Below are 51,451 nucleotides of genomic sequence, written 5' to 3'. Positions count from 1 at the left end.
CAGAATTGCCGGTTTTGTTTCCGGCGTTATCCACTGCAACAACATGGAAAACATACGCGGCTGAGCCGTCTTTTTCATCAAGGGCTGAAAGCATATCGCTTGAAACAACCGCAGTCCAGCTTCCCGATGAAGAAATTGAAGCCGTGTTCCAGCCGTTAGCTGTAGAAGGCTCTTCATTTTCAGAAAGTTTTCCAAGCTTAAAAAGAACAGACTCAACGCCGCTTACGCCGTCAGTCGCAGTTCCTTTTATTGTGTATTCATTTGATGGAATCACATGGAAATCAACTTTTGATGTAGATGTAACACCACCGCTAGGAGCATTTGAGCCGTACTGAGTAATTGTTAAGGTCGGAGCACCATTATCAACCTGAAATTTTGCAGTCGCAGTTGACGATTCGCCGTAATCATTTGAAGCTGTAAAAAGAATTTTGTAACTGCCGTCTGAAAGAGATTTGTCAAGAGAAGAAGTCCATGTTTTGCTTGAAGAAATGGTGCTGTTATCAACAATAACACTCGCTGGCTGAGTTTCAAGCACCGCATTTGAGCTGATATCGATAAAACGAGCTGAAACCTTCGCTTCGCTAGAACTTACAGAACCTGAAATTGTAGGATTTTTCGGCTGATATTCTTTTATCGAATCCAGTGTGATTACCGGCGCTCCTGCGGAAACCGCGATGAAGAATTTTCCTGTGGTTGCAGTTACAGGTGTTCTTCCAGAAAGCTCGGTGGACAAAACATCATCTGTCGCAATAATCTCCACAGCATAAACGCCCTCGTCAGAAGGAAGCGTGAACGAATTGCTGCAAGTCGATTTTCCAATATCGTCTTTTTTTGTCGAATCAACTAAGTTTGTCTTATCAGCCTTATAAACTTTCATCGCAACGCTTTTTATTAGGTCGTCGTCAGAAACAGAAACAGAAATCTTATTATTCGAAATCGTTCCGAACAGGTTGCCCTTGTTCGCATTGATGTTTTTTGAATCTGTTTTAAATTCATCTGAATTGCTCGCGTTGTTCAGAGTGATTACAGGATTGTCCGTCTTCTGTGAAATTTTGAGACTTGTATATTCTGAATCTGCCGCGCTTCGAGATGAATACGTTGTCTGGTTTCCAACCTTGTCGGTCGCTGTAACTTTTACATCGAGCAAAACTTCGTCCGGAAGCTCTGTCGTGTCAATCGTCTGGGTGAACGAGTAGACTTTTCCGAGGTCTCTTGTCTCCTTCAGCTCGTCTCCAGCATAGATTTGCATTGCTACGCTTTCAAGGTTTGTCTCCTCGACAGTTCCCTTTACCGTGACTGTTCCGTTCACAAACGGCCCTGTTTTTCCATCATATTCATCAACCGTAGGCGTAATAGAAGAGATTTCGATTTTTGGCAGAACGGAGTCAATCTGGACATTTGACGAGACCGTTGCGTCGTGGCCGGAGGAAGATTTTCCGTAGAGCTCAAGCGTGTAAAGATATGATTTTCCGGAACCTTTCTCCGCCTTTATCTTCTCGTAGCCTTCCAGCCCTGATGGACTGAATGTCCAGATTCCGTCCTCGCCGCATGTGAACGCCGAAGTGGAAGTCCAGCTCTTGTCCGCTCCTGCCCGGCTTATCTCCTCTGTGTATGTTCCGAGCTCCGTATTTGAGTCCTGGTCTGTCACGGTGAGAGCCGCCCGCAGATATGAAGTGTAGAGAGACCCTCCCTTCAAAGCCGCGCTTCCGCTGAAGCTGAAGCCTGTTTCCGCCTGGAGAGAGCCTCCCGGCGAGAGAATCTTGAGAGTCGGCGGAACTCCTGCCTCGTTTCCCTCAAAGCCGTATATCGTGCTCTGCGAGAATTCCACTCCGTCTATGTCGCGTCCTGTCACCGCAAGAATATAATACTTGTTGAGGACTATCGCGCCTTCCGGAAGTGTTACCGAGAATGTCTTTGTCGAGACCGACGCTCCTCCGGAATTGTTCTTTCCGTAGTCGTATATAAGTTTCCAGCCCCCGATTTCTGTCGCCGGAAGCTCCTCTGTCGCCTTTGAGTATTCTGTGAATGTCGCCTCCGAGTATCCGTCCTCATCGTCTTCAAGAGCCTTCACCTTCGCCGCAAGAGTCTCGCTGAGCTCCGCGGCAAGCTCTTCCTTTGACTCCGGGGCCGCCGTGTATTCCTTCATCCAGACCTTTACTGTCGCGTTCGATTTCTCGTTTCCGTCAAGGTCTATCTGTGTCTGGTCAAGCCCCTGCGTTACTGTCACGGAAACCGCGTTTCCGCTTGACGCCTGCTGGTTCGCTGCGTTCGCTCCGAATTTGTATTCAAATCCGTTGACCTGGTATGTCGGGTTCGCGTTCGGGTTAAGCGAAAAATAAAGCCGTCCGCTCTCTTCCGCCGATGAGGTGTCCTTTTCCGCTGTGGCAAGAATTTGCTTGGCCTCGTCGTCGCTCTTTGTTCCGTTGAGTATGTTCATTAAATCCGTCGGCTGGAGCTTTTTGCTGGTCTCCTTTTTCTGGCTTAAAAGACTGTCGTAGACATCGTCGTAGAGGTATAGCGCGCTTGTTGAATTTCCTTTTTCGTCGGCCGCGGCTTCTTCCGCTGTCCTCTGGTCTGAGCTGTCCGGAGGCGTTGTGTATTTTTTCGCGTTGTCCGTGAGCCTTATTGAGCAGGTGTATTTCTGTGTTCCGCTTGAGTCTCCGTAGATTCCGTCGTACCTTTGGCTTCCGGCCTGAGCGATTATTACGCTTGTGCCGCCCGCGGTCTCGATATTTTCCTCGCGGAATGAGCTTATCTCCTCGCCGTTGTAGTTTTCCTTTGAGACTATATTTCCGCTCTCGTCGTAGATTGTGACGTCCATTGAGCTTACTGAATGCAGCTCCGCTATTGTTCCCTCGACTGTAAAGATGGAGCCGTAGGCCGAAGGCGAGCTTGAGCCGCTTTTTACTACGCCAGGGTTTTTGATCACGAATACAGGAGGCGTGTTGTCAATCTCGAAAGATGATGAAAAGCTGCTCTTCTCGTCCGAGCTGCTGTCGTGGGAGCCGTCGTATGCGCGTGCTGTCGCGGTGTATTTTCCATCGGCGAGCTGCCAGCCGGCATACCTGTTTTCTGGGGAATATTTATTCAGGTCTATGCTCCAGTGCTTTGACGAGCTGTCGACGGTCGCAGGCGCGTCCTTGAGGACAGTCTCGCCTGTGTCTGTGTTTACAAGAGTAACTTTTACAGCCGTAATCTGCTTGTCGTCGCCGCAGTCGCCGTATAGCATGAAAGTGCCGCGGATTATGGCGTTTGTGTTCGGATCAGGATAGACGATTTTTACAGAAGGAGCCTCGGTGTCTACAGAGTCTCCAAGTCCTACCTTGCAAGACCCCATTGCGCAAACGAGGGCGCCCAGCATTACCGCAAATACCCCCCCCCGTATTATTTTGCGAGGTTTTTCTCTATAAAAAATTTCAAAGCCACTTTTTTTCATAAAAATCTCCATTCTAAAACAAAATCAATCTACATGTGCTAATTCTAGAAAAAATTTCTAGAATACATTTACACGCAAACCTACAGAGATTTGCGGAACTAAGTTATCAATATCAACGTCCGAACTTACATCTGTTGGAATAAACCACAACTGGCCTTCTGTATAAATTGAGAACGTCCTGAACATCTTCTGTTTTGCGAAAGTCACCCTAGGGAATTCAATCTGGGCAAGCAAGGCAGAAAGAACCTGCGGCTTACCAGACTGACCTTGATTAAATCTCGTAAAGTTTGCGCCGACAGTCACGTTTGCAGAAAGCCATTCGTAATCGCGTCCAAGGAAGTACATAAATGGAATATATGCAACGTTTGCAAGAATTTTTGCTCCAAATACGCTGTCGCCGCCATAACGCTGGTTTGTTTTTGTAAACATTTCGCGCTGTGTCTGCGTAAACTGTCCCCACTGAACCTGAAGACGAACGTTATCATCAAAGAACGAAAGTCCGGCACCAATATCGAACAAAGTTGCGCCCCAGAAATGCCAGTCAAAATACAATCCCTGAATAAACGCTGGAACTTCATAACTTGACTTGTCGCCTTTTCGCAAAGCAAGAGAAACGCTCTTAAGAGCAACATCGTCGTGCGCAAGACCGCTAAATTCAATGCTTTGGTTAAAGCGTCCGCCTTCGCCAGGGCTTATTAGCTTAACAGTCGGTTTAGTCTTATCAACCTGAACAATAGTTCTTGTAACTGCGGTTTCGCCGTTTTTCATAGTTGCCCGCACGAGCATAAAGTGATAGCCTTCGGTAATATCTTCGTTTTCAATGCGGTAGCGCCATTTTCCAGTTTTTGAAATTTCTTCAAATGATTTTCCATTGTTGAAAGAAATTTCAACTTTTTCTACAGTTTTTGCCAAGGCGGCATCTTTCATTTCTTTTTGAGCGCCCTTTGCCTTTGCAGCAACAAGTTCCGTTTCAGAAATTGCATATCCGGCATCGCCAACAATGTACGGTCTTTCGATTGCAAAATCTCCGTAAGTAAAATTGTCGATTGTAACCCAAGGACCAACAGAACTGTAATTTATAAACTGCTCGTTAGACATAATCGTGCTTACATTTGCAAGATTTGCCTTAACCTGAATTTTGTGTTGTCCGTCAGTGAGCATTTCCGGCGAAAGGTTAAATTTGTAATATCCGCTTTCGCTCAGTGTTGTTTCTGCCGTTTTTTCTCCGTCAACCAAAAGTTCAAGGCTTTCGATGTTGATTTCGCTTACTGCCGTTCCATAAATATTGAATACGCCTTTTACAAATTCTCCATTGAGCGGATACAAAAGATCAACCTTTGCCATTGCGGCGCGTTTGTCCAGCTGAACGTTTCTTGAAACACGGGTAATATTGTCTGCCGCGTCCATTCCTGTCAATTCAACATTGTAAAAACCGTTGTCGAGAGAAGACAGATCTATTGATTCTGTAATGATTTCTCCAGGAGTCAAGTTGATGTTTGCAAGTTTTTGGCTTACAGTTTTGCCTTCAAGAGAACGAATCGTAATATAAAGTTTTTTTAGTCCAATATTATCCGTTGTCTGGCCAGAGAAGAACAGCATTTTTGTTGTTTTTGAATCGTCAAGCGGCAATTCAAGGTCAATGCTCGGAGCGGTGTTGTCAATGTTTATCAAAGATGAATAAAGGCCTTCGATTCCAAACCAGTCAACAACTTTCATAAATACAACATGAGTTCCGTCTTCTACAACTCTTGTGTCGAATTCGTAAGACCAGTCAGAAACTTCATTTTCGTGGGCAAAATTTCCGGTCGCCTCGTTATAAGTATTTCCGTTGTCTACAGAAATATAAACCTTGCCTATACCGTTTTTATCAGTTGCTTTTCCTGTAAGCTTTACCCAGCCGCGGACTGTATTGTCAATCGGAGGAGTTATAACTGCGCCCTTTGGCTCTTCAAGAGAAATTTTAAAATTGCGGACAAATTCCGGTCCTTTTACACCATTCAAGTCTTCTGCATAAACAGTAACAGAGTGTTCGTTGTCTTTCATCGTCGAAAGAGGAACATCGATTGAAAAACTTGTGCCATAGTCTTCTGAAACAAGCTTGTATTCACCGTTGTCGATTTTGTAATAAACTTTTGAAGGTCCATCGTCATCAACGACAACGCCCGAAACAACAAAGTCTGTCGTTATTACGGCATCTTCTTCCGGCATATGAACTTCTGCTATTGGAAGGTCTGATTTCTGGTCAATTATAAAGTCCCAGCGGCGGATTGTTTCGACATTTCCTGTTTCATCATAAAAATTGAATGACATCAAATCGCTAATCTGCTTATCCGCTGTTCCAATATGAGTAACAACCATAGGTCCAAGAGGAATTTCAACTGGCGCAGAAGCGGCATTTCCGTTTTTAGGCGCAACATATTCTGCACGGCTAAAATGTCCGTTGTCCTTTGCAATGAATGCGATAAGATTCTCGCCGTTTACAACATCATCTTCGCAAGGAACAACAACCTGAACCTGCGGAGCCTGAGTATCTTTTTGAATTACTGTCCGCGCATAAGAAATTCTTCCTGCAATGTCTTTTGCAAACACGTCAACAGGAATAATTCCGTCTTCAAATGATTCAAGATTGAGCGCGGCAACGTAAGTTCCAGTTCCGTTTCCTTTGCAAGGATTCCAGTTTCTGCCGCCGTCTACCGAATATTCAACGCTTTCAATTCCATTTAAATCGCCAGCTTTTACAGTAAGCATTGTATTTTTCTGAATCCACTTTTGCAGTTCAGGAGCAACAATTTCTACGGTTGGAGCAGAATCGTCAACTAAAAGTTCAATCAAAGTCGAATTGTATGTTACGCCCTGGCTGTCAGTCACTTTAAGACCAATATTTTTATAAATTCCTTCTTTTTCTGCAATAATGTATGCAAAATTTCCATCCGCTTGAACAATAAGTCCGTTTTGAGAAGTTGAAAGAGCTGCCGTTACAGGTCCCAAAACGTTTGCAAATGCTCCAAATTTTTCGCCGGTTTTTAATACATAGCGGGAATTTGCAGTGTCAAACGGAGTTTTTTCTGTCGGCGCCCAATAAATCCTTTTTTCGTTGTCTACAAGAGAAGAATCTCTTTCGCGCACAATTCCGACAGTTCCTTTATAAGAAGCATTTCCGCCCGCAGTTTCTGCCGTTATCTCAAGAGAAGTAAGCCTTGAAGGAAGATTATTCAAAGGAATATTTGCCTCGTAATGAGTTGAATCAATTTGGCGGATTTGTTTTGCATCAACTTTCCCGCTTTGTTTTTCGTCCCCGCCAGGAATTTTTTCTCCAGAAAGAGCCCAGTTTACGGAAGTTACCGGGAAGTCGGAAACAATGCTCACACATGCGTTTTTTGGAGAATTAGAATTTCCGCGAGGAACTGCAATTCTCATTCCGCTTGCGTAAGTTTTCCCGTCAATTTCCGAAATAAATACTTTTGCAGAGCCTGCTTTTTTTGCCGTGTATTTTGAAATCACTTTTCCATCGCTGGCTTTTACCGAGAGTTCTGGAGAACCGGCAGCCATTTCTGAACGGAAAAATGTTCCGCTAAAATTTGAAGAAGAAGTCTGAGAAGTAATTACATAGTAAACATCTTCCGCATCAATCCACGAATAAACAGGTTTTGCCGGAGTGATTTTTTTGCCGTCGGCTGTTTTTAAAGGCAGTTCAGGAAGATTTCTGATTTTTACAGAATCTGCCGCCGTTTTTCCGTTGTTTGCCACAACTTCGACTACAGAAATTCCCTTTCTGAGCGCAGCAGCATCAATTTCAAACTCAAATCTGCCTGTTTTTGCAGGAAGTTCTGCAAATTGTCCGAACGAAGGAGAATTTGCTCCTGTTACCAGCGAAGGCGTTTTTAAGTCAAAAACAGCAGGAACTGTTATAATCCGGTATTTTAAAGAAGTAAGCGGAGTTTCAGAAGAAACCGCTCCAGAAATTTTTATCTTTGAAAGTTCTTCTACCGGGTTTCCGTCTTCGTCAAACCGCTGCTCAAGATTTTCTTCAGATTTGTCAACGGCAACTTTTGGCGCTGGAGAATCCGAATGGAAAATCAATTCGCGGCTTTCGTAAGCAACATTGTCCTGAGAAATTACGCGTACTTTTACAGGAGATGAAGTTCCGAGAGCGTCAGTCGCAGTCAATTTTATCGTAAATTCATCGTATTCAATTTTTGCAAAAGGAGTTGAAGGAACGATTGAAGCGCTTTTTATTTTTCCGCCGGCAAAATATCCAGAAACAGGATGCTCAATGTCGTTTGTAATGTCGCCATTTTCGCTTATGCGGCTGTCTTCAAAAACAACTGCCGGTTTTTCAACATTTATCTGAGTAAGATCCAAAAGATTTACAAGCTCAATTTTCTGAGATGCCCGATTATAAATATCAATCGCCGTAATTGTAAGATTTACCGCTCCATAAGCAATATCCGCATCGCCAAGCGCAATACTTACAGGAACTGATTTTTCTCCGCCTTTGAGAGCAACTTCTCCGGTCTTGCTTCCGTTGTCGCCCCAGTTTAACTGCCATGCAACCGAAGAAATTCCGCAGGCGCTCAAAACTGTAGTTTCGTATTTCGGATTAGATTCTGGATGAATTGTTACTCCTGTAAACACAGACTCAGTTCCGAGGCTTGAATTGATTTTTCCATCTTCAATCGCTGAAGCTTTTCCCATAGAAACAAAAGCCGAAGTTACAGGATTTCCGCGCACACCGTGAATGTCGGTCGCAATTACCGTTACGCTGTGTTTTCCTGCCGAAAGGTCATTTTCTTCGCTGAGCGGAACATAGAAAACGCCATGAGTTTCGAGAGTTTTTGTTTCTCCGTCGTCAAGCCTGTATTCGACAGAGGCAACTCCGTCATCGTCCGTTGCAATTCCGCGCAAGAACAAAGTTCCGGCATCACCCTCGACAATTCCGTCTTTAGAAGGGAATTCAATCGTTACGACGGGTTTATCAAGTTCCTGATCGATTGGAATTGTCTTTTTAACAGTCACTTCGTTTCCAGCGGTGTCCAAAGCCGTTACCGAAAATTCAACTTTTTTTGTGTTAAGGCCGATTGTGTCGATTTCCTGGTACCAATACGGATTTCCTGGAGTAAGTTCAAATTCACCGGATTTTTCGCCGCAAGCCCATGTAAGTTTTTGAACGCCGATTGTGTCTTTTGCATAACCTGCAACTCCAAAACGGCCGTTCACAACTTCATCATCAGCAGGAGAAATAATTTTTACGTCTGGTTTTGTGTTGTCGATAAAATAAAGAAATGAATTGTATCCGACAGACCCCATTTTGTCCGTTGCCTTAAACCAGCAAACGGCCGCTCCATCTGGAGATTCTTTTGTGTTGACTGGAAGCTCAAAAGTGCAAATTCCTGTTTTTTTGTCTTCCTTGATTTTTACTTCGCTAAAAGTTTTTCTTCCGTCAAGTGAATATGAAAGGGCTTTTATTCCGTTTCCATCAGAAACTGTTCCTTTTAGAATGATTTTTCCAGAAACAAGAGTTCCGAGCGCAAGATTTGTAACTTCTGTAACAGGAAGCCTGCGGTCAAGGTTCCATGTTATTTTTGCATTTTTTGAAGATTTTGCCGCAGAAGAAAGTCCGTTTATATCAATTCCATAAACTTCGATTGTATGAGGACCTTCCGAAAGCTCCGTAGTATCAAGATAATACGACCAAAATTCCTTACCTTTAGCTTTTACAGGTTCTGCCCCGTCGAGGCTAATCCAAACTTCGTCAACTCCGTCATCATCAATACAAGTTCCGACAATATTCAAGTTTCCCGGAACACGCATATTTTTAATCGGGTTTGTTATACCAGAAACAGGATAATCCGAATCAGGATCAATAAAAATATTATAAGGTCCGCCGACAGTTTCGTTGCCGCCTTTATCCTTTACGGTAACCATGGCATTGTATTTGCCTTCTTTTTTTCCGCCAATATCAAATTCTTCCTGCCAGCTGTCCATCTGGGCAACATCGCGCTCGTCAATATCGCGCTTGCCGCGTGCAAAAACAGATAATCCACAGACAATCAAAACAGAAAAGAAAAACACACTTTTTTTCATGCTCGTCCCCTTATATAACACTTTTTTATCATTTTTTTATAGTACAACGAAAAATCTATAAGTGCAAATTTCTAGAAACAAATATTTTTTCAATTATATTTATCGGCATATTATAAAATATTATAACAATTATGGAGAAATTTGACATTTTGTTCAATTCTCAGATATTTTTTTACAATTTTTAAATTCCTTGTTTGTTTTTACCCAAAATATTAGCTTAATAAATTCTAAAAATTGTAATTTAAAAAGAACAGTTATTTATGTGTCATTTCCGTGCGAGCTGAGATTTTTACGCATTAAACTTGGACAGGAATCTGCTGTAAAATTTCAATAGATTATCGGGTCAAGCCCGATAATGACAGGGAGCCCAGATAATGACAAAGAGTCAAGCCCATAATAATATAAAACAATAAAACTCGAAATTCGGGCTATATAAATATATAATTGATAAAACAATTCATTCACTTTCGGCTGATTAAAACCGACAGTCAAAAACACAAACAAAAAGAGGCACAAGCATGGACGAAAAAATTAAAAAGCTTCAAAAAATGATTGATGAAAGTTCCCGAATTGTATTTTTTGGAGGCGCTGGCGTAAGCACAGAGAGCGGAATTCCGGATTTTAGAAGCCAGGACGGTCTTTATCAGCAAAAATGGAAGTATCCGCCGGAAACAATAATTTCAAGAAGTTTTTTTGACGCCAATCCGAAAGAATTTTACAGATTTTATCGCGAAAAACTGATTATAAAAAACGCAAAACCAAATATTACGCATTTTAAGCTTGCAGAGCTTGAACAAAAAGGAAAACTTTCCGCAATCGTTACGCAAAACATAGACGGTTTGCACCAAAAAGCAGGAAGCAAAAAAGTTTTTGAACTGCACGGAAGCACTTTGCGCAACTTTTGCATGAAATGCGGCAAATTTTATGACGACAATTTTATTCTCGAAAGCAAAAATTCTCCGGACAGTCTTCCTCGTTGCACAGAATGTAACGGTCTTGTAAAACCGGACGTTGTTCTTTATGAAGAAGGATTGGACGACAATGTTGTCGAGGGAGCAATTCAGGCAATAAAAAATGCGGATATGCTCATAATCGGAGGAACTTCCCTCGTCGTTTACCCGGCAGCAGGCTTTATACGCTATTTTACCGGAAAAAATCTTGCAATGATAAACAAAACTCAAACTCAAGCGGACGAAATGGCAAACCTAGTCATTCATCAAGGACTGGGAAGCGTTTTTGAACAAATAAAATAAAAAAATAATCTTCAGTCTAAGATTTTAAAGAACAAAGCTAAAACCTAGCGGTTTATAAAGTCAAACAAGCGGTTAAAATCGTCCTTGCTAAAATACGAAATTTCGATTGAACCTTTTTCGTACGAACCTTTTATCTGAACTTTAGTTCCAAGTTTCTGGATAAGCTGAGTTTCAACATCGATTAAATCCGGATCGCGGGTCACACTTTTTGCGCTCTCGTTTTTCTTAACCTTTGGCTGAGGATTATTGATTTCCGATGCCATAACTTCCGTCTGATGAACAGAAAGCCCCTGCCCTACGATTTTTCCGAACAAAATATGCATATTCATTTTGTCCTTTACCATTAAAAGAGCACGGGCGTGTCCTGCGGTAATTTGTCCGCTCACAAGCGCATTCTGAATATCTTCTGGAAGTTTTAAAAGACGGATTGCATTTGCAACAGTGGCACGATTTTTTCCAACTTTCTGGGCAACCTCTTCCTGCTTAAGTCCGCCAAGTTCCATAAGCTTGTAATAAGCCCGGGCTTCTTCGACAGGATTTAAATCCGCACGCTGTATATTTTCGATAAGCGCAACTTCGAGTTTTTTCTGGTCGCTAAATGCAGAAAGCTGAACAGGAATTTTTTCAAGCCCGGCAAGACGAGAAGCGCGGGTTCGGCGTTCGCCGGCAATTATATAAAAAGTGCCGTCTTTTGCATCTTCGATCGTAACTGGCTGAATTACGCCGTTTTCTTTAATCGAATCCGAAAGCTCTTTTAACTGCTCAGAATCAAATTCCTGACGCGGCTGATAAGGATTTGGGCGCAAAAGTTCCGGGTTAATCCAAAGTTTTCCAAATTCGTCCTGTTCAATGCCGACAGGCAGATTTGTTTTTGCAGATTGAAAAGAACTTTCTGTTTTTGCCGGCTCGTCCTCTTTTGCAGAAGAGCCCAGAAGAGAATCAAGGCCGTTTCCAAGCCCAAATTTTTTAGCCACGGCGGATCACCTCCCCAGCGAGTTTTTCATAACTTTTTGCACCGACACAACTCGGATCATAAAGGCAGATTGGCACTCCGTGAGAAGGAGCTTCCGAAAGGCGGATATTGCGGGGAATAATCGTATTAAAAACCAAATCCTTAAAATAAGCCTGAACCTGACGCACAACATCCTGAGCAAGACGGGTACGGCTGTCATACATAGTAAAGAAAATTCCGCCGATAACAAGTTTTGGATTTATTGATTTTTGAACTTTTTTTACAGTCTGAAGCAAAAGAGTAATTCCTTCGAGAGCAAAATATTCGCACTGCATAGGAACAATTACAGAATCTGCGGCGGCAAGTCCGTTAAGAGTTAAAATTCCGAGCGACGGAGGACAGTCGATAAGAATAAAGTCATATTTTTCTCTAAGCGGCTCAAGCGCCTTTTTTAAGAAAAATTCACGGTTTTCTTCATCAACAAGCTCGATTGCAGCGCCAGAAAGGTCTGTATCTGCGGTGATTGCGTCAAGATTTTCAACCGGAGTATTTTTTACAGCCTGCTCACAAGCACATTGACCGGCAAGAAGCTCATAAATCGTAGGTTTATCTTTTTTTGCGCCAACGCCACTGGACATATTTCCCTGAGAGTCAAAATCAACAAGCAGAACTTTTTTTCCTGCCTTTGCAATATACGCTCCAATGTTTATGGCAGAAGTTGTTTTGCCAACGCCACCCTTCTGATTAACAAAAACAATAATTTTTCCCATATAAATACTATACCGCAAAACGACATTAAAAATACAGTCCTTTGAGAAACATTTTTTGTTTCTCAGTTTTGGGCGTCCCCCGCCTTGCGGGTCGCTACGGCCGCAGTTCCGGCTTTCGCCTCCATTCCTGAGCGCTACGCCCTCAGGAACGCTTCGCGCTGCTATCATCGCTGACGCTTTTTGGATAAAATACAAGCTATGCTTTTATCCGCGACACTTTCTAAACCTGCAAAAAAAACAAATGACAACCCGGAAAATTCTTATATCCGGGTAAAAATTAAACTTTCTGTTTCTTCGAAACTGGCGCAAAATCTCTATCTTGCCGAATTTTACACAAAAACCCAGGTTTTTCATAAAAAAATGAACGCCGAGGAAGCTATAGAATTTATCAAAAAAAACGTTCCTGCAAATTTTAAAAACTGCATTGAACGCACAGAAACCGAAGAAATTACGCTTCTTGCAAACAAAAAAGGCGAAGTTACCCGTCTTGTAAAAAAAATAAAAGACAAAAATGCGTTAGGGGGTGGAACCGCGCCGCAAGGCGTTGCCGAAGGCAATGACAACGGTGGAACACCCGACCCGGCAGGGGAACGCCCAATTCCATACAAAAATCTTTTAACCGGAAAATCTTTTAACAAAAAGAAAAATTACATTCTTCCGGAGGGAAAACCTGTTCCGTTTTTGGCGCGGCTCGGAATTATGACGGCGGAAGGCAGGGTTATTGCGGCAAAATACGACAAATTCCGGCAAATTAACCGTTTTTTGGAAATTTTTAAGGACGCGGCTCTCGAAGTTTTGGCAAAAAAAGCTGGCGGAGAACTGAGCGTTGTTGATTTTGGCTCTGGAAAAAGCTATCTGACGTTTGCAGTTCAGTATTTTTTGACTGAAATTTTAAAAGTTCCGTGCAAAATTTTCGGGCTGGATTTAAAAAAAGACGTAATTGAATACTGCTCAAGACTTTCGGACGAGCTTGGCCTTAAAAATTTGAGCTTTGCGGTCGGCGACATTGCTGAATTTGGAGAGGACAAAAAACCGGACATTATAATCACCCTGCACGCCTGCGACACTGCGACCGACTACGCCTTAAGCTACGCAATAAAAAAAGGCGCGTCTGCGATTCTTTCTGTGCCTTGCTGCCAGCACGAAATAAATTTGCAGCTTAAAAAAAATAAAGCCGGTGAAAATTCGATTTTTGAACCTCTTTTAAGATACGGGCTTATAAAAGAGCGTTTTTCTGCGCTTGTTACGGATGCTGTCCGTGGCGAGCTTTTGGAAAATTCCGGATACAAAGTGCAGATGGTTGAATTTATTGACGACGAAGGCACTCCAAAAAACCTTATGATCCGCGCAATAAAAAAATCCGGCTTTGAAGAGGAAGCCGGTGCAAAAAAAAGTTCCTGCAAAATTTTACAGGAACTTGGCGTAAATCAGACTTTAGAAAATCTTCTTAATTACCCTTAATTTCGAGTTTTATAATTTAATGTCATTATCGGGCTTGATCCGATAATCAATTGAAAATTTCCAACAGATTCCTGACCGAGTTTACTGTGTAAACATCGCAGTGTCGTAGCACGGGAATGACACTTAAATTACTGTTCTTATCAAAACTCGACATTTGGGCTAATTAGCTTTTTGCAGATTTTTTACTTTTGGATAAGCTTTCCGTTTTCAAAAATCATGCTTGCTGTGTCGAGATATTTTTTAGGAATTTCGATTCCGCAGTTTTTTGCCGCATCCAGGTCAAACAAAAGGTCAAAATCTTCTGGCTCTGTCATAAAGCGGACTGGAAGTTCTGACGGTTTTTTGCCGTTCAAAATCTGAAGAACCATTTCGCCGGTTGCACGGCCAGCCTTGTAATAGTTAAATCCGGAAGCGATTACACATCCGCCGTTCATTGCGCCAGTCACGTCGCCGGAGAAAATCGGCTTTTTTGCCTTTTCAAAAACCTGAATAAGGCTGGAAAGGGCGCTAAAAACGGTATTGTCTGTTGTAAGATAAATTCCGTCAACGCGGTCTACGATTGTTTCTGCCGCCTGTTTTACTTCGCTTGAATTTGTAATTGACTGAGTCACAAGGTTAAGTCCGAGTTTCTGGCAGGCATTTTTTACAAGTTCGAGGGAAGAAACGGAATTTGCCTCGCTCGATGTATAGATGTAGCCAAGTGTCTTGATTCCGGCAATTTCCTTAAAAAGCGCAATGTGCTGTTCTGTCGGAATCGCGTCGCTCATGCCGGTAACGTTTCCTTCGCCGTGGTCAAGAGTTGTTACAAGTCCAGCGCCGAGAGGATCTGTAATTGTTCCAAATACTACAGGAATATCTTTTATTGAATTTGCAAGGGCGAGCGCTACAGGAGTTGCAATTCCTACGGCAACATCCACATTTTCGTCCTTGTATTTGAGCGCAATCTGTGCGGCTGTGTTTACATCGCCGTTTGCATTCTGCAAGTCGTATTCCGCATCAACTCCGTTATCTTTTAAATAATCGATAATGCCCTGTTCAACAGAATCCAAAGCAACGTGCTGAACGATTTTTGCAATTCCAATCTTTACTTTTTTCTCAGACTTTGCTGATTTTTTTGAGCATGAAAGAGTTCCAAAAAGCAAGGCCGCAGCAATTGCAGAAAAAACAATCTTATTTACGAGTTTCATAAAATTCCTCCAAAAAAGTGATTACTCCACAATGTTACTATAAATAGAAACATTATGTCAAGAAGAATTTTTTTTTTGCGTTTTTTTTAATTTTACTGAAGCATCAATGCGTCGTTTGAAACCTGTATTTTTTTAAACTGGGCGATTAAGTCTTCCATTGTAAGATTTTTTTTCTGCTCGCCGTTTATGTCCAGAATTATCCGCCCTTTGTGCATCATGATGAGGCGGTTTCCGTAATCGAGCGCGTGCTGCATATTATGAGTAACCATCATCGTTGTAAGTCCCATTTCGCGTGTAAATTTGAGAGTAAGCTGCATTACAAGGTCGGCATTTGCCGGGTCGAGGGCGGCAGTATGCTCATCAAGCAAAAGCAGATCCGGCTTGCTCATAACCGCCATCAAAAGCGTAAGAGCCTGTCTCTGGCCGCCGGAAAACTGTTCAACATTGTCGTTTAGGCGGTTTTCGAGTCCCATATTGAGCTCTTTAAGCTGTTCGCGGAACTGCTCGCGAAGACGGTTATTCAGCGAAATTTTTAAGCCTTTGTTTCCTTTTTTGCTGGAAATCACCATATTGTCTTCAAGCTTCATTTTTCCGGCTGTTCCCAAAAGAGGATTTTGAAAAATGCGTCCAATGTAGCGGGCGCGCTTGTATTCAGGATCACCGGTTATATCACGGACAGCGCCGTTCTGTTCAAGAAAAATTTTCCCGGTGGTCGGCTTTAAAGTTCCTGCAATTATATTGTAAAGAGTTGATTTTCCGGCTCCGTTTGAACCAATTACAGTTATAAAATCTCCGCGGTTAATTTTTAAATTTATTCCCGACAAAGCTTTGTTTTCGTCCGGCGAATGCGCATTAAATGTAATTCCAATATCTTTTAATTCAAGCATCGTTTTCTCCCATAATGAAGTTTAGGCAAAGTTTTTATTGGTCTTTAATGTTTCTCCCAATTTTCAGCTTACAGGAGGCCTTTTTAAGTGTTCTTTAAAATATGCGCTAATATTCGTTTTTGAAATTATCAGGCAGACTATTATTAAAAGTCCGGTAATAAGCTTTAAGTCGTTCGGACCAAGTCCAACAGAGCTTCCATAACGCCGGGCAACGTACATAAGCGCGCGGTACAAAATTGAACCGAGAATTACGCGGAAAGTCTGCCAGCCGATTTTGTTTGAACGAATCAAAAATTCACCAAGCATAAGAGAAGCAAGCCCCGAAACCACAACTCCAGTTCCGCTTCCAACATCGGCAAATCCCTGATACATTGCAAACATCGCTCCAGAAAGAGCGGCCATTGCGTCTCCAAGGCAAATCCCAACAGCACGCACAAAACGCGGATCAACTCCCTGGCTAATCACCATCTGCGGATTAGAACCTAAAGCGCCCATCGTCAAGCCAAAATCTGTAGAAAAAAAAGTGTTGAGCAAAAAAGTAAGGATTGCGACAAAAACCGCAACAAAAATCACGATTGACCAGTCGCCGGCAGCAGGAAAAGCCCTGGAAAGACTTTTAAAAATCGTATTGAGCCGCAACAAAGAAACATTTGCCTGGTTCGACATAATCCGCAAGTTCACGGAATAAAGCATTGTCATAACCAGAATTCCGGCTAAAAGATCAGGAATCCGCAGTTTTGAATAAATCAAAGTGGTAAAAAAACCGGCAGCCGCGCCGCCACAAAAAGCAATCACAAGCGCGCAAGAAGGCGAAATCCCGTGAGTAAGGCATGCAGCAAGAATACACGCGCCCATCGGAAAAGAACCGTCAACCGTCATGTCGCAAAAGTTAAGGACGCGAAAAGTCATAAAAACGCCCAAAACCATAATGCCGTAAATAAAACCTTCGATTAAAATTCCAGAAATCATTTTTTTTGTGTCCGTTTTCAGTAAAATTTTGTTCTTATAAAGAGTAACAGATTTTTGAAATTTTGTCAGTTTTTATTTTGGAGCGCAATTTTCTGTCTTATCCGGCTCTTACTGCAAGTCCTCCTTCGCTCCGCTCGTCCGGTCTTTCCGTGGCGATCCGGGCTAAGTTTTCCGGTCGAACAAAAAATCTCCGCACAAAAAAACATTTTTTTATTTTGCCGTACGGACAATTTTTCAATTTATCTTAAAACCGAACCGCGGATCCGCTTTACGTTGCGTGCATGTCCGAGAGAAAAAGCTCTTTCTTCGTGTTCAGGCTCAACGACAAGATGAACAACGCTGTCCACCGGATTTTTTTCTACAGAAACTGGAGTTCCGACAATTACTGCCAGTCCGTCCGGCATTTTTTTGTCGTCGTATTCAAGTTCAAGCATCATATTCTGAGTAATCGCGCTTTCCGCAACATGAACTTTTCCCTGATAATCCATTCCGTTCGCTTCAATTTGTTCGAGTTTTACGCTGTCTGCATTGAGCTGCTGGGGAGTCAAAATAATTTTTCTGTTTATTCTGAGCAAAAGCCCTTCCCTCTGCTCCGGAGTAATCGCCATTTTGTCCAAAAGTCCGCGGAGCATATCAAAATGCTCTTTTCTTTCCTCGTCCGTAGTTATAACTCCGTAACTGTCGCTTCCATCGCTTTCAGAAATTGCTCCGCTCCTAAGCTGTGCTGTTCCGCCACCCAAAAGCGCGCTGCCGGCTGTTCTGTTTATTTCAAAAACAGGAAAAGCCGATCCGGAAAATTCGCTTTTTGGCGTCTGAATGCTTCCGATAAAGTCCAGTCCGCTCTCTTTTATCAGGTTTTGCGCTTCTTCGTCCGAAGCAACATTCAGCAAAAATGCGCCGGGTGCAATAATTTTAGAAATTTTTGGAGAGATCGAAGGATTGTTCTGAACCAAGACTGTGCTTTTTTCATCAACTTTTAGAACATAGCCTTTGTACAAATTTGCAGAAGAATATGAATTGCTCCAGTCCTCAATGCTCACAAGAAGATTTTCCGGAAGTTCATAAGCGCAGAATTTCTTTATAATTTCTAAAATTTCTTTTTCGCCAAAACCGCTGTCCAAAGCGCGCATTATGGATTTTCTGGTAATTTCAAAAACCGCGGCAGTATCAAACTGCTTTAAGTCCATAATTCTCATAAGCGGTAAAAGCTCTTTCAGAGGAAGCCCCGGAAAAACCGTAACATTAAAGGCTGGATCAATATTCAAAACTTTAGGAAGCTCAGGCTCAGCTCCAATTCCTGCGCCAGAAACTGTCTTCTTAAAAAGAATTCCGCCTTTTACAAAAACAGTTTCTCCGTTTTCGTCCTTTCCGTATTCCTGCAAAATTCCAAACATTGCGGCGCTGTCGCAGAGTCGGTCCATAACCGCAGACGGATTTTCCAAAATCGAATTTGAAGAGGAATTTTCATCTTCTCCCTGAGCGCGGGCCAAAATCGAATTAAAACGACCTCCTCCAAAAGCACGTTCCGACGAAGAAAATGCAGAAGGGTCTTTTTCAAAAAGCAAAAATGCCGTTCTTAAAACGCTGGTGCGCGCAAAACCTGTTGCCGGCAGAGAATTTGCGGTTTCGAGAAGAAGTTTTGCCTGGCTCATAAGAGAGGTGCGGCTAAAGCGTCCAATTCCAGCAACGCATAAATAAGCGTACTGAAGTTTTTCGTCAAGCCCGGCAAAAGATTTTAGCCTTGCACTGTCGATTTCATAACCGTTCAAATCTTCTTTTACGAGCGAAAGATTTATAAAAGCAGTAAAAATATGCTGAAAAACAGGCGCAGTTCCAGAACCGAAGATTTCTTCAAGTTTTTCGCAATCGCGTTTTTTTATAGTTCCGTCCGCCTTGCAAAGTCCTGGATTTGTGCAGACAAAATTTACAAAGGCAGCAAGCTTTTCCGGCGTAAGCGATGGAGGAACTTCTTCGTTTCGAGTTTCGAGAACAGGCAATGGCAAGAGAATTTTTTTGCTGAGAAGCGGAAGAATTTCATCTTCGAGCATAGGATTTAACGAAATCAGGGTTTTGCGCGTATTTTTGTCGCCGTGGCGGTAAATCAAGAGCCTTTCTTCAAGATTCAAAAGCCTTTCATAAAGTTTTGCAAAATTGATTGTTTTGTCAAAAAAATTGGAAAGTTTTTCGGTTGTCGCATTTGGAATATAATAAACAGCGGCAAGAATTAAAATATCGCTTTCGGACAGCAAATTTATGATTGTGCGGCGGTTTTCTTCTTTTCTCAAAAATGCGCCGAGCTGTTCAATAAGCTTTTGTTTGTTGAACGGGGAATGAATTTCGCCCAAATACATTCTAATAAGCTCAAAAAAGTGATTATCCGGCAAAGTAATAAAACTTTCTCTCCAGTCAATTATTCTCTGAACCTTAGGATCAACTTTTATCATTTTATTCCCCCTCAAAAAGTATGTTTTTTTTGATGTTTCTGACGGCATAAATCCGTTCAGCTCAACAACCGCATTTTTTAATTACAGCAATCTGAAAGCACCAGTTCTGTTGAATTGGAAACTCTCACGACGCGGTAAGCATATCCTTGTTCCGCCAGAAATTTCTGACGATTAGAACCAAAGTCTTCCTCGACCGTATTCCGCGTAATCAGCGTAAAAAAACGGCTTTTTCGCTCTTTCGGACGCAGAATTCTGCCAAGACGCTGCGCTTCTTCCTGACGGCTTCCAAAAGTTCCGCTCACTTGAATTGCCATGCTTGCGTCTGGCAAATCAATTGCAAAATTTGCAACTTTTGAAACAACCAGAACACGAATTTCACCAGACCGGAATTTCGCATAAATCTGATCGCGCTCTTCATTTTGAGTTTTTCCAGTTATGACAGGCACTTTCAGCATTTTTGCAATTTCGCCAAGCTGTTCCAGATACTGCCCAATAATCAGAATTTTGTCTTCGGGATTCTCTTTTACGAGTTTTTCAACAATTTTATATTTTTCGGGATTTTCGCTTGCAATCCGATGTTTTTTTCTTAGAGGAGAAACTGCATATTCAAGCTCTTTTTCGCTGCTCAAATCCAGACGCAACTCAATACATTCGGCAGAAGCAATCCAGCCCGTAGCTTCAAGGTCTTTCCACGGAACATCGTAGCGTTTTGGACCAACAAGGCTAAAAACGTTTCCTTCACATCCGTCTTCGCGCACCAAAGTCGCAGTAAGTCCTACACGACGAATCGCCTGAATTTCTGCCGTCACGCGAAAAACAGGAGCCGGAAGCATGTGCACTTCGTCGTAAATTATAAGCCCCCAATTGCGCTGCCTAAAAAGCGCAAAATGCGGATAAGGTCCGTCTTTTTCCGGCCGCCATGTTAAAATTTGATAAGTTGCAACGGTAACAGGCTTTATAACTTTGTTTTCTCCAGTATATTCTGCAATCATATCGCGCGGAAGGTCGGTTTTATCGACAAGTTCTTCAATCCACTGGTGCACAGCAGAAATATTTGTCGTAATAATCAGCGTGCTGGTCTTTAATAAATCCATTACCGTCATGCCGACAACTGTTTTTCCTGCCCCGCAAGGAAGAACAATAGTGCCAAACCCGGTTCCAGGACCTTTGTCGCCAACAAGAGCCACAGCCGCTTCTTTTTGGTAATTGCGAAGTTCGAAAGGGCGCCCAGAATTCGTCACTTTCCGAAGGTTCACTTCCAATGGTTCGCCTTCTGCCAGAGGAACGTCGTCTTTTACAGGCCAGCCAAGTCTCAGCAAGTCCTGTTTTACAGTTCCACGGTCGGTCAAATGCAGCATAAAGCAGTTGTGTTTTTCGTTTTCGGAAACCTTTACTTTTTTATCTTCGCTTATTCCGGAAGGCTCTTCGTACTGACACTCAGTCAGCATTTTTTTTCCAACGCTGCAGGCGGCAATTTCGCGGTAAACAAGAGAACTTTCCGTCACCAAATACAAATATTCTTCCGTAATCTGTTTAGGGTCTTTTTTGCCTTCAGGGTTAGCCGCAGTCAAAGGAACTTCAATTTTCGGACCTTGAACAAGACGAAGTTTTCCAAAACGGCCGGCAGTTTCCAAAATCCACTGCTCGACAGACTGCGGCACATCGTAACGGGAAAATTCTTTAAGAACACCAATCGCCTGTTCTGGTTTAAAGCCTGCGCCGGAGGCATTCCACAAAGAAAGCGCAGTTAAACGGTAAGTATGCAAATGTTCGGGAGACCGTTCAAGTTCGGCAAAGGGAATCAGCGCATTGCGGCATTCGGCTGCGCGCGGAGCATGTACATCAAGAAGCAGAGTTCTGTCACTTTGAACAATTAACGGATTATCAAATTGCATAACAGATTATTCTAGGCGATTAAAAAAGTTTATTCAATCATTCGCAATTGCCTTAATTCGCATTTATCAACCTGTAATCGAAACTTCCAAAAGAGGCGCAACCTTATTCAATTCATCAATAAATTTTGAATAGTCGTTGATTTTTGGAGCGCTCACAGAATAATGGACAATTGTCTGCTCTGTTTCGAGCAGCTGTGTAATATTCACATCGTTAATCACAAAACCTGTTTCAACAACAACTTTCCGCAAATGCGCCATGTCCATTTTTCCGACATTAAAAGTAAGATGAAGCGATTTTGAGCGTCCTGCCGGAAACCATCTTTTTTCAATCTTTTCGAGCAAGACCAGCGACAGAATAAAAACAGCCAAAAGAAAAAACGAAGGAATATAAAGACCTTCTCCAATACAAAGCCCGATTGTCGAGTCCGCCCAAATAACAGCCGCCGAAGTCAAACCTTTTACGTTGAGTCCGGTTTTCATAATTACGCCGGCGCCTAAAAAACCAATTCCGCTGATTACACCGGCAGCAATACGCGCAGTGTCCGCCGCTCCACTTTGAATTGAAATCCATTCAGACAAAATCGAAAGCATAGACGAAGAACAGCAGATTAAAATTAAAGTGCGCATTCCAACAACCTGCTGGCGAAATTTTCGTTCCAGGCCAAAAATAAAGCCTGCAATAAACGACAAAATAATTTTAAACACACAAGAAATAAAAAAATCACTCATAAAAAATCCAAGCAACTCAGGCAGTTATTTTTTTTGAACTTCCCTATTTTTTAAAAATTCCAAATCCCCCGGGAACTTTTGCTCCTGCCTTTATCCAGCTCACTTTCTGTTTTGCAGAAAGTTCCTTTTTTAAGCCGTCAATTTTAGAAAGATATTCGCAAAGCCAGGCCATAAAAGAACTGTCGTTTTTTGAAAGCTCGTTAGAAGAATCACATTCAACCAAAATTGGAATAACGTCGTCCGATTCGCAAACTGAAGCCGCAAAATTTTCAGCAAACGCTCTAAATGCCGCCGAAGCCGAAGCAACAAGAGTTTTAGAAAGAATCCGGTTTTCAAGACGGAGATTTGGATTTTTTACGGCATCCGCTTCATTCACGTTTGGCTTATAGACAAAAACAATTTTTCCGGGATTTTTTTCTAAGCCGGCAATTTTTCGCTGATTAAAGCGCAATAAAAGTTCCGCAGCCAAATATTGATAGCCCAAAACCAATTCGTCGCAGGCACGTGTGCTTTCGGCAGGACCGGGAACTCCAAATTTTGGAGCAAAATATTCTTCATCAAAAATCAAGACCGCTTCGTCAAGATGACCGTTTTTGTTCGATGCAGAAATTAAAAGAGAACGCGAAGAAAGCGCAGAACCTTTATTCCATGCGACAGGATTTGAACCGTCTGCCAAACCAGTATCCGCCGCATCGCTTTCGGCAGTAATAAAAACAGTTCTTTCATGCAAAACAGCAGAAGAAGCTAAATCTTTTCCGGCCGGAACTTCTTTTCCAGCAATAAGAATTGTCTTGTCCATAGATAGAAATTATATCATTACCGGTTATATATGGCAAAGGGCGGATTTTTTTAATATAATTTTATTCATTATGAAACTTTGGATAAAATACTTGATTGCAATAGCTCTTGGACTTGGAGCTGCTTTTATTCTTCCGACAAACAGCCCCGCAATAGCGTCTGTTGTTGCTTCTCTGAGTGAATTTTCTGTCAGATTTGGAAGATACACACTTCTTCCTCTGCTTTTTTTTGGAGTTTCAACTGCTGTCTTTAAATTAAGGAGCACAAAGCTTCTCGGAAAAACAGCGCTTTGGACAATAATTGCAGTTTTTGGAACAACGCTGATTCTTGCGCTTCTCGGTCTTCTTTCTATTTTAATTGTAAAACTTCCTAGAATTCCTATTACTGGCGAAAAAATGGCTTCTCTTCCGACGATCGACCTTAAAACGCTCACAATGCAGCTTTTTCCGTATTCCGGATTTGAAGCGCTGCTGCACGGAGCATATCTCCTGCCTTGCTTTATTTTTGCAGGATTTGCAGGAGCTGGCTGTACGACCGATCAAAGCGCTTCAAAACCTGTAATCTCATTTTTGGATTCTGCGGCAAAACTCTGCTATTCAATTATGTCATTTTTTATCGAATGGCTTTCTGTCGGCATGATTGCAATTTCTGCCTGGTGGATGGTTTCTGCGCGCCAGGTTTTTGCTTCTGGAACATACACTCCTCTTTTTATAATGCTTTTGGCTGATTTTGTTCTCGTGCTTGGATTGATTTATCCGCTTATTCTTTATTTTTTGTGCAACGACCAGCATCCGTATCACGTAATTTACGCCTGCATTACTCCAATAATCACAGCATTTTTTTCCGGCGACTCAAACCTTTCTCTTCAGGTAAATCTTCGCCATGCCCGCGAAAGCCTGGGAGTTCACCAGCCGTCTTCTGACGTTACAATTCCGCTGTTTTCAATTTTTGCGCGCGGAGGCTCGTCTTTAGTCACAACAATCTGTTTTGTTATGATTTTGCGTTCATATTCAAGTTTGGGATTCGCCTTTTTTGATATTCTGTGGATTTTTGGCGCATCGCTTGCAATAAGTTTTGCACTTTCTTCTCTTCCAACAGGAGGAACTTTTGTAGCGCTTACAATTCTCTGCACGATATACAGCCGTGGTTTTGAATCTGCCTATCTTCTTTTGCGTCCAGCCGCTCCTGTTTTTTGCAGCTTTGCCGCAGCATTCGATGCAGTTTCTGCGATTTTCGGAAGCTATGTCGTGGCTGTAAAAACAAGACAGTTTGAACACGTAGAATTAAAGCACTTTATCTAAAAAATATGCGATTTTTGCGGAAAATGAAGTCTTTCCCCACAAAACTTCATTTTCCGCAAGTTTTTTTTATTATCTGTCAAAACGAATATCCGAGCGAATATATTTTTCCCGGAACTGATTAGCCGTACAAGGCCGTCCAAAATAAAATCCCTGGAACTTATCAGGATTGTAAACTTTCAATTTATCAATATCTTCGGCAACTTCAATTCCTTCCATACAAACTTTCAGGTTCAATTCATGCGCCATCTGCGTAATGTGCTTTATAACGTAGCTGTCGCCCTGATCTCCTCCTGTCGCCTTGTGTACAAATGAATAGTCAAGTTTCAAGGTATAAGCGTTAAGATACTGCAAATAGCGCAAATTTGAATAACCAGTTCCAAAATCATCGATGTCAACTCTTAATCCAAGTTTATTGAACCTGTGAACCAAATTTTCCAGTCCATGAATATCGTCCATGTAACCGCTTTCTGTCAGTTCAAGCGTAATATTTTCCGGTTTTACGCCAGAATCCAGCAAAGCCATTTGAACATCTGTCAAAACATCGCTTTTTTTTACCTGAATATATGAAAGGTTTAAGCTCAAATGAAAATCTTTTTGAACTTTATTCCATTCGCAGCACTGCTTAAATCCCGTTTTAAAAAGCCAGCGGCTCACAGGAATTATAAGCCCCGTTTTTTCAAGAATCGGAATAAATTCTTCTGGAGAAACAACACCGAATTCTGGACAAGAATAGCGCATCAGCCCTTCAGCCCCAATCACATTTGTAATTGTTTTGTCTTTGTCCAGATAAATGTTCTTTGCGTCCACAACAGGCTGATAAAAAATCTGAAACCCTTCGTAATTGTTTTTAATTGCAAAACGCAGTTTTTCCTGAAGCTTTAAGTTGCGCTGATGTTTTAGATAATCTGTAGCATTGAACATGGCAAGGTTGTTTCCGCCCTTTTCTTTTGCCACAGAAACCGTAAAATTCGCTTTTTTTAATAAATCGTCAATCTGCACACTGTCCTTAAAAAACGCAACTGCGCCAGCAGAAACCGTAAAAACTTCTTCATAATCAATCCGCTGCTCAGCTTCTACAAGGGAACGTTTTAAATCTTGATAGAACAAGCCCGCATCAACGGCAGTAGCTCCTTTCAGGTTCATGCAGATAAATTCATCGCTGTTTATTTTGTATGCAACTCCAAAGTTTTTTATGCTACGTTTAATAGAATCAGAAATCATAGAAAGAATAAAATCTCCGACACGAGTTCCATGCCGTTCATTTATCTCACCCATTTTATCGACATCGATTTTCATAATAAATCCGCTGAGCTTTTCTTCCTGTTTGTAGACTTTGTCAAAATCCTTTCTGAGCTGAACTTCTGTAGGAAGTTTAGAAATATCGTCAAGCTGAATAATATCGTCGATAATTTCAATTCTTCCGACCAAAATTGATTTTTTTTCTTCACCAAAGCAAACTATTTTTCCGCGCAAATTTACCCAAGTTGAATTATGGCTTTTTGTTAAAGCGCGATAATTTAAATTAAAATTGTCTTTTTTTCTGGAAATTACATCATCCAGTTCCTTAGAAAAAAGGCTTTGATCTTCTTCTGCGACAAGCCTCAGCAAAACATCGGTCGCATGATGAAATTTTTTGCCGGGAAGCTCAAAGATTGCGCCGGCCTGTTCAGAAATAAAAACAGAATTATTTTTTACATCAAGCAAAAACAAAAACGAATCCGTGCAATCGCTCAAAATATCAACAAGAGCTTCAAAAGAACTGAATGAAATGTCTTTAAAATTCTTAACCAAAATAAGACTCCAAAAATAACAGATTTATTATAAATCATAATTTGTTTTTTTTCGCTAATTTTGCGTTTATTTTTTAGTATTTTTTTTGACAGAATTTTATAAAGTTTTTACGGAAAACTCCAAAATCAATAAATTTCAATTTTTAATTGCGTTTTTAAGGTTTTCGGCCATAAATTTCTAAAATTTTTTGGGTATAATTTCCGTCTTCGTCGTAAATTATCAAATCTTCAAGCTGAACTTTTTCATCATCATCAGAAATTTCAGTTTTGTTTTTTTTCGCCAGACTTTTTTTTGCCATAACCAAAACCATTGCCGCGTCTTTTTCCTTAAAAGATTTTACGTTCTGCCAAAAAATATTTTTAAAGCCGAATTTTTCAAGCGCAAAAAAAACGTCTTTCAGTCTTTTAGCGCGATGAATCATAAAAAAACTTCCGCCGCCTTCAAGCAAAAATTCTGCGGCACGAACAACATCTTCAAGACAGCACAAAATTTCCTGGCGGGCAGCCATTTTTGCAAAATTGCCGCTCTGACGCCCCTGAGAAACAACCATATACGGCGGATTAGAAACGACAGCCTGCGCAAAACCGCCTTTTAAATTTTGAGGAATTTTCTTTATATCATCTTCCGAAATTTCAATCCGCTCTTCAAGAGAATTTATTTTTACAGAACGGCGAGCCATTTCTGCAATTTCCGCCTGAATTTCAATTCCCTGAATTTTTACATGCGGTCCGGTTTTTGCAGCAAGAAGAATTGGAATTATTCCGTTTCCAGTTCCAAGGTCAATAAACAAAAAATTCTTGTCCGCCTCAAAACTTTTAATTCTGTTTTTTGTATTTTTTAAGGCAAAATCCGCCAAAAGAACAGCATCAATTCCATAACAGAACTTTTTTTTATTTTGAAAAATTGAATATCCGTCCAAATGAAGTTTATCCAGCCGCTCTGCCATTTATTTTCCGTTTTTTTTCAAATCTTCCTTTATAAGATTCCGTAAACCTTCAACAGCAACGCTTACAGAAAGCTCAGTATCGTGAACCTGCGGATTTGGCAAACCTTTTTTTGCCCTTTCCTGGTTTGCTACAACAAGAAAGCACGAGCCAACTCTTACATGCAAAAAACTTCCTGCAATAAAGAGAGCGGCGCTTTCCATTTCGCTTGCAAGACAGCCCATTCTAAGCCAGGCTTGCCATTTGTTTTCAAGTTCATAGCTTACAGGCATAACTTCCGGCTCATGCTGTCCAAAAAACGAATCCTTGCACTGAACAACACCTGCATGATAAGAAATTTTTTTGTCCTTTGCAGCCTTAATCAGCGCATTTACACATTCAATGTCCGGAACTGCCGGGTACTCAATCGGAGCAAATTCGCGGCTTGTGCCTTCCATTCTTACTGCTCCAGTTGCAATCACAATATCGCCGCTCAAGACATTTTCCTGCATTCCGCCGCAAGTGCCTGTTCTTAAAAAAGTATACGCTCCACATTTTGAAAGCTCTTCAATTGCAATTGCGGCAGAAGGCCCCCCAATTCCCGTCGAAGTAACACTTACCTTTACACCTTCAAGTGTTCCTGTATAAGTCGTAAATTCACGCACATCTGCAACAAGATGAGGATTGTCAAAATGAGCGGCAATTTTTGCGCATCGCTTAGGGTCGCCCGGCAAAATTACATATTTTCCAATATCTTCAGGTCCGACGCCTGTATGGTACTGTTTTCCAGAACCTTCAGCATAATCAACCATAAAATTTCCTCTCAAAAATAAATATCGCCATGCAAAATCCGCATAAACATTCACATTATAACATATTCAGTTGATTTTTCGCCAAAAATTAAAATACAATGTGCGTACTAACAAAAAAATTGGAGGTGCATTTTATGCCAATGATAAATTCAAAAGTGACAGTTTCTCTTCCGCAAGAAAAACGCGACATTTTAAAAGCAGAGCTCGGAAAAGCCGTTGCAATTCTCGGAAAACCAGAAAGCTACCTTATGCTCGGTTTTGAAGACAATTATGACCTTTATTTTGGCGGAAAAAAACTCGAAAAAGGCGCATTTATTTCTGTCGAAGTTTTGGGCGATGTAGACTCTCAGTCAAGTTCAAAAATGAGCGGCAAAATTTGCGAAATTTTTGAAAAAGAGCTCGGAATTCCTGGCGACAAAATCTACATCACCTACAGCGGCTACAAAAACTGGGGATGGAACGGCGGAAATTTCTAAACTAGCCAGTAATTTTATGCAGCCACTTACCGGATTTTATTCTCCAGATTCCGCAGACAGTTTTTAAAATCTGTTCGGTTTCCAGACAAAGCAAAATCTGGTAAGGCTGCAGTCCAAGTTTAAACGAAGCAATGTAACCGAGAGGAATTGCAAAAGCCCACATCCAGCCATTATCAATCAAAGTTCCAAAAATCGTATCTCCGCCCGAACGGCAGATTCCGACAATCAAAAGCATATTAAACGCCCGCCACGGATACAAAAATACGAGGGCAAAAAGCATGGACTGTGCAATTTTTACAATATGCGCATCAACGTTAAAAATAAAAGGAATTAAATAACTCAGCGGAATTAAAAAAAGTCCGATTGCAAAGCCCAAAATCGGGAAAAACCAGCAAAATCTGTGCGTAAAGGCAAGCACGCTTTCTTTTTCGCCAGCGCCAATTTTTTTACCAAGAATAATTGCCGCGGCATTTCCCATTCCAATAAAAACAACCCAGGTTAACTGGCTAATCGTGTTTGTAATGCTGAACGCCGCAAAAGAATCAGTTCCAGTATGGGCAAAAATTGAATTCTGAGTTGAAATTCCAAGCCCCCACAAAGTTTCGCTAAAAATTACAGGCAAACCGACTTTTAAAAGTTTAAGCAGGAAACCTTTTGTGAACGAAGTCATCTCCTTAAAAGAACCAATCGCCTCAAATTTCTTTATGCGTCCGTAAAAAACCGTAATAAAAAATTCAACAGTTCTGGAAATCAAAGTTGCAAGAGCGGCGCCGGCAACTCCCATCTGAGGAATTCCGAGGCTTTCAACACCAAAAATAAAAATTGCGTTTCCGGCAACGTTCAAAACAAAAGAAATTGCGGTTGTTGTCATTGGAAGAATTACATGCTCTGTGCTGCGGTACGCCATTTGGCATGCAAACGAAACAGCCATGAGCGGATAACTCAGAGCGACAATTCTAAGATATTCAGAAGCTTTTTGGATAACAACAGAATCTTTTGTATAAAGTCCGATTAAAAATTCAGGCTTAAAAATTCCAGCAACAGTAAAAGCCAGCGAAACAAAAACGCAGACAATCAGCATAATTCCAAAAGTCTTGCGGATTCCTTTAAAATCTTCCTGTCCCCAAAACTGCGAAATAAAGATTGAACAGCCGGAAGAAACGCCAAAAACAACCATATTCAAAATAAAGAAAATTTGGTTTCCAAGTCCAACAGCGGCAATTTCGACAGAACCAAGCCGTCCGACCATTACAGTATCCATCATATTGACGAAAGTCTGCAAAAGGTTCTGCAAAATAATAGGAATTGCGATTGAAAAGAGAATTTTATAAAAGCCCTTAAGATGATTTTTTTTGAGAGAATTAGAAGAATTTAAAAGTGTCATAGTTAAAAAATGTAATAAACCTAAAAAGCGGAATGTTATATTCTGGCGTCAAAACCAGTCAAGTCGCCTTCGTAATCTATTCCTTTAAACTTAAAGACCAGATTACCTTTTTCATCGTTTGAAATTTGCAAACTTGTCGGAATCCATTCATCGCCAATCTTTACTTCAAAATTGTCGCCGAATTCAATGTTTGTAAAAGGAAAACTCTGTTCATCCTTGGCAATTGCAAATTTTCCGTCAAATTCGTTAAAGACCAGAATTCCTTCCTTTTTTTCCATAAAAAACTCCAGATATTTTTTCTAAACAACTGCCTACAGAATATTAAAAATAACTGTTTTTGGAAATAGAAAACAAACCTGTCTCAAACTTAAAACGGATAATTAAGAGAAGAAACAAAAATGAATTGAATTCAAAGTCAAAGAAACAAAAAAAACGTCACTGCCCCTGCCCGTTCATCGAAATAATCCATTTTAGACGGCGGACAGTTTCAGGAAGACTGTCGCGAATCAGCTTTGTCCGTTTGACCTGCGGATTTAAATTCTCAACTTCTTCCATTAAATCACTCATAACAGGAGGAACAGTTCCAAAAATATCCAAAATTTCGTCCTGCATATAATTTTTATGCGCAAGAGGAGTTTTAAACTGAGACAACTTTTCTGCCGGATAAAATTTGCATGGTTTAAACATAACTTTGCCGTTTTTAGAACGGCTTCCACAGCCGCCAAACAGACGGCAAATGCAGGAACGGCCTCCGTAAATTGTGCAATGATATGAATCATTTTCATCCCAAAACGGACAGCCCTTGTTTTTTTCAAAAGGAAACTTTCCTTCTGCAATCTTATTTGCAGTTTCCGGCTGATTTTCCATAAGCCAAGCCGCCATGTACAAAGCTTCACATTCAAGCAAATCCGGCTCAAAATTCCGGCAGCACTCACCGCAGCCGCTTACGCAGGTAAAACAAGATTTTTCGTACCATTTATTCTGTTCATTAGAAATTTTATTATAAGCATTTTCCATCTGAAAAATAATTTCCGCTTCGTTTGTTCCTTTTAGTTGATTTAAAATTTTTTCAACCATCATTTTTTTACCCATAAAAAAAGCCGTAAAAACGTTGTAACAGGCAGAATAACTGCTCATTACAAGATTCTTACGGCTTCTTTGCCAAATTAAATAAATTTATGCAGGAATAGTAGCGAAATAAAAAGAGTTTTTCAAGGAAAAATTAAAAAAATTACAAAACAATGACGGGCATAAAAAAACCGGTCTTTTTGACCGGTGCAATTTTCGTGAGACTGACACGATTCGAACGTGCGACCTCCACCTCCGCAGGGTGGCGCTCTAATCCAACTGAGCTACAATCTCAAACAGTTTAACAACACTTTGAAGGAAGCGTTCGTTTCTCGGAGGCGACAGGAGTTGAACCTGCCCAGCCCGTAAGGAACTGACGGATTAGCAATCCGTTGTATTACCGCTCTACCACACCTCCAGGCGTCATCAAAAAAAACGGAGCGAGAGGGATTCGAACCCCCGATACATTGCTGTATAACGGTTTTCAAGACCGCCGCCTTCGACCGCTCGGCCATCGCTCCAGTTGATGCTCTATTAAGATATATTTTTTGAATATTTATGTCAAGCACACAAAAGTGTTTTTTTTTGTTTTTTTAAGAAAAGTTGAGATATATTGGACAAAAATAAAGAAAATTGTAATCAAAAGCTTGTTTTTCAAAATAAGAATAACAATTTTTAGTTTAACCCGATTTTTTATAGACTAAAAGCCGGCTGTATGGTTATATTTTAAATATGGATAAAAATAAATTTGTACTATCTGTTTTAGTTGCTGTTATCGGACTTTTAATGTTGCTCAGTCCGCAAACCTTTATTGCCTTTGCAGTAATTATGCTTGGAATTGCTTCTGTTATTGACGGTGTTTTTATAATGGTTGCAACCAGAAACCTTGTTTTAGATCCAGATTATCGCCTTATGATGACTATACGCGGAATTTTAAGCATTGCCGTAGGAACAGTTGCTGTTATTCTGCCTATTGTAACTGCGGCGGTTATATGGAAAATTATGGCCTACGTGCTTGGCGGATACCTGCTTGTTTCTGCAGGACTTGAAGTTTATGGAATTTTAAAGCTTCACCGCAACGGCATTATGATAAAACAGTCTTTAATCGAAACCATCGTCCTTGTAATTCTTGCAATCGCACTTTTTATCATTCCTTCAAAAACGGCAGGCGGCATAATCGTGGGAATCTGCGGCGCAATCTTAATCTTTGCGGGCGTTTTCAGCGCAATTTTGCAGTGGAGAAACCGTCCAATTACAGTTGTTCCTGATTCTGTCGTAACCGAAAATCATGACGATTCAGAACAAACCGATTCCAACGAAAACAACAAAAATATCTAGCCCTAAAAAAAACAGTCCAGAGCTGACAAAAAAAATGGCGCTTTGGACTGTTTTTTGTTTTCAAAAATCTTTACAGTTCACAATTCTTTATAAAACAAAAGAAAAAATCTACAAAACCATTACAAGTGTTCCGGCGGCAAGAAGAATCGAGCCAAGCAGTGATTTTAAAGTAAACTGTTCGTGTAAAAATACAAAAGCGAGAATCAAAGTCAAGACCGTGCTCATCTTATCGATTGGAACAACTTTCGATGCCTCTCCGATTTGCAAAGCCTTGTAATAACAAAGCCAAGACGCTCCTGTTGCAAGCCCAGACAAAATCAAAAAAATCCAGCTGCGCCTTCCAATATTTAAAATGCCGTTTTGAGAGTGCGTCAAAAAGACCATTCCCCATGCCATCAAAAGCACAACAAACGTTCTTATGGCAGTTGCAAGGTTTGAATTTACACCTTCAATTCCAACCTTTGCAAGAATCGAAGTTAATGCTGCAAAAACTGACGAGCCAACCGCAAATAAAATCCACATATAAAAAATAATATACTGAATTGATTTTTTTAGCTCAATTGTCTCAGTTTTTGGCTGCCTTTTGAAGATTTTTTATGCTTTCTGCAAAAAGCCTGTTTTGGTCATCACGCACAGGCACGCTAAAAGCAGGACCGCCGTCTTTTTCAGAAATTCTGTAGATGTTTTCCGAACTGCAAGAGTATGCAGGACTTTCAACATTGTTAATCCACCAATCGAGAACACTCACAAGGCACATTGCATATTTTATCAGGTTAGCATTTGTCGCGGCGCTTTCGCCTTGAGATTTTCTGCCTAAAAGCACATCAAGCCTTTTTGAAACTGGGTTTGGAATATCGAATTCGTATTTTTCCCAAGGATTTGAAATTCCTAAAACGAGCCCTTTCGTTCCTGACTGTTTGTCAATTTCTTTAGAAAGTGAAGTCAAATTCTGGCGCAGAAAATCAGTGCGCAGACAAAGCGGAATATATTTGTCGTCATTTGCAGGCTTTTCAAGCAAAAGCTGTTCAAATTCAAAATGCGGCAAAAAATTATATTTTGTCTGCCACAAAATCGAAGTTAAAAGTTTTTTTCCAAAAAGTGAATTTTTAAAATCGCCCTGAGAATACTGCTGGTTTACAAAATCGCAAAGCTGCTCGCAGTATTTTTTTTCAAAAAGCTCTTCGCGGTAAACTGTCCATTCATTGAGGGCAACTGAAAGCTTGTCCGTCTTTTTTTTTGACTTGAATTGAGTTCCATCATCTTCTTCCGTAAAAACAATATTTCGGCATCCTTGAAACAAATCTTCGATAATTCTCAAAAGCGTAACAACAACCTGCATTGGGTTTTGCGGATTCAAAAGATTATAACCGTCGCGGAATTCATAAATCGGCTGAAAATACGGATACAAGTCCGGCATAGAATCAAGCCTCGAAAAGCCGGCATCTGGAAAAAGCCTTTCAAGAAGCTTTATTCCGGCGTCCACGATTTCTGTATGCTTTCCGCGCTGAAGTTCCGGATTGTTTTTTTTGCGTTCTTCTTCCTTTTGCCTGCGTTCCTGCTCCGCCTTCTGCTGAGCCGCTTTTGCATCTTCTTTTTTTTCTGGAAGAATTATGTCGAATTTAGAAATTCCGAGAAAAGAAAGAATATTTGCAGTTTCTTCTGTAAAAAAAGCCGGAAAATATTCAAATTTCGGACTGCACATCCGCATTAAAAGCGGATACATTCCTTTTATAATCTGAGTGTAAACATAAAGCCAGTCGGTAATTCCCTGCTTAGAAAGCATAATCAGCTTTTTTTGATCCGAATTTGGATATTTCATTAAATCGCTGTAAATTTCCTTAAAAAAGCGCGGAATTGTGTTTTCGCCAATGTAATAAATTTTAAGCAAATCCTTATAAACAGTCTTTACAATCGGCTGCATCATTGCAACTGTAACTTCTTCCGGATGCTCTTGAACGTCGAGTATCAAAATCTTTAAATTTTTCATTGTCCAGCCGCCGACAGTCCTCAAAAACTTGAATTTTGTCTCCTGGCTGCTGACAATTTTTGATTTATAAGTTTCCGGGCTTATTTGAATTAAAGATTTTACTGTCGTTAAAAAACTTTGGTAGTGTTCAAGATGATTCTGCAAGTCGTAAGAAATGTAGCTTGGACGCAAAAGCTCAGTTCCATTTTTTTTAAGATAGCGGACAAAATTAAAAATTCCAAAATTCGGCTTGATTTTGTAATCTTCGCTCATCATCAGTTTGTCCATTAAACTGCGTTCTTTTGAAGAAATTTCTGGCAGTCCGTTTTCTTCTCTTTTTCGGGCCGTTTTTGGAACATAACCGTATTTGTCGCCTTTTTTTTGTTCTGAAGATGAATTTGAATTTTTTGTCTGGGCTGCATTTTCCGACAAAGAAGCAACATCCGCCGCCGAACGGCCATTTGCCCTGTGCGAGTAATGCCTTTCTTTTTGAGGGAATGCTGAATAATCAATCGGCGCCGATTTTTCCTGCAAAATTTCGCCGCCAAGAAGCTTTGTCATTCTGATAGCTTCTTCCTTGTCGATCGGACCTATCGCTCTTCTTGTTGCATCGAGAGTCCCAGGTTCCCAAGACTGTTCGACTTTTTTTTGACCAAACTCATCGCTCATTTTCAAACCCTCAACAACTGCTCTCTGGCAACGCCGCCAAAACCGCTTACAGTTATATCTTCTCCGTCTTTTGTCTTAAAAACACCTTCAAATTTTCCATAAAGGTTTAATACCACGATTTTAAAAGCAAAAAGACTCAGTTCCCGGTAAATTTTAGAAACAGGAACAAAAGTCAAGTCCACCATGTTTTCTGTATCTTGAATTATCCACTTTTTGTTTACGCCAAAAGGCTGCGTCATCTTTACAGGCGGAAGAGCCGTGCAGTTTCCATCGACCATCAAAATATTCTGATTTACAGCTTCTTGAAGAGAAACAGAATCCAGAGAATTATTAAGCACAAAAGAAATGCTTCTTCCTTTAAAATCTCCGGAAGCAAAAATTTTTTGTTCCTGAGTTCTGTAACCATAATACGCACGTTTTATCGAAAAAACAGATGTTTCATTCTCCACATCTATAACCTGTCCGGCAGATTTTTTTGTTTTGCCGATCGTAAGTGTTCCACGCAATTTTTGAGAAGTTACATAAGTTGCACAGCAACGCCGCCTTGATTTTAGAGGAACGCACTGCGTAACTTCGTTAGAAGCAGGGTCAGAAAAATGCCCAGTTAAAGCCGCCTGGACAGAAGGACTTACAGAAGTTCCCTTTAGATTAAAAATTATCGAAATTCTATCACGCTTGTGATCCCAGCTGATTCGCACATAACGCCGTGAATTAAAACTTGCACAAAATCCCTGTTCAAGATTATGAGGAATAAAACGATGTCTTGGTCCCATCAAATTTCTGTAAACATATTTGCGGCCGTTTTCTTTATTCCATAAATCAATTTCTACAAGCCCAAACATTTTATTGTCAAAAAAACTGATTAATCCCTGGTAAGGTCCGGCATTAAAATTAAAAAGAATGGAACTTTTTATACGAAAATTTGAAATGAGTACAGGAAGAGGAACTCCGCCGAACGGCGAGTGCAATCCACGAATGTCAAGCTGAGAAACATGCCCCGCAAAAGTTCCGAAAAGCGCGTGTCCGTTTTTTACAAGCGCGGGAGGCGGTTCAAGCATTTGCCTAAAATACATTCTACAATTATATATCAGCACATTGAATAAATGCAAATAGAAGCATAAAAAAACAGATTTTTTTACAAAAAAATAAAAATCAATAATTAAATATTGCAAACCGATAAATTTCAATATTATTTACCAAATATAAAAAAAAGAACTCTGTTTGACTTTGCGAATAAAGCCTAGTCAAGTTATAATGATCGAATGAGGTTTTCTATTATGAAAAATGCTACAAAACAAAAATCTATTGCAAAATTTATCACAATTCTACTTGCAATCGGGGTTGTTCTTTACGCAACCATCGTAGTCTTTGTCGTAAACAACAGGCTTTCAAGCGGAATTGTTTCTTATTTTGCCAGCGAAATCAAAGATCAATCAAAAATCCTTACCAAAGAAATGAACAACACTTTGGAGCAGGCGCAATCAACAGCCGCAAACATTCAGCTTGCATACGCAACAATATATCCAGAATACGGCTTTGACAGAACAATCATGAACAGTTTTGCCATTGGCGCAAGAGAATATTACGGCGCAAAAAATATTGTATTTTTTAACAGCTTTGGAATGCAGGTTTCAAGTCCAAAATATGGTGTCGTACCAAAAACAGCCGTTATCCGCGAAGTTTTAACTGGAAAAGAAGTTGCAAAATTCGAAAAGGACGGGGCAGACATTTATGCAACAGTTATTCTTCCTCTAAAATCAGAAAATACTATTTTTGGCGCTGTTGAAATAAGGACTCCAGTTTCGACCGAAGATGTCGTTAAAGAGGCAGCTTCATACAGCGACTGCGATTTTACAATTTTTGACGGAAACACTCGCTACGTAACTTCGCTAAACGATATGACAGGAACAACTCTCGATGACGACGAGCTATTTGAATCTGTAAAAAACGGAAAACCAGTTATTTTGCAGTCAGTTTTTAAAGGTCATCACTACGTTTCTTATTACTTTCCGTTTTATGACGATGATGGAAACTTTTTAACAACACTTTTTATCGGAAAAACTTTGGACATTGCAAAAAGTCTTTCAAGTTCAATTTTCCGCTCGTTAATCGGAGCAATTGTTTTATTCTCAGCGCTTCTTCTTGCAGTTCTTTCATTTGCAATCTATAAAAAAATAATAAATCCTCTCGAAAAAGTCAGAAAGGCAGTCGGAAATCTTTCCTCTGGAGATGCCGATTTGACGGTAAGAATTCCTGTTAAAGGAAACGATGAATTCTCTGGACTCGCTTCCGATGTAAACAAATTTGTCGAAATGCTTCAAAAAATTATTCAGGATTTGAATCTTTCTCAAAAAGCGCTTAACGAAGCAAGCGAAAGTCTTGAACAAAGCGCGCAGGGTTCAGCTTCCGCCGCATCGGAAATTCTCGCAAATATTGAAAGCGTACGAAAACAGTCAAAAAATCAGTCCGATTCTGTTATAAACACATCTTCGGTTTTGGAGTCTTCTTCGGAAACAGTCGACAAGCTTTCAGAACTGATAGAAGGCCAGGCAGCGGGAATTGCACAGTCGTCTGCCGCAATTGAAGAAATGCTCGGGAACATTTCGACAGTAACAACTTCCGCAGGAAAAATGGCTGACAGTTTTGAAGAACTCTCAACGACAGTCGGCGATGGAAGCTCAAAGCTTGCAAGCGTTGATAAAAAAGTTACACAGATTGCAGAACAGTCAAAAACTTTGATCCAGGCAAACAGAATTATCTCTCAAATTGCCTCAGAAACAAACTTGCTTGCAATGAACGCCGCAATTGAAGCTGCGCACGCAGGAGAAGCAGGAAAAGGCTTTAGCGTTGTCGCAGAAGAAATCAGAAAACTGGCAGAAACTTCAAGCGCACAAACAAAGACAATTTCTTCCGAATTAAAGGAAATTTCCACTTCAATCCAGGAAGTTGTTGAACTTTCCCACGAATCCAGCACAGCTTTTGAAGCAATTGTTTCAAAACTGAATTCAACAGATTCGATAATTCAAGAAATTGACGGTGCAATGGGAGAACAGCAGACTGCTTCAAAACAGATATTCGAATTTTTAGCAAGAATGAGAGATCAGTCTGGTGAAGTAAATAAAAAAGCAGACGATATGAAGGGAGGAATTGCAAACGTTTCAAGAGATATGAACAATGTTTCTCAAATCTCAGCGACAATTCTCGGCAGCATGGACGAAATGACACTTGGAATGCAGCAAATTGGCGAAGCTACGCAAAACGTTTCTACACTTGCAGAAAGCACAAAAGACAACATTGGCACTATGAGCAGGCAGCTCGGACAGTTCAAGGTTTAAGCAGATCATAAACAGCAAAAAAGAGCGGGCGTTGAAAACAACGCCCGCTCTTTTTTTATTTACCCTTATTTTCGAGTTTTACAATTTATTATTTCGTAAATGCAATAACCTTGTCCATAAGGTCTTTTCCGTAAATTTCAGAGAAGATTTCAAATACGCTCTGTGTAGCCTTTTTGAATTCTCCAAGATCTGGACTTGTTACAACCATTCCTTCTTTTTTAAGGCTTGCAACAAGGCTGTTTGTCTGCTCTTTTACAAGATTTCTGTTAAGGTTTTGTGCTTTGATTGCCGCATCCTGAACAACTTTCTTTTCAGCAGCAGAAAGTTTATTCCAAACATCTTTTTTGATTACGAGCGGCATTGCATCGTAACTATGGTTTGTAATTGCAAGATATTTCTGAACCTGATAAAGCTTGTTGTTGTAAATTACAGGAATAGGATTTTCCTGAGAGTCAAACTGTCCTGCTTTTAATGCGGCCGGCAATTTTCCAAAATCAAGAGGTTCTGGACGGGCGCCCAAAGCTGTCATTGTCTCCATTACAATCTGGTTTGCAGGGGTTCTGATTTTAAGACCTTTCATGTCTGCAACTTTTGTTACCGGGCGGTTTGTTGTAGTAACACAGCGGAAACCATTGTCATAATGAGCAAGAACTACAATGTTAGACGATTCGAGCTCTTTATTAACGCCTTTTACAATATCGCTGTCCATGAATTTCCATGCCTTGTCAAAATCTGTAAAAAGAAACGGCAAAGCCGAAACGCCTACGTTTGTAGCATAAATACCAAAATTTCCAGCGCTTGATACTGTCATATCAACAGGGCCCTTATTGATAATGCTTTCAATAAGGTTTGTGTCCGAAGCTTTCATTCCAATTGATGCAAGTTTTGAACTGTCATAAAGCTCAACAGTAATGCTCCCTTTTGAATTTTTTTCAACTTCTTCCTTAAACAACTTTGAAGCTACAGCGCGAGGATCAGATGAACCTGTCGAGTAGCCTAGCTTTATTACAGTTGCAGAAAAAGCACTTGCAATAAACGAGCCAGCCATGAGAGCTGCAAGAATTGTTTTCTTCATACGTGTACTCCTAATACTTTTAAGATTATTAAATTATATCACTATTTTAAGAAAATATACAAAAAAACAAAAAAATACGAACGTTAAGAGCAAATTTTTGACATAAAACTTTTGCTATACAAGATTGAATAAAACATAAAACAGACTGTGTATTGATTTTTATATTCCGATATGATAGATTCTCTGTATTGCCAGGATCTAGCAAAGTCTGCTTTAAGCACCGTGTCAGAGGGGGAACCCAGCAGCACACTTTTTGCAGTCTTGTGTATAGACACCCTGGCTTTTTTTATGTAAAAAAAAACGGAGCAAAAAACTGTTTTTTTACAAAAAGCTATGCTCCAATTTTTCTAATTTTCTAGTCCAGTGAATAAACCTGGTTCCCCAGATAAAAAGTCTTATGAACACGTCCGGTAAGTCTTTGACCTTCAAACGGCGTTGATTTTCCTTTGCTCTGGAATTTTTCTGAACAGACTGTCCACTGCTCATCTGGATCTACGAGAACAAGATTCGCTTCGTAACCTGGAGAGAGTTTTCCTGAATTAAGCTTTAAAAGTTTTGCAGGATTTTCGGACATAAGCTGGCTCAGACGGCACAAGCTCAAGCCTTCTCGTTTTACAAGAACCGTATTGCACACAGCGAACGAAGTTTCAAGCCCGGTAAAACCTGGACTTCCAGCGGCCTTGTCCTGCTGAGTATGAGGCGCATGGTCTGTCGAAATCACATCAACAGTTCCATCTTTTATTGCGGCAATAAGGGCAGAACGGTCTTCTTCGCTTCTAAGAGGCGGATTTACGAGCGCACGAAGATATGGAGAATCAGTGCCAACCAGTCCGATATGATGAGGCGTTACTTCGACAGTACATTCAAAGTCTGCTGAAGTTTTTCCTTCTTTTTTAAGGAATTTTGCGCGTCTCACTGCGTCCATGCTGATTGCTGTAGAACAATGGCAAACATGAATATGGCAGCCGGCAGTTTTTGCAATTTCGATATTCCGCTCTGTCGCCGCATCTTCCGCAAGAGCCAAAAGCTGGTTTGCCGCCGTCAGACAGCCGTCAATTTCAAAATTTACAGAATCTGGAACATTCTGCGTTACTGCATTCACCTTGCCGGCGGGGATATTGTAATTTTCCATAAACTTTAATGCACGCTGACGATACGGTCTTGCAGCGGCTGCTAAAGAAGGATCTTCGCAGTGGCAGCTAACGATTATGCTTTTTTTTCCAGCAGATTTCATTCCTTCAAGCATAACAGCAGAATTTGCAACTTCGTGTCCGTCCTCGCTGATTACAGGAAATTCCTCAACTGAAAGGTTTTGAATTTCAGAAACATCTTCGCCTTCAAAATTTTTTGTAATGCTTACAGTCTGAAAAACGCGCGCAAGTTTTTTTTCTGACGCCTCGCTCATTATCTGCCGGGCAAGCTTAGCGCTAGAAACAACAGGCGCAGTATTCGGCATTGCAACAACTGTTCCAAAGCCTCCTGCCGCCGCCGCCTTTAAACCAGAATCAAGGTCTTCTTTTTGAGTCTGCCCTGGATAACGAAAATGCACGTGCATATCAACAAATGACGGCATCAAAACAAGTCCTTTTGCGTCAAAAAAAACAGGATTTCCCTTAACTTCCGGCAAAACAGATCTAGCTATAACAAGAGCCGTTTCAGAATTTTTAATTTCGCCAAGAAAAACTCCGCAGATTTTGCCGTCTTTTACAACAACAAGTCCGGGATTTTCTATCGAAGAATCTACTAAAATTGCATTGTAAATAATCAGTATTTTGGAGTCCATTTTATTTTCCTTGTTAAAACTTATTCAATTTTTCCTGCAGTATAGAAAGCATCGCAGTATTCGCAGCGGTAAGTTGCCTTTTTTCTGTCAGCAAGAATAAAAACCTGAGGAACATAATGCTCGGTCATTGTTATACAGCGCGGATTTTTGCATTTTATAACGTTTTCTACACGGTCTGGAAGTTCCATTCTAATTTTGCGGACTATTTTTTCGTCTTTTATTATATTAACGCAAATATTTGGATCTACAAAACCCAAAACCGAAAAATCAATATTTATGATATTGTCGATTTTAATTATGTCCTTTCTCTCAGCTTTTTTGCTTGGAACATTCATAATCAGCGCACTTGTAAAACTTGCCTTATCAAGTCCAAGCCAATGAAAAATTTGCGGGCCGCAGCCTGCCTTTATGTGGTCGATTACAAGGCCGTTTTTTATTGTATCAACATTAAGCATTACAGAACCCCCAGAATTTTTGCAATAAGAGCCATTCTCGCATACATTCCATATTTTACCTGCTTAAAGTAGGCGGCGCGCGGATCAGAATCAACTTCCGGAGAAATCTCGTTTACGCGAGGAAGCGGATGCAAAACAATCATATCTTTTCGGGCAAGCTCCATTTTTGACTTGTCGAGAATATAACTGTCCTTCAAACGCAGGTAATCCTGCTCATTAAAAAAGCGCTCCTTTTGAACCCTTGTCATATAAAGAATATCAAGATCACCGATTACATCTTCCAGACGGGTTGCAGCCGAATAAGGAATATTAGCTTCGTCCAAAAAATTAGAAACCCAGTCAGGAATTTTTAATTCTTCCGGGCTTATAAAAACGAATCTTACATTTTTGTAACGGCACATTGCCTCTGTCAGAGAATGAACAGTCCGTCCAAATTTCAAGTCTCCGCAAAAACCGATTGTGTGGCCTTCAAAACCGCCTTTTAACGCACGAATCGTAACAAGGTCGGTTAAAGTTTGCGTCGGATGATAATGGCCGCCGTCGCCAGCATTGATAATCGGACATTCTGAAAATTTGCTCGCCAGAAGAGCCGCGCCTTCTTTTGGGCTTCGCATTGCAATTACATCAACGTAAGAGCTTACAACACGAATTGTGTCCGCTAAAGTTTCGCCTTTTGAAGTTGAACTATTGGAAGCGTCGCTAAAACCTTCGACAGTCCCGCCCAAATGAAGCATAGCCGCTTCAAAGCTCAAGCGCGTTCTAGTGCTTGGCTCAAAAAAAAGTGTCGCAAGAATTTTCCCGCGACACACGTCCTGAAAAGAAGATGGATCAACAATAATCTGTTCGGCGAGAGCACAAATCTCGTCAATTTCTGAAACAGTCAAATCATTTGGCTGAATTAAACTTAGACCTTTAAGCATGGCTTGAGTTTACCACAATGAAAAATTTTTACCAATAGAAAATAAATCTCTTGCAAAAATTTTTAAAATAAAGTTTTTGTTTAACCGCTCCAGTGCTCACATAAAAAAGCCTGATTTTGAAAACTCAAAATCAGGCTTATGTTAAAACTTTTTATTTGTTAGCGTTCCTTCTTAAAACTGTAAATCAATTTATCTGACGGGGCATTGTCTACGCTGACAAGAACCCAACCTCTGCTTTGCAGCTTTAAAAAATCCGATTCAGAAATGTTTTCTACCGTTACAAAAGGTTCCATAAAGAGCGATTCCTCCCGCGCTTTTGATTTTTTGTTAACACTCTCGAAAACTTTTTTAACTCTTATAAATATATTTTAGCACTAATCCGTAAAAAAACATAAAAAAACCGAACTTTTTTGCGTAAATATAACGTTTTATTATTTATTTCTACATAAATCCTACGCCAGATTGAAGCAGCGCGAAGCGTCCGCCTTTGGCGGATGGAGCAAAAGCGGAACTGCGAAAAGCTGGTTAGACGAAAAAATTCCGTCCTAATTTAAAGGATGACTCTCAGTCTGATGACACAAACGGCGCAAATGTTTAAATTAGAAGTGGAATTACAATTTTTTTGAAAACGGAGGAATTCATGTTAAAAAAATTGACTATGGCATTGCTTACTGCAGGAGCATTCTTTGCTGCAAACGCCGCTCCTAAAGTAACAATTTCCGGAAAAGGAGCAAATGCTTCTTTCGACACAATTCAGGCGGCAATTGATTCTGTAAAAGACGACGGTGAATACACAATCAGCCTGCCAAAAGGAACTTACAACGAAGTTCTTTATTACAACGGACCGGCAACAATCAAACTGTCCGGCCAGACAACGGAAAAATACGGAAAGGACGTAATCATTGCCGAATCAAATGACGGCGACATCTGTCTTAACAAACGCGCAGACAGCGCGCAAAAAAAACGCTGCATTATTGAATTTGAAGGAACTGGAAACCTTATTCTCGAAAATCTTACCGTTCAGAACACTTTTGAACGCGGCTCTGTAAAAGGCTCAAACACACAGGCGGAAACCCTCGGCTACGACGGAAGCGGATTTGTCGCAGCTTATAACTGCTCGTTCCTTTCTCATCAGGACACATTGCGCACGACCGGAAAAACCTGGTTCTACAACTGCTATGTCGAAGGCGACACCGACTTTATCTGGATGGAAACAACAGGAAAAGTCGCCCTTTTTGAAGAATGTGAAATCAACGCAATTTACGACGAAAAGCACACAACAAAAATTGCCTATGTTGGAGCGCCTCGCATGGAAATTGGGCCTGCAGCAGGCAAAGGCCTTGTAATTTACAATTCAAAGCTCATAACAGACTCTCGCCAAAAAACATATTTAGGACGCACACCGTGGAGAGCAGGCTATTACAACCAGATTGCCTACATCAACACAAAGGCGGACGGAATCGAAAAAGAAATCTGGCTTGACCAGCCTTTGACCGCTCCAGGAGTTCCGCAGAATATAATCGGCTGGAAGATGGACAGCAAAACTGCAAAAAACCTTAAGCTCAATACAAAAAATCGCGCCGATATTATTCCAGAGGCAGATGTTAAAAACGAATTTAACGGACGCAATGCAATCGTAAACCGCTATTTTGATATTTTGAGCAACAAATACAGAAAAGACAGCGACACAGAATGGAATCTCAATTCGCTTGCCGCAAAATCTGGCTGGAAAGTTTCAAAAGACAAGTCTTCCGCGCTTGCAAAAGGCGAACAGGACAAAAAAACAGTTTACACATTTGACGGCACAACAGACAATTCCGCTCTAAAACTCAACGGATTTGCAAAAGAAGAAGGCAAATCTCATGCTGAAGGAAATGCCGGAGATTCAATTACAATTCCACTTTCTACAAAGGCAATTGTAAAAGTTACAGGCTACTACCTTGGAACAGGAACAGTCAAAGCCGGAAAACAGGGGCCTGTTTCTTACTACTTTAGCAACGGCACAACCGATTCAACTCTTTCAAAATCCTACGTTGTTTACGAAAATAACAGCGAGCTTTCAATAACGGCAGACACAAAAACCTACATAACAAAAATCGAAATACTGCCAGACGAAAGTTTGACATTCCGCCCGGTAACAGCAATCAAGGTAAATACCTACAAAAACCGCAAACAGCTGCAGGGCAAAAAAACAATGCAGATGAGCGCAGTTCTAACACCGCAGAATCCGACAAACGACGAATACACCTGGTCAGTTTCTGACCCCGACGCAGCCGAAATCGATCCAAACGGCTACCTGACAGCAAAATCTGTAAAAGAAGACTGCGTAATCAAAGTAATTGCAACTTCAAAAGACCAGAACGGCGTAAAAGGCGAAGCAGACCTTAAAATCTTAAAACCGGAAGAAGGCGCATTCTCGGCAATCTGGCTCAACAGCGAAGCTGCATCAACAACACTCGAAGGAAAAAGCGACGACACTTCAGTTGCAAGCGTTTCAAAAGCAATTCCTTCAAAAGGAAACTGGGCTTACAATTCAGGCAAAATCACATCTGACATTGCAAAAGGCGCGCTCAGTTTTAGCGGTTACAGCGAACCTATTACAGGACGCGACAAAGTTTACATCGACTTCCCGATTACAGCAAACAGAAAAATTGAAATAACAAATATCGAAGTTTCTTACGGAAACCACGGAACAAGCAACATGGCCTGCCAGATAATGTGGCTCAAAAACGGAAACAAAGGCAACATAGCCGACGACACCGACCGTCAGGTACGCAACACAAAGAAAAGCTACCGCGCTTACCCGACAGTAATAGCCGAAAAAGGCGAAACCGTAACAATCCGCGTAATTCTTTACGGACTCAACGGCACAGGCGACATTCCAATTCCGACAGGAAAATCGCCGACAATCGGAACCGTAATCATAAACGGCCGGGCTGCAAAGTAATTCGCAAAAAAAGAGGAGCGCATCTCCGCACTCCTCCAGCCTTTCGCCCTTCCGCACAGCTCCATCTCAGGCAAAAAGCCTGAGACTACGGGGCTACAGCCTGGGCTAAGAATTCTGTTCAAACCAAACAAAAAACAGTCTTTTTGTAAACTATTCCAAGTTATTCAAAAGATAAGTCGCAAGAAGCCTTTTCCAGTTAAAATTTTCCAAATCAGAAATACTTGCATAACGATTTTGTGTTGATTTTTGCAGCTGCAGAGGAATATTTTGGTCTTTGCTTAATGCCTCACGGTTTTTAAGATAAATCGCTTTCCAAAAAAGTTTCATATTCGAATACGAATAAGAAGTTTCAGACGTAGAAGTTAAGTCGTCAACAGAACCAAAGCTCTTAAAAAGATACTGAGTGCTAGTAAGCGTCGTAAGAAGAGAATTTGTTTCGCCGGAACCAAGAGTTACAAGAACAGAAATAGAGTCCTCAGGAATCGATTCAATATCAGAACGCAATCCTGTCGAAGAATCATTCGGCTTAACTTCTTTAGAAGCATAATAAAAGCTGACATTCAAAACTGTGCTGGAGGAGCCGTTTTCAGAAGCATAAGTTACAGGCATGGTGCACCAAGTATCAGAAGGCCCTGTCAAATCGTCCAAAGCCTTTGAATCTTCTTCCGAGCAACCTTCAAAAAACAATCCGCAAAGCAAAACAGCCGCAAAGCCAAAAATTTTATTCATTTTTTTCATAGTATCTCCAAAAATAAAATTGATTTAACAGTTTACCCCCCCCACCCCGCACTTTGTCAAGCAAAAAGGCTGTGCCGCAATTTTTTCTGGCCGCCGGCAATTTTACCGGCGACCAGAGACGGCAGAAAAGAAATAACAAAACAAACTTTTAAGCCTGCTAGTATTTATTTAACAGATGGTTTAATATTTTTATAAACTTCAATTTTGGAGGCACCGGCTGTTTCCCACTTCGTTGCGAAGCAACTTAAAAAGTCAACCTAAAAACTGAAGTTTTTAACCTTGCTTTTTATTGGAGTTTTTATGAAAAAGAAATTTGCTATTTTGCTTTTTTCATGTTTATTGGCATTGCTATTTACGGGCTGCGATGAAGTTCTTTCAGTAGTAACATGCAATGAAGATGGTGAAAAAGTTGTAAACAATTACATTTCTATTTATGGCGACAAAGTATATGACGAAACAAGTTCCATAAAATCATGGACAGACCTGAACATATTTAATGAAGGTTTTTTCGATGTTAACGATATGGATGACCTAATAGATGACCTGCTTTTTAAAATCGAAAATAAAAAAGAGAACATTGTTGTTCTTGGCTCAAAAGATACTGCCATAGAACTAATTTTTTTTGACGGTGGCTATAACTACACGCTTTTTTCTTCAGCGGAAAGTATAAACAGCGCAATAAATAGCGGCTTTGATTTCTAACATAGCAAAAAGGAGAAAACAAGAATGGGTAGATTTTTTAAATTTTTGACAATATGTTTTGCAGTATCAACGCTTGCAGTTTCCTGCGCAAAAAAGCCTCTTACCCTTGACAATAATACTTCAATGAAAACTTTGCTCAAAGCAAATGATGAAGAAATAAAAGATCTCATCATAAAAGAGGCAAAAGAAAAAGCAAATATCTCTGAAGAAAATATAGATGTTGAATACATTTTACGCGATGAAAAAGCTCAGGTTATTGCAACAAAAATCAAAATAAACACAAAATAGAAAAATATTGACAACAAAAAGCTCGTTGAGCCTGCGCTAGGATTCGGCTCGGAGTCGATGGAATAAAAAGGCAAAAGGCATTTTTGTCTTTTATGTGGCGTAAATCATATTGAAAATAGAATCCAGTTCTCTTTGAACAGCAAGTTTTTTTTCCGTTTCGTTGTTTTCGGCAGAATTCAATGCAACGGAAACTAAATTGCAAACATTTTCAAAAGTCTTTTTGTCAGGCTCTTTGTACGGAATCTGTTTTATGTAGTTTGAAGAGTTGTTTGCGGTCGGGTTTATTAAGTGGATAATTTTATTTGCAATCTCGCTGTTCATTAGGCCTAGAAGATACAGAAATTTGCTTTCATCTTTCGGAAAAATTCCTACGATTGACTGGTCGAAAACTCTGTTTTCCATTACAAAGGCGTTTATGCGGCTTGATTTTACCATCGGAAGCCCGATGCCTTTCTTGAAATAAAACGAGGAATTCTGAAAACGAGATTTTTTATTGCTGTTGTAATACTCGACAGTCTTCTTATCCCAGCGGACAAACCATTCATCATTTTCCTTTATGTACTTTGTCTTTGAAGAGCTTTTTATGTAAGGAATATAAGCCTCATCTGAATTTTCAATTCCGCAAATAGAATCGCTGATTATGACTTTATTTGGATTTACAACTTCATAATTCTTAGAGCCTTTTACCGATTTGTCTTTTACGCGTATAAATTTTGTGTTGTCGCCGGAATAAAAGCCTGTTACAACATCAGCGACATCTCCGACAGTTTTAGAAGAATTAAAAATAAAGTTCTCTGATTTTTCTGTAAGAATAAATCTTTGCCCTGCTGAATTGAAAATATCCCCCTGATTTAGAGTGAATTTTTCTATACAATTGGGCAATTCTGCCTGTTTGCTATGAATTAAAGAAAATTCCGCAGGATTTTTGAAGCCTTTATAGACTGAAATTTCATTTTTTAGCGATGACTGTTCGTCGCTTCGTTCCAGAGTAATTATAGAGAGATTTGAGTATCCGAAACTTACGCCCGGAAAGAAATTTGACGGAAAGATAAGAATTTCTGAAATTTTTGTTTTTGACAAAAGAAAATTCCTTAATTTCTGATGAAGGTTCAAAAACATAAAAGTGTCAGGAATGATAAATGAAAGTTTTCCGCCGAATTTTAATACCGATATACAACGCAAAAGAAAAAGAGAATAAGTCTCCTTTACATATTGCCCAGGATATTTTTTCTTCAGCAAATCACGTTTTTCGTAATCTTGCCATGCTCCGTAAGGCGGATTCCCGATTATTTTTGTGTAATGTCCGCATGTTTTTTCAAACAAGTCCAAATTTTCATCAAACAATGTGTCTGTGTTTTTCAGCCATAAAGCCGCATCCTGAAAAGAATCCAGTTCAGAATCGAACAATGTGTCAGTTTCCCTGACATTCACACGGCTTTCATTTTTATATTTTTCCTTTAAGATTAAGATTGCTTTTTTATCTATATCAAGCGCGTCTATATGAATATTTTTATTTGCAGTCAATAGTTCGTCTATAAAAAGTCCGCTTCCTGCCGACGGTTCAAGCACAATATCATTGTCTTTAATATCCAGCATTGAAGCCATATAAGATGTGATTTCTTTTGAGTCTGTATAATATGAGCAAAGTCTGTCGTGCATATTTTTCACTTTACCAAGTTAAGTATTTCAGCAAATCGTTTTCTTCAAGATGTTTCTTGAACGTGCCGCTTATGTCGCATTTCCAGTCCGCATTTTTATCAAGCCATTCTCTTATATTGAATCCTGTGAAATTTTTTATGGCATTGTAACATTCATCTGCACAGTAAATATCCCAAAGTTTGGAATTTTTCAAAGTCTGCAAATAATGATTGTTTTCCTTTTCCTGCTGCCTGACAAAGATCATCTGCTTCTCATTCTGACCTAGAGATTTAAAAATGCTTGCAACAAGTAGAAGCCTGTTTGTATTTCCTTTTTCATTTGAACTGAAGCCGCTCTTGAAGTCGCAATTATAATGAATTTTGTTTTGTTCAAAATGCAAATCAAGATTCAAATTGATTCCGCCGCTGTCAACCATAGTCCAAGGAATTTCATATTTTTCTTTCAGCTCTTTTTTCGTTTTTTCATCAAGCGCCAAAGATTCTATAAAAGTTATTGCGTCTTTTTGAATTTTATCCTGAATTTCTTGAAATGCAGGAACATCAATAATTTTTAATTCATTTACTGGATAAAAGAAAGGGAGCTTGCAGAAAGGTTCCCCAAAGTTCCCCGATTCTGCGGGAAAAAGTCATATATTCATACGGCCAGATTTCATTCCGATATTCAAGCATGACAATATATGAGGAATAGGTTAATAAAAGCAGTTCATTCAGCAGTTTTTTATTTTTCCAGCTGCTGTTTTTTGCAGTTTCAAGTATTTTTGAGGATTGAAAGTCTTTTGCGGTTTTTATCCGCTTGTTCATTTCCGAAGCTTTCTTTTTTAAGTCGAATTTAGTTTTCAATAAATCCGAATAAATTTTCTCCGCTTCATTTCTGAGCAAGTCAATATATCCGCTCTTTGTTTTTGGATAATCCATGGTCAAAATGTAACATAAATATAGTATTTTTTCTATAATAGATAAAAAGGAAAAGTTTTGAGGTGTGTTACTAAAGATCATTTCAAATTTTTAGAACACACCTCAAAAATGTTTCTTCCGAAGTTTTTATTCAGCTAAAAGACTACTCTTTTTCGGAATTCTTTTTATCATTTTTGTTTCCGGCGGCCTTTCCGCCGATGAATCCAGCAAGAAGAGACTTCATATCGATTCCGAGCGACTCGCCCAAGCCCTCGCTTATCTGTGTAACGTTCTTCATTATGTCAGCCTGCAGCTTTGACGAGTCTCCGCCGTACATATAGATTTTATCAACGTTCTGGTAAGACTTTCCTGCAGCCTCCGCAATTTTCGGAAGCTGCTCAAAGTAAACTTTAAGGGCGTCAAGCTCCATCTGCTGGCGCGCCGCGTCTCCGTAAAGCTTCATCGCCTCAGCCTTTTCACGCATACCTTCCGCTTCCGCAACGAGCTTGGCCTTTATTGCCTCGGCTTCCGCCTCGCCCTGCGCCTGAATCGCCTCCGCAAGAGATTTCTTTCCTGCCGCCTCGTTTTCCATCGCAAGCTTTTCAGCCTCGGCTTTTTTCTGCTTCTGGTAGGCCTCGGCTTCCGCCTGCTTTTGAAGCTCGAACGCCTCTGCCTCGGCCTTGCGCTGCCTTGTGTAAAGCTCCGCGTCGGCTTTCTGCTCCGCCGCGAATTTGTCCGCCTCGGCAGTCTTCTTTATATCTGCGTCAAGAGCCTTCTCCTTGATTGCGACTTCCTTTTCCTGAATTTCAATCTGCTTTTCCTGCTTTGCGATGTTCGCGTCCGCCGCCTTGATTTCAAGAACCTTGCGCTGGTTTTCCGTCTCGATTCCCATTGCGGCCTCGGCCTTTGCAGCCTCAGTGTCCGCCTGGAGCTTGAGCGCGGCTTTCTTTATCGCCAAATCGTTCTGTTTCTGGGCAATCTCAAGCTCGGCCGCGACGCGCGCATCGTTTGCGTCCTTGTCGGCCTGCGCCTGCGCAATCTTGATTTCAGCCTCGGCCGCCGCCTTCGCCTTTGCCGCGTCCTTTGAAATGCTCACGGTGTTCTCGATACCAAGATTGTTGATTACGCCGTTGTCATCCTTAAAATTCTGAATATTGAAAGTAGTAAGCTCAAGCCCCAAGTCCTCAAGATTCGGCTTTACGTTCTGCGCAATCTGCTCGGCAAGAACCTTCTTGTCGCCCTGAATCAAATCCTTCAGTTTAATCTGGCTTATAATCTCGCGGATATTTCCCTCAAGAACCGGCTTTACAATGTCGGCGATGTTTCCGGTCGTGTAGCCGATGAATTTCGCCGCCGCCTTCTTCATAATCTCGTTGTCCTGGGAAATCGCGATGTTCGCAATAGCGTCAACCTTGATGTTTATGGCGTCCTGGGTCGGAATAGACTCCTTGCTTACAAAATCAACCTGAATGTTCTCAAGCGTCATGTAGTCAATGCGCTGAAGAAACGGAACCACAAAAACCGCCTTTCCTGTAACCGTCTTGTTTCCGAACGGCCCGACACGGATTCCAATTTTGTTCTTAGGAACTTTCTTGTAGGAACAGAAAAAAATCACCAGCAGAAAAACCACCGCGATAACAAAGAAAACAGAAAACTCACTCATTTTCGCCTCCAAAAAGAATATAAATTCAGTCTAAAGCATAAACACTTAATTGCAAGTCCGTTATTTCTTGCTTTTCCCTTCACACAATCTCTTCAAACCGTTCACGGAATTTTTCTTTCATCGCCTTGTCGCCTGCGTTAAAGAACGTAAGCCCCAAAAGACAATATTTCTCAGTTTCTTTTCGCACTGGCTTTGAAAATCCGTACCGGCTTGAAATTTCTTCCAAGAATTCTTCTTTCCAACTGTCTTTTTCGGCAAGATGTTTTCCTTTCGGCTCTATAAAAACCTGAAAATATGCGTTCTCGTCGTTTTTTCCGTGCAAAAGCAGTAGAAAATCCGGCTGAAATCCCTGTCCGTCCTTAAAGGCGAAAATTTTGTAAACTTCCTCGTTCCGCAAAAG

Annotated in this window: 38 protein-coding genes, 3 tRNA genes, 1 other RNA gene and 1 pseudogene; 10 read left to right on the top strand and 33 right to left on the bottom strand. The window is 40.6% G+C overall.

The features are described from left to right. Together B4N75_RS07910 and B4N75_RS07905 are read right to left on the bottom strand one after the other, a co-directional pair. On the bottom strand, positions 1–3,436 hold a 3,436-nt coding region (locus B4N75_RS07910), incomplete at its 3' end, for a hypothetical protein (RefSeq protein WP_296707066.1). Between the two features lie 57 nt (positions 3,437–3,493). Next, a complete protein-coding gene (locus B4N75_RS07905; protein ID WP_296707065.1) occupies positions 3,494–9,520 on the bottom strand; it encodes an Ig-like domain-containing protein in 6,027 nt (2,008 codons plus the stop codon). Between the two features lie 518 nt (positions 9,521–10,038). Here B4N75_RS07905 and B4N75_RS07900 point away from each other — a divergent pair. Further along, positions 10,039–10,773: an NAD-dependent protein deacylase gene (locus tag B4N75_RS07900; protein WP_296667047.1), complete on the top strand. Its 735-nt coding sequence runs from the start codon at positions 10,039–10,041 to the stop codon at positions 10,771–10,773. 44 nt (positions 10,774–10,817) lie between these two features. Here the strand turns inward: B4N75_RS07900 and B4N75_RS07895 are convergent, their stop codons facing one another. Continuing rightward, positions 10,818–11,747 carry a ParB/RepB/Spo0J family partition protein gene (locus tag B4N75_RS07895; protein ID WP_296667049.1) on the bottom strand — a complete coding sequence of 310 codons (930 nt, stop codon included), beginning with the start codon at positions 11,745–11,747 and terminating at the stop codon, positions 10,818–10,820. After that, the gene (locus B4N75_RS07890; RefSeq protein WP_296667051.1) at positions 11,740–12,495 is read right to left on the bottom strand and encodes a ParA family protein; all 756 of its coding nucleotides are present in this window, start codon (positions 12,493–12,495) and stop codon (positions 11,740–11,742) included. The genes B4N75_RS07895 and B4N75_RS07890 overlap by 8 nt, the downstream gene beginning before the upstream one ends. Before the next feature lie 198 nt (positions 12,496–12,693). On the opposite strand from B4N75_RS07890, the gene B4N75_RS07885 reads away from it, so the two are divergent. Continuing rightward, a complete protein-coding gene (locus B4N75_RS07885) occupies positions 12,694–13,956 on the top strand; it encodes a class I SAM-dependent methyltransferase (RefSeq protein ID WP_296667054.1) in 1,263 nt (420 codons plus the stop codon). Between the two features lie 182 nt (positions 13,957–14,138). Here the strand turns inward: B4N75_RS07885 and B4N75_RS07880 are convergent, their stop codons facing one another. The 7 genes from B4N75_RS07880 to B4N75_RS07850 all read right to left on the bottom strand — a co-directional run bounded on the left by B4N75_RS07880 (position 14,139) and on the right by B4N75_RS07850 (position 22,866). Continuing rightward, positions 14,139–15,143: an ABC transporter substrate-binding protein gene (locus B4N75_RS07880; protein WP_296018586.1), complete on the bottom strand. Its 1,005-nt coding sequence runs from the start codon at positions 15,141–15,143 to the stop codon at positions 14,139–14,141. Positions 15,144–15,235: 92 nt separating this feature from the next. Beyond that, positions 15,236–16,030: an ABC transporter ATP-binding protein gene (locus B4N75_RS07875; RefSeq protein WP_296707062.1), complete on the bottom strand. Its 795-nt coding sequence runs from the start codon at positions 16,028–16,030 to the stop codon at positions 15,236–15,238. Between the two features lie 63 nt (positions 16,031–16,093). Next, positions 16,094–16,999: an ABC transporter permease gene (locus B4N75_RS07870; RefSeq protein WP_296018600.1), complete on the bottom strand. Its 906-nt coding sequence runs from the start codon at positions 16,997–16,999 to the stop codon at positions 16,094–16,096. Positions 17,000–17,238: 239 nt separating this feature from the next. Continuing rightward, positions 17,239–19,443, bottom strand: coding sequence for a helicase-associated domain-containing protein (locus B4N75_RS07865; protein ID WP_296707060.1), 2,205 nt, complete (start codon positions 19,441–19,443; stop codon positions 17,239–17,241). Positions 19,444–19,520: 77 nt separating this feature from the next. Then, positions 19,521–21,338, bottom strand: coding sequence for a DNA repair helicase XPB (locus B4N75_RS07860; RefSeq protein WP_296667746.1), 1,818 nt, complete (start codon positions 21,336–21,338; stop codon positions 19,521–19,523). Positions 21,339–21,404: 66 nt separating this feature from the next. Continuing rightward, complete coding sequence (locus B4N75_RS07855) at positions 21,405–22,067, bottom strand: MgtC/SapB family protein (RefSeq protein WP_296667748.1); 663 nt, start codon at positions 22,065–22,067, stop codon at positions 21,405–21,407. Between the two features lie 43 nt (positions 22,068–22,110). After that, positions 22,111–22,866, bottom strand: coding sequence for a hypothetical protein (locus tag B4N75_RS07850; protein ID WP_296667749.1), 756 nt, complete (start codon positions 22,864–22,866; stop codon positions 22,111–22,113). Between the two features lie 70 nt (positions 22,867–22,936). Between B4N75_RS07850 and B4N75_RS07845 the strand changes: the two genes are divergently transcribed. After that, complete coding sequence (locus tag B4N75_RS07845; protein ID WP_296667751.1) at positions 22,937–24,166, top strand: dicarboxylate/amino acid:cation symporter; 1,230 nt, start codon at positions 22,937–22,939, stop codon at positions 24,164–24,166. 69 nt (positions 24,167–24,235) lie between these two features. On the opposite strand, the gene B4N75_RS07840 is transcribed toward B4N75_RS07845, so the two are convergent. The 3 genes from B4N75_RS07840 to udp all read right to left on the bottom strand — a co-directional run bounded on the left by B4N75_RS07840 (position 24,236) and on the right by udp (position 27,692). Then, positions 24,236–25,957: a GGDEF domain-containing phosphodiesterase gene (locus tag B4N75_RS07840; protein ID WP_296667753.1), complete on the bottom strand. Its 1,722-nt coding sequence runs from the start codon at positions 25,955–25,957 to the stop codon at positions 24,236–24,238. Positions 25,958–26,111: 154 nt separating this feature from the next. Beyond that, complete coding sequence (locus B4N75_RS07835; protein WP_296667755.1) at positions 26,112–26,903, bottom strand: tRNA1(Val) (adenine(37)-N6)-methyltransferase; 792 nt, start codon at positions 26,901–26,903, stop codon at positions 26,112–26,114. Next, on the bottom strand, positions 26,904–27,692 hold the full coding sequence (udp, locus tag B4N75_RS07830; RefSeq protein WP_296667757.1) for a uridine phosphorylase: 789 nt from the start codon (positions 27,690–27,692) through the stop codon (positions 26,904–26,906). Positions 27,693–27,826: 134 nt separating this feature from the next. Between udp and B4N75_RS07825 the strand changes: the two genes are divergently transcribed. Further along, a complete protein-coding gene (locus B4N75_RS07825) occupies positions 27,827–28,168 on the top strand; it encodes a phenylpyruvate tautomerase MIF-related protein (protein WP_273066361.1) in 342 nt (113 codons plus the stop codon). Between the two features lies 1 nt (position 28,169). On the opposite strand, the gene B4N75_RS07820 is transcribed toward B4N75_RS07825, so the two are convergent. The 6 genes from B4N75_RS07820 to B4N75_RS07795 form a co-directional block, all read right to left on the bottom strand. Then, positions 28,170–29,552 carry an MATE family efflux transporter gene (locus B4N75_RS07820; RefSeq protein WP_296018672.1) on the bottom strand — a complete coding sequence of 461 codons (1,383 nt, stop codon included), beginning with the start codon at positions 29,550–29,552 and terminating at the stop codon, positions 28,170–28,172. A gap of 35 nt (positions 29,553–29,587) precedes the next feature. Continuing rightward, the gene (locus tag B4N75_RS07815) at positions 29,588–29,830 is read right to left on the bottom strand and encodes a DUF5348 domain-containing protein (RefSeq protein WP_296018682.1); all 243 of its coding nucleotides are present in this window, start codon (positions 29,828–29,830) and stop codon (positions 29,588–29,590) included. 157 nt (positions 29,831–29,987) lie between these two features. Next, complete coding sequence (locus B4N75_RS07810) at positions 29,988–30,689, bottom strand: YkgJ family cysteine cluster protein (protein ID WP_296667759.1); 702 nt, start codon at positions 30,687–30,689, stop codon at positions 29,988–29,990. Between the two features lie 150 nt (positions 30,690–30,839). Further along, positions 30,840–30,914, bottom strand: a tRNA-Arg gene (locus B4N75_RS07805). Between the two features lie 39 nt (positions 30,915–30,953). Continuing rightward, positions 30,954–31,038 (bottom strand) — tRNA-Ser (locus B4N75_RS07800). Positions 31,039–31,056: 18 nt separating this feature from the next. Continuing rightward, positions 31,057–31,141, bottom strand: a tRNA-Ser gene (locus B4N75_RS07795). Positions 31,142–31,352: 211 nt separating this feature from the next. Here B4N75_RS07795 and B4N75_RS07790 point away from each other — a divergent pair. Beyond that, positions 31,353–31,958 (top strand): DUF308 domain-containing protein, encoded by a 606-nt coding sequence (locus B4N75_RS07790; RefSeq protein WP_296667761.1) that lies wholly within the window; start codon positions 31,353–31,355, stop codon positions 31,956–31,958. Between the two features lie 108 nt (positions 31,959–32,066). On the opposite strand, the gene B4N75_RS07785 is transcribed toward B4N75_RS07790, so the two are convergent. Genes B4N75_RS07785 through B4N75_RS07775 form a run of 3 tightly spaced genes read right to left on the bottom strand, consistent with a single transcriptional unit; the run spans position 32,067 to position 35,651 of the window. After that, entirely contained in the window at positions 32,067–32,480 is a 414-nt protein-coding gene (locus tag B4N75_RS07785) for an EamA family transporter (protein ID WP_296018703.1), read from the bottom strand. A gap of 43 nt (positions 32,481–32,523) precedes the next feature. Next, positions 32,524–34,593 (bottom strand): hypothetical protein, encoded by a 2,070-nt coding sequence (locus tag B4N75_RS07780; RefSeq protein ID WP_296667763.1) that lies wholly within the window; start codon positions 34,591–34,593, stop codon positions 32,524–32,526. A 2-nt stretch (positions 34,594–34,595) separates the two neighbouring features. Next, positions 34,596–35,651 (bottom strand): DUF2804 domain-containing protein, encoded by a 1,056-nt coding sequence (locus B4N75_RS07775; RefSeq protein WP_296018717.1) that lies wholly within the window; start codon positions 35,649–35,651, stop codon positions 34,596–34,598. Between the two features lie 219 nt (positions 35,652–35,870). Between B4N75_RS07775 and B4N75_RS07770 the strand changes: the two genes are divergently transcribed. After that, positions 35,871–37,928, top strand: a complete 2,058-nt coding sequence (locus tag B4N75_RS07770) for a methyl-accepting chemotaxis protein (protein WP_296018724.1) — start codon at positions 35,871–35,873, stop codon at positions 37,926–37,928. 88 nt (positions 37,929–38,016) lie between these two features. Here the strand turns inward: B4N75_RS07770 and B4N75_RS07765 are convergent, their stop codons facing one another. Beyond that, complete coding sequence (locus B4N75_RS07765; protein ID WP_296018730.1) at positions 38,017–39,003, bottom strand: TRAP transporter substrate-binding protein; 987 nt, start codon at positions 39,001–39,003, stop codon at positions 38,017–38,019. A gap of 189 nt (positions 39,004–39,192) precedes the next feature. Between B4N75_RS07765 and ffs the strand changes: the two genes are divergently transcribed. After that, positions 39,193–39,288, top strand: an RNA gene (gene ffs, locus B4N75_RS07760) — signal recognition particle sRNA small type. A gap of 70 nt (positions 39,289–39,358) precedes the next feature. On the opposite strand, the gene B4N75_RS07755 is transcribed toward ffs, so the two are convergent. From B4N75_RS07755 to B4N75_RS07740, 4 genes are all read right to left on the bottom strand, one after another. Then, positions 39,359–40,786 (bottom strand): dihydroorotase, encoded by a 1,428-nt coding sequence (locus B4N75_RS07755; protein ID WP_296667766.1) that lies wholly within the window; start codon positions 40,784–40,786, stop codon positions 39,359–39,361. Positions 40,787–40,806: 20 nt separating this feature from the next. Next, positions 40,807–41,241, bottom strand: a complete 435-nt coding sequence (locus B4N75_RS07750; RefSeq protein WP_078930873.1) for an aspartate carbamoyltransferase regulatory subunit — start codon at positions 41,239–41,241, stop codon at positions 40,807–40,809. Further along, positions 41,241–42,161: an aspartate carbamoyltransferase gene (pyrB, locus tag B4N75_RS07745; RefSeq protein ID WP_296667768.1), complete on the bottom strand. Its 921-nt coding sequence runs from the start codon at positions 42,159–42,161 to the stop codon at positions 41,241–41,243. Before pyrB ends, B4N75_RS07750 begins: the two co-directional genes overlap by 1 nt. 158 nt (positions 42,162–42,319) lie before the next feature. After that, on the bottom strand, positions 42,320–42,454 hold the full coding sequence (locus B4N75_RS07740; protein ID WP_296018766.1) for a hypothetical protein: 135 nt from the start codon (positions 42,452–42,454) through the stop codon (positions 42,320–42,322). Between the two features lie 347 nt (positions 42,455–42,801). Between B4N75_RS07740 and B4N75_RS07735 the strand changes: the two genes are divergently transcribed. Beyond that, a complete protein-coding gene (locus B4N75_RS07735; RefSeq protein WP_296668060.1) occupies positions 42,802–45,108 on the top strand; it encodes a pectinesterase family protein in 2,307 nt (768 codons plus the stop codon). 150 nt (positions 45,109–45,258) lie between these two features. Here B4N75_RS07735 and B4N75_RS07730 read toward each other — a convergent pair whose 3' ends face one another. Further along, on the bottom strand, positions 45,259–45,846 hold the full coding sequence (locus B4N75_RS07730; RefSeq protein WP_296668062.1) for a hypothetical protein: 588 nt from the start codon (positions 45,844–45,846) through the stop codon (positions 45,259–45,261). Positions 45,847–46,146: 300 nt separating this feature from the next. Here B4N75_RS07730 and B4N75_RS07725 point away from each other — a divergent pair, with 300 nt between their 5' ends. Both B4N75_RS07725 and B4N75_RS07720 read left to right on the top strand, forming a co-directional pair. Then, the gene (locus B4N75_RS07725) at positions 46,147–46,548 is read left to right on the top strand and encodes a hypothetical protein (protein ID WP_296668064.1); all 402 of its coding nucleotides are present in this window, start codon (positions 46,147–46,149) and stop codon (positions 46,546–46,548) included. A 24-nt stretch (positions 46,549–46,572) separates the two neighbouring features. Next, the gene (locus tag B4N75_RS07720) at positions 46,573–46,836 is read left to right on the top strand and encodes a hypothetical protein (protein WP_296018804.1); all 264 of its coding nucleotides are present in this window, start codon (positions 46,573–46,575) and stop codon (positions 46,834–46,836) included. A gap of 90 nt (positions 46,837–46,926) precedes the next feature. Here the strand turns inward: B4N75_RS07720 and B4N75_RS07715 are convergent, their stop codons facing one another. The 4 genes and pseudogenes from B4N75_RS07715 to B4N75_RS07700 all read right to left on the bottom strand — a co-directional run. Then, positions 46,927–48,495: an Eco57I restriction-modification methylase domain-containing protein gene (locus B4N75_RS07715; protein ID WP_296668070.1), complete on the bottom strand. Its 1,569-nt coding sequence runs from the start codon at positions 48,493–48,495 to the stop codon at positions 46,927–46,929. 10 nt (positions 48,496–48,505) lie between these two features. Beyond that, on the bottom strand, positions 48,506–48,970 hold the full coding sequence (locus B4N75_RS07710; RefSeq protein ID WP_296668066.1) for a hypothetical protein: 465 nt from the start codon (positions 48,968–48,970) through the stop codon (positions 48,506–48,508). A gap of 581 nt (positions 48,971–49,551) precedes the next feature. Further along, a complete protein-coding gene (locus B4N75_RS07705; protein ID WP_296668068.1) occupies positions 49,552–51,051 on the bottom strand; it encodes a flotillin family protein in 1,500 nt (499 codons plus the stop codon). A 79-nt stretch (positions 51,052–51,130) separates the two neighbouring features. Next, positions 51,131–51,451 (bottom strand): annotated as a pseudogene (locus B4N75_RS07700) (hypothetical protein); the annotation flags it as partial.

This window comes from Treponema sp. UBA7570 (assembly GCA_002477955.1).
Lineage (GTDB): Bacteria > Spirochaetota > Spirochaetia > Treponematales > Treponemataceae > Treponema_D.
Note: the sequence above shows the minus strand (reverse complement) of the source record. Positions and strands in the feature narration are given on the sequence as shown.

Coding starts and splice junctions, on each gene's coding strand:
- B4N75_RS07905 (WP_296707065.1), bottom strand. CDS start 9,520: ATGAAAAAAAGTGTGTTTTTCTTTTCTGTTTTGATTGTCTGTGGATTA.
- B4N75_RS07900 (WP_296667047.1), top strand. CDS start 10,039: ATGGACGAAAAAATTAAAAAGCTTCAAAAAATGATTGATGAAAGTTCC.
- B4N75_RS07890 (WP_296667051.1), bottom strand. CDS start 12,495: ATGGGAAAAATTATTGTTTTTGTTAATCAGAAGGGTGGCGTTGGCAAA.
- B4N75_RS07885 (WP_296667054.1), top strand. CDS start 12,694: ATGCTTTTATCCGCGACACTTTCTAAACCTGCAAAAAAAACAAATGAC.
- B4N75_RS07880 (WP_296018586.1), bottom strand. CDS start 15,143: ATGAAACTCGTAAATAAGATTGTTTTTTCTGCAATTGCTGCGGCCTTG.
- B4N75_RS07875 (WP_296707062.1), bottom strand. CDS start 16,030: ATGCTTGAATTAAAAGATATTGGAATTACATTTAATGCGCATTCGCCG.
- B4N75_RS07870 (WP_296018600.1), bottom strand. CDS start 16,999: ATGATTTCTGGAATTTTAATCGAAGGTTTTATTTACGGCATTATGGTT.
- B4N75_RS07865 (WP_296707060.1), bottom strand. CDS start 19,443: ATGATAAAAGTTGATCCTAAGGTTCAGAGAATAATTGACTGGAGAGAA.
- B4N75_RS07860 (WP_296667746.1), bottom strand. CDS start 21,338: ATGCAATTTGATAATCCGTTAATTGTTCAAAGTGACAGAACTCTGCTT.
- B4N75_RS07855 (WP_296667748.1), bottom strand. CDS start 22,067: ATGAGTGATTTTTTTATTTCTTGTGTGTTTAAAATTATTTTGTCGTTT.
- B4N75_RS07850 (WP_296667749.1), bottom strand. CDS start 22,866: ATGGACAAGACAATTCTTATTGCTGGAAAAGAAGTTCCGGCCGGAAAA.
- B4N75_RS07845 (WP_296667751.1), top strand. CDS start 22,937: ATGAAACTTTGGATAAAATACTTGATTGCAATAGCTCTTGGACTTGGA.
- B4N75_RS07835 (WP_296667755.1), bottom strand. CDS start 26,903: ATGGCAGAGCGGCTGGATAAACTTCATTTGGACGGATATTCAATTTTT.
- udp (WP_296667757.1), bottom strand. CDS start 27,692: ATGGTTGATTATGCTGAAGGTTCTGGAAAACAGTACCATACAGGCGTC.
- B4N75_RS07825 (WP_273066361.1), top strand. CDS start 27,827: ATGCCAATGATAAATTCAAAAGTGACAGTTTCTCTTCCGCAAGAAAAA.
- B4N75_RS07820 (WP_296018672.1), bottom strand. CDS start 29,552: ATGACACTTTTAAATTCTTCTAATTCTCTCAAAAAAAATCATCTTAAG.
- B4N75_RS07815 (WP_296018682.1), bottom strand. CDS start 29,830: ATGGAAAAAAAGGAAGGAATTCTGGTCTTTAACGAATTTGACGGAAAA.
- B4N75_RS07810 (WP_296667759.1), bottom strand. CDS start 30,689: ATGAGCAGTTATTCTGCCTGTTACAACGTTTTTACGGCTTTTTTTATG.
- B4N75_RS07790 (WP_296667761.1), top strand. CDS start 31,353: ATGGATAAAAATAAATTTGTACTATCTGTTTTAGTTGCTGTTATCGGA.
- B4N75_RS07785 (WP_296018703.1), bottom strand. CDS start 32,480: ATGTGGATTTTATTTGCGGTTGGCTCGTCAGTTTTTGCAGCATTAACT.
- B4N75_RS07780 (WP_296667763.1), bottom strand. CDS start 34,593: ATGAGCGATGAGTTTGGTCAAAAAAAAGTCGAACAGTCTTGGGAACCT.
- B4N75_RS07775 (WP_296018717.1), bottom strand. CDS start 35,651: ATGCTTGAACCGCCTCCCGCGCTTGTAAAAAACGGACACGCGCTTTTC.
- B4N75_RS07770 (WP_296018724.1), top strand. CDS start 35,871: ATGAAAAATGCTACAAAACAAAAATCTATTGCAAAATTTATCACAATT.
- B4N75_RS07765 (WP_296018730.1), bottom strand. CDS start 39,003: ATGAAGAAAACAATTCTTGCAGCTCTCATGGCTGGCTCGTTTATTGCA.
- B4N75_RS07755 (WP_296667766.1), bottom strand. CDS start 40,786: ATGGACTCCAAAATACTGATTATTTACAATGCAATTTTAGTAGATTCT.
- B4N75_RS07750 (WP_078930873.1), bottom strand. CDS start 41,241: ATGCTTAATGTTGATACAATAAAAAACGGCCTTGTAATCGACCACATA.
- pyrB (WP_296667768.1), bottom strand. CDS start 42,161: ATGCTTAAAGGTCTAAGTTTAATTCAGCCAAATGATTTGACTGTTTCA.
- B4N75_RS07740 (WP_296018766.1), bottom strand. CDS start 42,454: ATGGAACCTTTTGTAACGGTAGAAAACATTTCTGAATCGGATTTTTTA.
- B4N75_RS07735 (WP_296668060.1), top strand. CDS start 42,802: ATGTTAAAAAAATTGACTATGGCATTGCTTACTGCAGGAGCATTCTTT.
- B4N75_RS07730 (WP_296668062.1), bottom strand. CDS start 45,846: ATGAAAAAAATGAATAAAATTTTTGGCTTTGCGGCTGTTTTGCTTTGC.
- B4N75_RS07725 (WP_296668064.1), top strand. CDS start 46,147: ATGAAAAAGAAATTTGCTATTTTGCTTTTTTCATGTTTATTGGCATTG.
- B4N75_RS07720 (WP_296018804.1), top strand. CDS start 46,573: ATGGGTAGATTTTTTAAATTTTTGACAATATGTTTTGCAGTATCAACG.
- B4N75_RS07715 (WP_296668070.1), bottom strand. CDS start 48,495: ATGCACGACAGACTTTGCTCATATTATACAGACTCAAAAGAAATCACA.
- B4N75_RS07705 (WP_296668068.1), bottom strand. CDS start 51,051: ATGAGTGAGTTTTCTGTTTTCTTTGTTATCGCGGTGGTTTTTCTGCTG.